Origin of the sequence: Flavobacterium chungnamense, from assembly GCF_039539165.1 — a bacterium.
In the GTDB taxonomy this organism is placed as follows: domain Bacteria; phylum Bacteroidota; class Bacteroidia; order Flavobacteriales; family Flavobacteriaceae; genus Flavobacterium; species Flavobacterium chungnamense.
This window is the reverse complement of sequence record NZ_BAABCS010000006.1, coordinates 1-57671: the sequence shown is the minus strand read 5'-3', so window position 1 is coordinate 57671 and position 57671 is coordinate 1. Positions and strand designations below refer to the sequence as shown.

Genomic DNA, 57671 nt, shown 5'->3' with positions numbered 1-57671 from the left:
TATACAAGTGCAAAAAGAAAACCAAACTTATTCACAAACGGCTTTACTTTTTAACAATGTGTAGGAATACTACTAATTTTTTTCTTTTTGTAACTATTTGAAAAATAACTATTTACAAATACTATAAATAAAAAAAATACCTAAAAATAAGGGATTTATGAATTTTTACGATAAGTTTTCGTGGTGTTTTTGGTGGGTTTGTTTCTTTTATATTTTTAAACTTTTGGGTAGCTTAAAGTTGCATAAAATAGTTAGGTGAATTAGATTCCAATAGCTATGGTAAAATTAGATTTATTACCTGCAAGCGTTTCTTTGAATAGGTATTGGTATCCAATTTTCATATTAAACTTGCTATCATCAGCTACTTTAAATAGAAAATAGGCCTGAAGAGAGGTTACAACATCATTATCTGTTTTGAATAGCTTTTGCAATACTTCTTTCTTACCAGTAGCACCTTGCAACATTAAAGAAATTGAATAGCGACCTGGCTTATATTCTCCATTTTCGTTATACTTTCCTGCATCACCATCGCCTTGATAAGTAAAACCAATTCCACCGCTTCCAATGAATTCCATGTCGTAGGAATTAGTAACATTATTTTGAATGTTTAATCCTCTAACGTCAGCGTAAAAGCCATAGTATATCACATCATTGAATCCTACAAATGGTTTTTTGAAAGAAGGCATGATACGAAGTGTAAGAGGAGCGGCTTCATAATCGAGTACATCCCAAGAACTTGCTGAGTTGATAGAATCATATTGCGTAGAAAGTTTAGATATTAACAACATTGGAATATTAAATCTGTATTTTCTATCACCTTTAGCTAATTTTTCAGCATCCGGATTTGCAACATATAATTTGTAATGTAAAACTTCGGCACTAATAGATACTCTATTTCCTGTGTTGATTAGTGATGTTGAAAGTGTACTGTTATTAAAAAAGTCAATTGGTTTTTTTATAGTTTCTTCTGTAGTTTCGGTTTCTTTTGTTGTAACACTTCCCTGAGCATCTTTTACTTCTTCTACAAAGACATAAGCATTTTTATCTTTTTTTACTTTAATAGGTTCCATGCTTAAAGTAGTGAAAGGAGTTTGAGCAAAGTTTAGTCCGCTTATAAAAAGAGCGATAATTAAAATTTTTGATTTCATAAAGTGTTATTTTTAGAGTTAGTGAAAACAAAATAAGTGAATATAGTTTATTTAAATACTCCCTATAAATAGGTATTTTTAGTGGTTTTTATTGATTTATGAAAAGCCACCTCGACCTACGGCCACTCCTCCAGAGGAGGAGAAATCTAAAAATGAAATCAGTGTAATCTGCGTTTGCGAAGCAATCCGTTCCATTCGCGTTCCCTTTTAAACACAAAAGACACAAAAGATTTCTCAGATTATTCCAATCTGTGTTCCAAAAAAAATAAGCGACCATCTGCGTTTGCGAAGCAATCTGTTTCATCCGGGTTCGAACAATCGCTTTAGATTCATAGATTTTGATATTTAATTTATTCAAAAATTAGCATATAACTCAAAAAGTTTACTGTCTTTGAGTATTTTTTTTATATTTGAGGAAACTAAAAAACAAAACTTAAATAACATGGAAGACAATCAAATCATCTATACACTAGATAGCAACGGAGATAAAGAAACAAATCTAAGAAATGCAGCAACTGCTTTAGCCACGAAACTTAAAGATCAATTTGGAAGCACACATACCGTTACTGCAGGCGAATTTGCTACTGTTGATAAAGATTGGACCCATGAAATCAAAATTAGAAAAGGGGATAAAATAGGAGCTGCGGTTACTTTAAAATGGGAACAAGCTAAACCAACGGTTCTTGCCATAGATGTTGATGAATCTTCCAAAATGGGTTCGATGATTACTTATGGCGTATTGTTTCCTTTTGGAGCCATAGGAGCTTATTTAGCATACAACGATATGGAGCCCTTAGCTTTTTTACCAGGGCATAAAATTGCAGCAGGTTTAGGAGGATTAATAGCTCTTATACCAGGATTATTGATCGTTTATGTACTAAAATCAATGTTGTTAAAAAACGAGAAAGAAGAAAACAAACAATTGGTAAGTGATGTTGTAAAGACTTGTAAAAATGAATAAGTTTTTTAAAATTGGCTGCCTAGTAGTTGTTGGTTTTGTAGTAATAGCCATGATTGGTGCAACAATAGCAAAATGGTATGAAGATCCAACACAATCCATCGCTTTTTTAAATTCGGGTTCGGTAGCTAGATCGGTAACGTTCGAACGAATTGGTGCAGACGGAAAACTATCCGATACTTATACAGTGGATAGTACTTTGGAACCCAATCAGACTCTAATTGAAAAAGTAAAAGAAGGCAACTATAAAGTTAGCGTTTGGAATCTTGACAAAAACTTATACAAATCAATAGAGTATAAGATTACACTTAAAAATCCGAAAGAATCCAATTATCAATTGTATAGATTTGACCTTGCTATGGATAAGATTTACACTATTGTCAATCTTAATGCCTTATACGAAGGAAATGCCTTTTCCGATTATATGTCGAAAGCAGTCGGAACCAAACGTGATCAACTTAGAATTGAAAAATTTTATGATGGTGGTTCTCTTTTTATAGTACCAGAGACCTACACTGATAGAACTTTTGTTGATATAGACGATAAGATTCCAACTAATGTTAAATATGGTGAAGTAGTTTACGGATTGTTTGCATTTGATAAATCGCTACCTGAAGATCAAATACAAGACAATCTTTTCAATCAGATTGGTAATAAGATAAAATAAAGCCTATTTAAAAGCCACACAACTTGTCATTAATAATAAATCCCAAATGAAAGAACTTCAATTTATTCAGGTTGCGCAACATGCACCTAGAATTAAAAAAATCATTAGAAATTTAGTGCTACTTACTTTAGTAAGCATTTTGGTTATTATAGTATCTAGGTTCTTTTACGAGGGTAGGGTTCACGAAGCCATCGTCTATCGAAGAGGAATGAGATTAAATGTTGAGGTAGGCTGGCCTGCTAACATCAACGCAATTGCTAGTTGGGGTTTGCTGTTTTTTTCTTTAGCATTTCTTTATTTGTTTTTCAGACAAGACTTAAAAAAGCCAGCACTTGCGGTTACTAATGAGGGTTTATTTATTAATCAACAACTCTTCCGCAATGCCTTTATACCTTGGAGTGAAATAGAACGTGTAGAATTGCGAGGTCATATTTCCAATCCAATTATGCGTTTGTTTTTTAAAGATACGAATGCAGTATTAAAAGGACAAGTTTTTATCTTAAAGTCAATAGCAAATGCCACATTAAAATCAAATCCAAGTATGGGAATTTCAAAAGATGAAACTATTGGCGATTTGGTTAGTATGTTTGATTTTATGAAAGAAAAAGGAGTACCAGTGAAAGAACAAATGGCAGGACGTTCCAAAAATGAGAATTAAGAACTCCTTACTAATTTTAGCCAAAATATTTCCTCCGAGTTCCAAATTTAAACACAAAATATTTTAAAGATTTCTAAGATTATTCCAATCTGTGTTCCAAATAAAATCCGCGACCATCAGTTACATCCGTTTCATCCGCTTTCCATTTTAAAACACAAAAGACACAAAAGATTTAAAAAAACTCTGTGAAACTCTGTGCTCCAAATAAAAGCCACCTCGACCTTCGGCCACTCCTCCAGAGGAGGAGAAATCTAAAAAAGAAATCTGCGTAAATCTGCGTTTGCGAAGCAATCCGTTTTATCCGCGTTCCAATTGTAAACACAAATGGCACAAAAGATTATACTATTTCTCGCAAAGACACGAAGGCGCAAAGAGAAAAACTCTGTGAACAACTCCGTGTAACTCTGTGCTCCAAAAAAAAGCCACCTCGACCTTCGGCCACTCCGCTAGAGGAGGAGAAATCTAAAAAAGAAATCTGCGTAAAATCTGCGTTTGCGAAGCAATCCGTTTTATCCGCGTTCCATTTTAAACACAAAAGATTATCGCTTCATGCTAAAATGCCCTTTATGCGTTCTACCATCGGCACGGTAGGCAACAAACCAATAATCGTCGGAAACCATCAGATTTCCATTGTAAGTGCCATCCCAACCAGCACTCTTTGAAGTGAAGGCCGTAATGGTTTTGCCATAACGATCAAAAATCTCTACTCTAAATTCAGGTTCGTTTTCAGCATCTTTAATTCTCCAGTAATCGTTATAACCATCACCATTGGGTGTAAAGTATTTGGTATAGTAAAGCAACCAAACGACTTTATTTATAATGCCACAACCGGCTTTGTCTTTTACATAAATGGTATACAGTCCTGGTGCTAAGTTGTTAAAGTAGTTTTCGTCTTGAAACGTAGTGCCATCTAAAGAATACTCAAAAGAACCATTGCCAGAAGTTATTACAGTAATACTATTTTCATTCAAAGTCCAATCGGAGGTTTCAATACTTTCTATAACAGGTGGCCCCGAATTAATAACAATGATGTTTTTAGTGTTAGTACACGTTTGGCCGTTGTATGTATTTGTAGCAGTTACCGTTAGGTTGGTTACACCAATAGCCGTAATACTTACCGATGCAGTAGTAGCACCATTCGACCAAAGATAGGTGGTTGTTGGTAAATTATTGAGGGATGCATCAACGACAGTAGGATTGGTGGAGCAATTTAAATAGCTGGCATTGAGATTCAAACTAGGAGTTTGTCCAACAATTAAGTTAAAACTTCTTAATTCATAACAATTGGGAAGCGAATTGAGTACAATTCTAGTATGAATAAGTTGCGGATTGCTTACCGGATTAAAACTAGCTAAGTTAGTAATGGCGTTGTTGCCATTTTGCGCATCAGCCAATGTAGAGTGATAAGTTATGGTATAATCACTTGCTGGTTGCGTTGCTAAAATGACAGCAGTTTGTTGCGTTAAATCGAAAGTTTCGTTGTTGGTAATAACTGTTTTGCATTGCAATACATCAGTTGGAGTTGTTATCAAAATAATAGAACCAAGCGTACTAACATCAAACAATCGGTTGACAATATTGCCGCAAATATCTTCTATTTGAAAAAGATAAATGGCAGGCGCTAAATTGAAAAAAGTATTGGAAGTACCATTATCAAAAAAGAAAGGCAATCCGTCTTTTTGTACTAAAGTATAGCGCAAAGGAGTAGTTCCGTTGGCTTCAACAAAAACATCTAAAGTTCCACTGGTAGAGCAAGGCAATCGGTAGGCATCTATAAATTCTAAGGATTCATTGTAACTTAATGATGGTGCTAGTATTTCAATACAATCTTTATCAGCGCTACTTACAACAGCAGTATTCCAATCGCTACCATTATGGTACGATAAAAAGGCACGAACAATTCGGAAAGTACCATTAAAACTGAAATTAATATTGGTGGTATTGTTGGCTAAGGAAATAGAATTAGTTCCGTTTGGCACTGTACCTTCAGTATATAGGACATTGGTGCTAGGATTACCCCAAGTATTAGTAACAGGATTAATTAATTTTTGCAACCAATAGGTTTGACCTGCCGTTCCATTACTTACAAAGTTTAAGGGAATGTTGAAAGAACCGCAATTAGGTAGCAATGAAAAATTGGAAGTAGTAATGCTATAACCTTGTAAACTTACGGTAATGGTATTAGTGAAATTGCATTCGTCAGTTCCAGTAAAAGTGTAACTTCCTGCAGGTAGATTATTCATATAAAGGACACCATCCGAAGCAATATTGGAAGATACATTATAGGGTAAACTAAATCCAAATGAAGTAGGAGCAGCTACAATACTTATAGAAGTTAATTTTGAATTCAAGCTTTCAATTTTAACAGCACTAGTAGCCAAATCACAACCATTTCTTATGGTACTAGATAAACCTTGATCTACATAAGCAGGAACAACTGTAGAGATAGTTGGAATAATATCATTACACGTATTGGTCAATTCAAAACTATAATTTCCTAGAGGAACCGGATTTAGGGTAATAGCACCATTAGCATCAATCAAAGAAGTAATGTTGTGTGGTAAAGGAAACGGATAATCCGATGGTGCGACCGTTACTAAGCCACTTGTGATGATGTAGCCCGGTATAGCGATGTTTATGTTTCCTGTTGTGGTCAAACAACCATTATGAGCTCCTGTTGCTGTTGGAGTTGGAGGTCGGTCTATTATAGAAAAGGTGACATTTTGAATGGTACCACAAGCATCTGTAATGGAGGCATCATAATTTCCAATAGGTGTAGGTAATGAGGCATCTCCAAAAGAGACAGTATTTTGATTGTAAGGACCAGGATAGGCGTTGTTGAAAAGCGCAGGATTAAAACCCGCCGGAAAAGAATTAAAATTTATCGAATAGGGAGGAACAAAATTTGATAGGGTAAACGTAAAAAAGTTTTCATTACAATCGAGTGTAGTAATGGTGTTAGTTAAGTTTATTCCATTGTTTACAATAAAATTTGAGGAGTAACTAGCTCCACAAGCATCCACAATAGCAAGCGAATAGCTAAAATTCTGATTGATGTAATTGGTCATGGTTTGCACCAAACTTTGTGAGGTTGGATTTCCGGTATTCAGAGTACTGTTCAAAACAATAGGCGTGGCTCCAGAAGGTGGAAAAATGGTGTAAGTAATGTTTAACGGATAACCAATAACGGTTCCAGTAGCGGCGGTCAAAGTATTGGTAACCGAAACTAAATTACAATTAACCGGTAAGGTTTGAGCCGTTTGAGGTTGTCCAATGGTAATACCGGTAGTATTTTGAACCACCGTAAAAGTCGTTACAACACCTATTCCACAATTATCAAAAACTCTAATTTTATAGACGCCAACGGGTAAACCTGAAAAAGTATTAGAACTTTGTAGCGGAAAAAGCAAAGGACCATTAAAGATTTCATAAGAAACAGGAACTCCAGTAAGGGTATTAACCGAGATAGTACTTGTATTAGAACAAGCTTGATTTAAACTTTGAATTGAAAAAGTTAAGGGCACAACCGAGTTTACTATGGTTGCATCTTGTTGCTGTTCTGTGGTAGTTGCCCCATTTGTTTCTCTGGCAATTACCCTGTAGTCTCCTGCAACCAATCCGTTGAGTGTTGTAGCAGTTGTTGTTGCAAATGGTGTAGTGGTGTTAGGTAATTTATAGATGATGTACTGCATACTTCCTCCAGCAATAGTATTGGTTGCATTAAATTGCAAACTACCATTTCCAGCACAGGTTTCGTTAGTAGTTGTAACTGAAAGGTTGAATCCAAAACAATCAAGTTGATTCAGAAAAAAAACAAGATGAAGTAAGTATAGGTACCTTTTCATGTATAATTTATTAACAAATTTACTAAATGTGTTTCATAAAAACACGATTATTTGTAATGTTTTAACGATAAAAGTGTGTTTTTTATTACTTTATGTAAGTATTTAATTACATTTATTTTTTACTTATATGGGATTGAGTTTTTTTATCTACGATTGAAAAGCTTTTTTATTCGGGATTAACTTCGTTATTTCAGAATGGGTGCTGTAGTGGGAATATTTGTTTATTCTGGACTAACTTCGTTATTCCAAAATGGGTTTTGTAGTGGAAATGAAAAGCTTATTTTTTTATTCTGGACTAACTTCGTTATTCCTGAATGGGTTGCTTAGTGGGAGTGGGAAGATTTTTTTTTATTCTGGACTAACTTCGTTATTCCAGAATGGGTTGCTTAGTGGGAGTGGGAATATTTGTTTATTCTGGATTTTGCTTCGCAAGTTCCAGAATGAGCTCCGTAGTGGAAATGAAAAGCTTTTTTTCAATCTGCGATTGAAAAACTTTTTTTGTATCCCATTTTAATTCTTTGAGCAAGCTCAAAATTAAAAATGGGATACAAAAAAAGCCCTGACTATCGTCAGAGCTTTTCATTCTTAAGTGACCTCGACTGGATTCAAACCAGTAACCTTCTGAGCCGTAATCAGATGCGCTATTCAGTTGCGCCACGAGGCCTTTTTTGTGGGTGCAAATATAAGTATATTTGTGTAACTTGCAAACCAAATTTACTATAATATTAAAAAATATGCCTCTTAAAAAATACATCCGTGATATTCAGGATTTTCCAAAACCTGGAATTGGTTTCAAAGACATTACACCTTTACTAAGTAACCCAATTGCAAGACAAGAAACGCTAGATTTATTGCTTTCCACAGTAAAAGATAAGAAAATAGATAAAGTTATTGGAGTTGAAAGTAGAGGTTTCTTCTTCGGAATATTATTAGCAGAAGCATTAAATGCGGGATTTATTCCTGTACGAAAACCAAAGAAATTACCTTTTGAAACTATTTCAGCTACTTACGATTTAGAATATGGTACAGATACTTTAGAAATACACATAGACGCTATTGAAAAAGGAGATAGAGTACTTATTCATGATGATGTGCTTGCCACAGGAGGAACTGCAAAAGCCGTTTGCGAACTGGTAGAACGCTTAGGTGGAGAAATAGTGCAATGCAATTTTCTAATGGAATTGTCTTTTCTAAACGGAAGAGAAAAATTGGGAGACAATGAGATTTTTGCTGCTATGACTTATTAGTCAATGGCACGACAAGTCACATAATAACGGTAAGCAATAAGCGCCATTTGCCACTTTTTAGCTTTAGCCAAATCCAATCGCTGTTTGGTAAAACTTGGCAGTAAAAGTTTGTTTATTTTAGCTAAGACTTTGTACATCACTTTTTTTTGCAAAGATAGTTTTTTAGTTTTTATTTAGTTTGTAATATTAAAAAATGAGCCCGAAATAGTATCGAGCTCATTGGTATGAAATTTATTAAAACAGCTTTTATAAGCAGTTTTGCTCTTTTATTTTATCTACTAATGAATTAAAATGATTATCGTCTGCAGTATCTTTAAAACACATTATCTGATACATCTTTTCACCATCATTAATAACAATTACCTGCATGTAAATATTTTCAATTTTAATATGAAGTCTCAAATCAATTATACAAACATTAGTATTTTCGTATTTTTGATTAAGTAGGACTTTTGAATTGTTTTGCCAAGTTTTTATATAATCATTCGTCACCAATTCAGCTAATTTCAAAAGTGACTTGCCCTTTTTATTTTTTGGAATTTCAAAATATAACAACCCTGTTTCATTGAGTTCATTAGAACTTAAAGAAATTTCTTCCACATTACCAATTCCATTTATAGTTCTTTCACCTTTTTCAGTAGAAGAATTTTTAAAACAATCAATTAAATAACTATAATTTTTACTCTTCTGACCAAATGAAAAATTCGACGTAAGAAGAGTTGTTATTGTAAGAAAGGTTATAAAATATCTCATTTATTAGGTTTTGGTAAAAATTGATTATAATTTGAAAATAAAGTCTTCAAATTCAGAGATTCTTTGTTCTTATTTCCACTCAAATAAATGCTTGTAGCTGTTCCAGTTTGCGTAAATCAAGAAAACGTTTGCTAATAAAATTGCTGTTGCCATTGGTAAATCTGATTTGGTAACTACAGCATGAAGTAAAAAGATATTTACGGATATAGGTAAAAGTATTAACAAAAAGGCTCTCATAAATTTGCCACTAACAAGTGATATTCCGGCTAAAAGTTCGATAACTTTTACTAATGGAAACATGTATTTTGATGCCATAAAGCCTGCCATAACTGTTGCCATGTCTCCGGTTGGAGCAGGTTGATCTCCAAGTTTGAAGAAATAAGAAATGGAAGCAAACAACATTAGTCCTCCAAGGAGTACTCGAACAATAATAATTGCAATTCTCATAGTTTTAAAATGTATTGGTTAGTTTCTCAAAGAGAATAAATTTTATTTCAAATAGAAAAACCACTCCTAAGAGTGGTTCTGTAAGACTGTAATTCCAAATTTACCTTTTCAAATATTTTTTATAGCCTAGATATCCTAAGAAGGCCATAAGAGCGAAAGGCCAAAGCACAACAACAAAAGAAATAATGTTTTCTAAAATAAACCAACCAGTTTTTAAACTGTCCCAAATTTGAAGTCCAATATTAGGTCGATAGGCGTTGGTGCTTTTTTCATTGGCAACCATTTCTTGTTTGACGGTTTGATCTTGATAGATTTGCAGTGTTAGTGTGCTAAAGTTTACTTGGTCTTGCAAGGATAAGTTTTCTATTGTTTTAGCATCGTTTTGCTCTTTTTTGGTATCTAAATTCTCTTCGGCATCAATTACCTGATTTAATTTTTTACCTTTTTCATCAATAGCAGTTGCAATTCTCTTTTCGGTAGCAGTACTTCTTTTTTGAGCCATTTTATTAGACAACATTTGAAGCGTAACATCGTCGGCTTTAATGACGCGAAAGTTTAGAAAATCAATTTGCTTAGCAATACTTTTTACAACGGTATCCAATTGGGTGTTAGGAACTCTAATAGTAATATTGTTGTCAACAGTATATTTTGTGGTAACAAGCGTACTATCTGGACTTACTTTAGTTTTGTCTTCCTCATTTATATGACTTTGAAGGTTGGTGTAGGTTACAAATCCACCAAATTTCGTTGTAGCGTCTTCAATAATTGTAGTTGATTTGGCTACGTTTTTGACTTTGAATTTGATGTCGGCGGTTCTAACAAATTTTCGATTACTGTTCTTGGGCTCAACAGCAGCTGAAGAGGAAATTACACTTGTTGAATCTGCAGAAGCACTTTGTTGGTCGTAAGCTGCTTCGGTTGCGTTTTCATTTTCTGCTTGTTTGCAAGCAACGACACTGCTCATAAGTAACACTGCCCATAAGAATTTGGTGGTTTTGTTCATAGAAATTAAAATTAAAGTTATTATTTAGATAATTGTATTTAATTAGTAAGATTTAAGTAGTTTTATTATCAATAATAATTTAATTTTAAGTGAAGTAATTGTGCCTATTTTCAGCAGTCTAAAAATCGTGCCAAAAAAAATGAAATTATAATTTTAGCTCAAAATATTTTTTGTTGTAATTTTGAAGAAAGAAAAATTCCCTTTGAGAACAATCCAATGTAGCACTATTGAAAACCCTAAATTATTCAAGGAACAGCTTTTGTTGTGGTCCAATCAATTTAGAGAAGTGGTTTTTTTAGATTCTAATGAGTACCATCAACACTATTCCAATTATGATTGTGTTGTTGCCGTTGATGCTTTTACCTCAATAAAAACCGATTTTGATAAGTCATTCGAAGATTTACATCAATATCAAAGTCAATCCAACGATTGGTTGTTTGGTTATTTATCTTATGATTTAAAAAACGATATTGAAGATTTACAATCCAATAATTATGATGGTTTGCACTTTCCAGATTTGTTTTTCTTTCAACCCAAAAAGTTATTTTTATTGAAAGGAAATCAACTAGAGCTGCACTATTTGTATTTGTGTGATGATGAAATGACTTCGGATATTGAAGAAATAAACCAGTGTTCGGTTTTCAGTACCCAACATTCGGAAGTTACAATTCAACAGCGTATCTCTAAAGAAGATTATCTTTCTAAAGTGGGCAAAATGTTGCATCATATTCATCGTGGCGATATTTATGAAGCCAATTTTTGTATGGAATTTTATGCTGAAAATGCGATAATAAATCCTCTAGCTATTTATCAAAAGTTGAATGCCATTTCGGAGCCACCATTTGCAGTCTATTTCAAAAATAACTCCGATTATTTAATGTGTGCTTCTCCAGAGCGCTATTTGAAAAGAGAAGGTAATAAAGTGATTTCACAACCCATAAAAGGAACTGCAAGACGAAGTTTTGATTTAGAACAAGATGCGCTTCTAAAGAACGAGCTTTCGGAAAATGAGAAAGAACGTTCAGAAAATATCATGATTGTTGATTTAGTTCGTAATGATTTGTCTAAAACAGCCACTAAAGGTTCGGTTCAAGTAGAAGAGTTGTGCGGTATTTATACTTTTAAACAAGTACATCAAATGATTTCAACTATTGTTTCAGAGGTTGAAGGCACTACATCCTCAACAGCGTTGTTGCAAACTACTTTTCCAATGGGCAGTATGACTGGAGCACCAAAGATTTCGGCCATGAACATCATTGAAGATTTAGAGGAAACCAAACGAGGTTTGTACAGTGGTGCAGTTGGCTATTTTACTCCTAATGGTGCCTTTGATTTTAATGTGGTCATAAGAAGTATTTTGTACAATGAAAAATTGCACTATGTTTCATTTTCTGTAGGAAGCGCTATAACTTCAAAGTCTATTCCAGAGCAGGAATATGAAGAATGTTTGTTAAAAGCCAAAGCAATGTTAGATACATTACAAAATAATTAATTTTTTATGTTTAACTTAGCGCAATCTTACAATTTAAAAAAGGTATTATGAAGAATTTCAAGAAACTAATAGTGTTGGCGGTATTACTGTTTACTACTTCATTTTTTGCTCAAACCTCTCCTAAATATTATGTGGTTTTGGTTAAAGCAAAATGGTGTTCTACTTGTATTAAAAACGAAGATAGAGTAGTTAATGAACTGCTATCAAAAGTGGACAATACTAGTATGACAGTTTTAACAAACGATATAACAAATAAAGAAACCAAAGCCGCTTCTGCAGAAATTTTGAAAGCGAATGGATTGGAATATGTAAAGTTACGTTCTTCAGGAATTCTATTTTTTGTTGATGCTAGAACTAAAAAAATCGTAGAATCAATTCCGATTTCAAAAACTACCGAAGAACTTACCAAAACACTTGAAAGAGTTGCTTCTTTATAGATGAAGTTGCATAAACTTTTTTCAATAACAATAAAAGTTTGATGAGTTCTTTTCGTCAAACTTTTATTATTACTACTTTAGCGTTTTGATACTATAAATGCTATACCAATTTCAAAATCATTTGCAAAATAACTTTCCTTTTTTAAAGGAAAAGAAGCTCCTTTTGGCTACAAGTGGCGGAATTGATAGTATGGTTTTGGTGCATTTACTACATCAATTAAAGTATGATTTTGCTGTTGCTCATTGCAATTTTCAGCTTCGAGGAGAGGAAAGTGATGGTGATGAAGCTTTTGTGACTTCTTTTTGTAAAGAAAGGCAAATAGAAGTTTTTGTTCAAAAATTTGATACTGCAAAGTTTGCTGAAGATTATAAACTTTCCATTCAGTTGGCAGCTAGAAAGCTGCGTTATGGATGGTTTTATGAACTAATAGATAAAGAGCATTTCGATTATATTTTAACAGCTCATCACTTGGATGACAGCTTAGAAACCTTTTTAATCAATTTAAGCAGAGGAACAGGTTTGGATGGATTGACAGGAATTCCCAATCAAAATGAGCGAATCATTCGTCCGTTATTGTCTTTCTCTCGATTAGATATCGAACATTATGCTAAAGCAAATGCGGTTCAATGGCGAGAAGATTCCAGTAATGCTTCCGATAAATATTTGCGTAATAAGTTGCGTCATGATGTGGTTCCGGTTTTAAAAGAATTGCATCCTAATTTGCTGGCTTCTTTTGAAAACACTCTAGAACATTTGAAACAAGCACAATCGTTGGTGGAAGATGCTTCTAAATTGGTTTATAAAATTGTAGTTAAAGAAGAGAAGCATCTTTTAAAATTTCAATTAAAAGAGTTGTTGAAATTGCCCAATTATAAAGCCTATTTATTTCAATGGCTTAAAAATTATGGATTTACAGCTTGGGATGATATTTATAATTTGGTTGAGGCACAATCAGGCAAACAGATTTATTCAGAACACTATTGTTTATTGAAGGATAGAGATTGTTTGATTTTATCTTTGAAAGAAGAAGCCACTGCAACCGATATTTATTTGATAGATAAAAATGTAAGCCAAGTTAATATTCCCTTAAAATTTGAGTTTTGTAACGTAGGTGACATTTCTGAATCAAATTCAAATAGTATCTTTGTCGATGAAGAAAAATTGTTGTTTCCGTTGGTCTTGAGAAGATGGCAAGAAGGCGATTTTTTCTATCCTGCAGGAATGCTTGGTAAAAAGAAAGTTAGCAAGTATTTTAAGGACGAGAAATTATCGTTGATTGAAAAATCAAATCAATGGTTGTTATGTTCTGATAATCAAATTATTTGGATTGTTGGAATGCGACAAGATGAACGATTTAAAGCAACTTCAAATACTATTAAAATTTTAAAAATAACCATTCAATAAATGAAGAATTTCTTTTACACATTGATTGCTTTTTTGGTTTTAACCAATATAAATGCGCAAATAAAAAAACCAGTAACTTGGGCATCTAAAGTAGAAAAAGTATCCGATACTGAGTTTAATTTGGTCATGAATGCTACTATTGAAGAAGGTTGGCATGTCTATTCTCAATTTACTCCAGAAAATGGACCTTTGCCAATTGTTTTAGAATTTAAAAACCAAAAAGGAAATTATGAATTGGTAGGTAAGGCAAAAGAAAGTCCCTACAAAAAACAATTCAATGCCGATTTTGAAGTAGATGAATACTATTTTGAAAAGAAGTTTACACTAATTCAAAAAGTGAAAATCACCAATCCTAAAGTTGGTAAAATACTTCTAAACGTTGATTTTCAGGTTTGTAAAGACGGTTGTATTAACGATAATAAAGATTTTAGTTTTGCTATTCCAGTAATAGAAACAGTCGCTGTAGTTGCTCCAGCTGCTGACACAGCCAAAGTAGCACCAGCAACAACTGTTGACACTACTAAAACGGAAGTTAAAGCTGCCACAGAAACAGTAGCAAAAGTTGCTCCTAAAAAAGAAGAGAAAAAAGGACTTTGGACTATATTTTTTCTAGCATTTCTAGGAGGATTTGCTGCATTATTAACTCCTTGCGTTTTCCCAATGATTCCTATGACGGTTAGTTTTTTTACTAAGCAAAGTAAAACTCCGGCACAAGGCAAACGAAATGCTATTATTTATGGTATTTCAATTATAGCAATTTATGTTGTTTTAGGTTTAGCTGTTACAGGTATTTTTGGAGCGGATGCTTTGAATGCGCTTTCAACCAATGTTTGGTTTAATATCATTTTCTTTTTGCTATTAGTTGTATTTGCTACTTCATTTTTGGGTGCATTCGAAATTATGTTACCTAATTCATGGGCCAATAAAGTAGATAGACAAGCAGACAGAGGAGGAATTGTTGGTATTTTATTTATGGCATTAGCTTTGGCTATAGTTTCGTTCTCTTGTACAGGACCAATTGTAGGAACTCTTTTGGTGGAATCTGCTTCTAAAGGAGGTATAGCACCAATTATAGGTATGTTAGGTTTTTCATCAGCTTTAGCTTTACCTTTTATGCTTTTTGCTATGTTTCCGGGTTGGATGCACTCGCTACCAAAATCTGGAGGATGGTTGAATACGGTAAAAGTATCTTTAGGATTTTTAGAATTAGCTTTGGCATTCAAATTTTTATCAAATGCTGATTTAGTATTGCAATTGCATTATTTTGAAAGAGAAACTTTCTTAGCAATTTGGATTGCAATTTTTGGGGCTTGGTCTTTCTATTTGTTTGGAAAAATTACTTTACCTCACGATTCTCCAATTACTCATATTTCTGTAGGACGATTAGGATTGGCTTTAACAGTCTTAGCTTTTACCATATACATGATTCCTGGACTTTGGGGTGCACCATTAAAATTAATCAGTGCTTTTCCACCACCAGAAACCTATAGTGAAAGTCCGAATGGAGTAGGAGGTTCTTCTAATGGTACAGGAGAAAAATTACCAGAAGGAGCTGAACTTGGACCACATGGCATAGTTGTTTTTACAGATTATGAAGAAGGAATGGCTTATGCTAATAAAGTAAAGAAACCAGCATTATTAGATTTCACAGGACATGCTTGTGTGAATTGTAGAAAAATGGAAAACAATGTTTGGTCGGAAGAAGAAGTTTTGAAAATATTAAAGAACGATGTTGTTGTAATTTCATTGTTTGCCGATGATAAACGTCCGTTGCCAAATGAAGAGCAGTTTGTCTCTAAATCTACAGGAGCAGAAATTGAAACGATTGGAGATAAATGGACCGATTTTATGATTACTAAATACAACACTAATACGCAACCATTATACGTATTGGTTGACAATAAAGGTAATAATTTGAATAAGGTAACACCAACCACAAGTTATGATCCTGATGTTGCATTGTATGAGAATTGGTTGAAACAAGGAATTGTAAATTTTAAAAAATAATAAAAAATCCCATCTTAATTTAGATGGGATTTTTTTTAATCGGTTGCTTCTAAGGTAAAAATGTCTTCTACAGGTTTATCAAAAAAGCGTGCTAGTTTAAGAGCTAAAACTGTTGAGGGAACATACTTTCCTTTTTCCATTGCGTTTATCGTTTGACGACTGACCTCAATTTGCCTGGCTAAATCTTCTTGCGAAATATTCTTAATAGCGCGCAAGACTTTCAAATTATTCGTCATCGTTAGTAGCTTTATTTAATTGATAAATTTTATAATGGAATCTTATGATGAAGAAAAGTAGCAAAGTAAACATATTATGAAATAATACATTTAAGTAGGGCATACCAAAGATAAATGCGGTAAAGAATAGTATTAAACCATAATTTAAATAGGTTGCCCAAACAAGACTTTCATATCTTATTTTTGAGATGTATTCATCTTCGTTTTTTAGTTTAGAAAAGCCAACAAATATTCCTCCAACAATCATCCCAAATGTTAGAAGTTCATCCAAGATACTATTTTCAATCAAACTAAAGAAGCCAGGTTTTTGACCAATTGTTTCTTGATAAATAGCAAACGTTGTTACATTTAAGTAGGAATCAATATTAGTTCCTAAAGAGGAAAATAGTATTGTTAATGTTATTGATGGCACAAACAACAACCATCCAATTTTTTTAAATGAGTTTGGAAATAAAAAGTGTGTTTTCATAATTTTTGATTTAAAAGTTGAAACAAATGTAAAGTATGTTTTACATATAGACAACTTTATTTTACAAAAAGAATGAAATATTTTACTTTTTAGTTTTGATTATATTTTGATTTGTATATTTTATTTAGGTTACTTTGATGGTTTTCTAAGTTAATGAGTCTACCTTGGATAAAAGTTTCCTTTAATTTATTGGTTCTCATATCTAATGCATCACCTTCTGAGATGAATAGAGTTGCGTCTTTGCCTTCTTCTAAGGTTCCACAAAAAGAGTCTATTCCTAAAATTTTGGCTGTATTAGAAGTTATTAGTTGTAAGGCTATTTCTTTATCAAGTCCATATGCAGCGCAAGTACCAGCAAGAAAAGGTAGGTTACGAGTATTCATTCGCTCCATATTTCCACTATTTTCAAGTCCAACAAGAATTCCTTTTTCGGTAAGAATTTTAGCCATTTTGAAAGGAAGGTCATAATCTTGATCATCATTTACTGGCATTTCATGTATACGTTTCAGAAGAACAGGAATATTGTTTTTTAGTAACAACTCTGTTGTTTTGTAGGCTTCATATCCTCCTACAATAACCAGTTTATTGATTCCGTTTTCTTTGAATACATTTACAGCATCAATAATTTGTTTTTCGTCATTAGCATGAATAAAAAGTGTTTGTGATCCGTCAAGTAGTCCTTTCATAGCTTCTAGTACTAGGTTTCTTTCTTTCGGAGTACTGCTTGAATAGCTCTTCGCAGTATTGATAAAATTTACAATTTCTTCAATTTGTTTGATGTAGTCTTTATTCACTTCAATAACACCATTTTCTGCTCCACGACCCGTTCTGAAAGTGTTAGGAAAATTCAAATGAATACCATCATTTTCTTTAAGAACCGCATCTTTCCATGTCCAAGCGTCTAATTGAACGATAGAAGATGATCCAGAAATTCTTCCACCTCTTGGAGTGATTTGCGCTGTAAGAATACCATTAGGAACCACAGTTTCGGTTACTTTTGATTCAGCATTATAAGCCATTAAACTTTTTACATTTGGATTAAAGTTTCCAATTTCATCTTCATCATCAGAGGCTTTTACGGCATCAATTTCAACCAATCCTAATGTTGAATTTGGAGCAATAAATCCAGGGTAAATGTGTTTGCCTGCAGCATCAATTTTTAAATCATAAGCAGTCATATCAATTCTGACAAGAGTTGCATCGGCGACCAATTGCAATTTACCATCTTTAAAACCGATGACGCTATTTTCTATAACTTTTCCGTTACCTAGATGCGCTGTTCCGTTCATAATTAAAACGGATTTGCTTTGTTTCTCAGCTATCTTTTTTTGAGCGATTAAGTTTGTTGTTAAACTTAAAATCACAATAATTAAATATAAATTTTTCATTTTAGTTTTCTTCTAAAGTGTCACAATGATATTCTTTCTTTTCTTTTTTTGTAGGCTCTTGCGTAAGCATACCTTTGTTTTTTTCTTCAAGCAATTGACTAATCAATTCATTTTTTTCTTTTGTAATTGCGTCTCTTTGTATGGTGTCTTTTTCAATATCGAAATAAACTACACCTTCAATTATTGTTTTCTCTGCTTTTGCGTAAATAGATAACGGATTTTCATTCCACACCACTAAATCGGCATCTTTACCAACTTTTATGCTTCCTACTTTATCATCTATATGCAATAATTTTGCAGGATTTAGTGTTACAAATTTCCATGCTTCTTCTTCAGAAACATTGCCGTATTTTACTGCTTTGGCTGCTTCTTGATTTAAACGTCTAGACATTTCAGCATCATCAGAATTGTAGGCAACTACTACACCAGCATTATGCATTATCGGACCATTGTAGGGAATGGCATCATTAACTTCAAATTTATATGCCCACCAATCGGAGAACGTAGAGGCGCCAACCCCATGTTCTTTCATTTTATCGGCTACTTTATATCCTTCCAAAATATGAGTGAAGGTATTCATTTTGAAATTGAATTTTTCAGCCACATTCATCATCATTAATATTTCAGATTGCACATAGGAGTGGCAAGTAATGAATCGTTCTTTGTTGATGATTTCTGCAAGGGTTTGCAATTCTAAATCTTTTCTTGGAGCTTTAGTATTTTTTGAATTGGCACGGTAGCTTTTCCAAGCATCATCATATTCTTTGGCGCGTTGAAAATAATCGGTAAAAACTTGTTCAACACCCATTCTAGTTTGAGGATAACGTGTTGGATTTTCGATTCCCCAATTGGCTTGTTTTACATTTTCACCTAAGGCAAATTTGATAAATTTTGGTTGGTTTTTGTAGAGCATTTCGTTTGGTGCTAATCCCCATTTCCATTTAACAATGGCCGAACGACCACCTATTGGATTAGCAGAACCATGAAGTAATTGTGATGTTGTAACGCCACCAGCAAGTTCTCTGTAAATATTAACATCTTCAGAATTAACTACATCTTCTATAGTTACCTCTGCAGTTGAATTGTGTCCAGATTCATTTACACCTCTTGAAATTGCAATATGGGAATGTTCGTCAATTATTCCTGAAGTAATGTGTTTGCCTTTGGCATCAATTATTGTAGCACTTGCATCCGAAATGTTTTTTCCGATGGTTACAATTTTTCCATTTTTCACTAATACATCGGTTTCTTGAAGTATACCTTCTTTTTCATTGGTCCAAACCGTTGCATTTTTAAATAATAAATTTTGTGATACTAATTTTTGCGAATTTCCAAAAGGTAAATTAGGATAGGTTACCGGAAAGACTTTGAAAGGTTTTTCAACTTCTTTTACTTCCTCTTTATTTACAAAAGGAGCTGTTTTTATCGCGCTCCACGATACTTCTTTACCATCATTTAAAATAGCTTTACCAGATATATTTGAAGTATTCTCAACATATCCAGTTAATCTATTTATTGATGGATTGATTGTATCTTTTGATTTTAGAATAAGTGTAATCCAATTGTTTGAAAAAGAAAATTTAGAACTTACTGTTTTATCTTCTTTTGTTTTAATGTTTACTTTCGGACTAGCAATTTTTCCTTCAATTTTCATTTTGTAGGTATCATTGTCTAGAGTTAAATCGTAATCGCCACGAATATCTTTTATAGTTCCATCGTTTACTACATATTTTGTTCCTTGTACCCAGTTTTCAAAAAGTAGGGTTTCTTCACTAAATATTTCTCCAGAAGTGATAAGAAAATTGGCATAGCTTCCTACTTTTAGACTTCCAATTTCGTTGCTTTTATCAAGCATTTGTGCAGGAATAGTTGTTAATGATTCTAGGGCTTTAGTCTTATCAAATCCTAACTTAATTGCTCGTAGTAGATTGGTTCTAAAATCGTCTAATTTTTTAAGTTTATCAGTTGTTAGCGCAAAAGTAATACCGTTATCTGATAATACTTTCGGATTAGTAGGAGCTTGATTCCAATAGCGTAAATCAGTTAATTCCATTTGATTGGCTTGGAAAATATTGGAAACATCGTAAGCTTCAGGAAAATTTATTGGGATGATGAATCTGGCATTGGTTTTCTTGATTTCGTCAATGCGTTCAAATTCGTTTCCAAAACCTTTAAGTAGGTAATTGATGTTAAATTCGTTTCCAATTTTTGATGCTCTTAAGCTATTTAGTTTATCTTCGGATGCGAATATTTGTATTAATTTTTCATTTTTAGCTAAAGCTTCAAGAGACAAATCGGTTGTTTCTGAATTTCCTTTTTTATACCAGTCTAAATCATAATACATTTGTCTAAGAAGTGCCATCATTCCCATTAAAGAATTTGGATACGATTGTGCCGAACCAGAACTTCTAGTAAATCCAAAATGATTTGAAATGGAATTACTTATAATTTTGGAACTGTTTGGAGCATTATTAAGTGCTATTAAACTTCCAGTACCTCGAGCAATACCATCTTGATTATGAGTTCCTACGACACCAAAGCCAATTTTTAAGAAATCCTCTGCTTTTTTTTCATCATACTTAAATAACTCAAAAGCATTTATTTCTGGACGAATGTGTTCGTTCCAATAATATCCTTTTCTTTTAGTATCGTATAATTGACCACCTTCGAAACTGCTTATTGACTTAGGTTTTTCTACTCCAAAGTTGGTGTAAATATCAATAAATGATGGATAAATTGATTTTCCGTCAATGTTAATAACCTGACAATTTTTAGGAATTGAAACGGTTGTTCCAACGGCAATAATTTTTCCATCTAAAATTAACAATGTCCCTTTTTCAATAACTTGAGTTGGTGTAACGTAAATCTTTGCATTGGTAAAAGCAGTATAATTAGTGCTTTTATTTTTTACATTTTCATTGATTGGAAAATAATCTTGTGCGGAAATTGTGCTAGTAATTAAACTAAGTACAATTAGAAATAGAATTTTCTTCATAGTGGTTAGTAGTATATTCGTTAAAAGTAAAAAAACGTTTTAGTAATACTAAACTTTTGTTTATTTTTTTTTGAGTTTTAACTTTTTTAGAATGAGATGGAGAACTGATGATGGAAAAAAAAGTCAAAAGTTTTTGTTGAATAATTTTTTTTTAGATATTTGTAACTTAATTATATACGCCATGTTAGTAAAAGTCTATGGAAGCGCCGTTTTTGGCGTTCAAGCCACAACAATCACTGTTGAAGTAAATATTGATAAAGGAGTTGGATACCATCTTGTAGGTTTGCCCGACAACGCCATTAAAGAAAGTAGTTATCGAATTGCTGCTGCACTCAAAAATAATGGTTATCAATTACCAGTAAAAAAAATCACAATAAATTTAGCGCCAGCTGATTTGCGTAAAGAAGGATCTGCTTATGATTTGACATTAGCAGTTGGAATTCTTGTAGCTTCTGGTCAAATAAAAGCTGATGACGTAGATAAATATGTCATTATGGGAGAATTGTCATTAGATGGAGGTTTGCAACCCATAAAAGGTGCTTTGTCCATTGCTATTCAGGCTAGGGAAGAAGGTTTTAAAGGTTTTTTTCTTCCAAAGCAAAATGCCAAAGAGGCTGCAGTTGTTGATGGATTAGAAGTTTATGGCATTGAAAACGTAACCGAGATAATCAATTTTTTTGAAGGAAAAGGAACCTTAGAACCAACAATCATCAACACAAGAGAGGAATTCTACAAGGAATTAGATTTTCCAGAGTTTGATTTTTCAGATGTCAAAGGTCAAGAGTCTATAAAGAGATGTATGGAAATTGCCGCAGCTGGCGGACATAATATTATTTTAATTGGTCCACCAGGTTCAGGCAAAACGATGCTAGCCAAGCGATTGCCAAGTATTTTACCACCAATGACTTTGAAAGAAGCCTTGGAGACTACAAAAATACATTCTGTTGCCGGAAAAATTAAAGATGCTGGATTGATGAGTCAACGGCCTTTTCGAGCGCCACATCATACTGCTTCAAGTGTTTCTCTTGTTGGAGGAGGAAGTTATCCGCAACCTGGAGAAATTTCTTTATCTCACAATGGTGTTTTGTTTTTAGATGAATTACCAGAATTTAAAAGAGAAGTTTTAGAAGTAATGCGTCAACCTTTGGAAGATAGGGAAGTGACTATTTCGAGAGCTAAATTCACAATTACTTATCCATCATCGTTTATGTTGGTGGCAAGTATGAATCCGAGTCCGGGCGGTTATTTTAATGATCCAGATGCGCCACAAAGTTCATCGCCACACGAAATGCAACGGTACATGAGTAAAATCTCAGGACCACTTTTAGATAGAATTGACATTCATATAGAAGTAACTCCAGTTCCGTTTGATAAATTGACCGAAACAAGAAAATCTGAAAGTAGTATCGAAATTAGAAAGAGAGTAACAGCAGCAAGAGAAATTCAAAGTAAACGATTTGAGACATTTGATAACATTCATTATAATGCACAAATGAATTCGAAACAAATTAGAGAATATTGTGCCTTAGATGAAGCATCGTTACAATTACTAAAAACAGCTATGGAGCGATTGAATCTTTCTGCAAGAGCCTTTGATAGAATTTTGAAAGTAGCTAGAACCATAGCTGATTTAGAAAATTCAGAAATTGTGGTTTCCAATCATATTGCAGAAGCTATTCAATACAGAAGTTTGGACAGAGATGGATGGCTTGGATGATTTTGAAAAAATCATCCTGAATTGCCTTTAGCTTCAGATAGAGGAAAAAATAAAAAATAAAAAAAATATAAAAGCCAAAAAAAGTAAATCTATGCCTTATCTAAAAATATATATCCATTTTGTTTGGAGTACAAAAAACAGATTTCCTTATTTAAATACAATTGAGTCAAGACAACTAGTTTGGAAACATATTAAGGAAAATGCTATAAAAAAAGATATTCATATTGATTTTATTAATGGATATGAAGATCATTGCCATTGTTTAATATCATTGAAAATAAATCAGAGTGTCGATAAAATAATGCAATTAATTAAAGGAGAATCTTCTTATTGGATTAATAAAAACAACCATCTTTTTCCTAATTTATCAGGAAAAAAATTCGAATGGCAAGATGAATATTTTGCTTTATCTGTCTCAGAATCTATTTTACCTCGTGTAAGAAACTATATTAAAAATCAAGAAAGTCATCATAAGAAAAGAACTTTTAAATCTGAATATGATGAGATTATTGATAAATATAAAATAGTTAAAGAAAATTAATTTTGGCTAAAGCCTTTATCATAAAATTAATCAATAGCCAACACCTTAAGGTGTTGGCTATTGAAATTTATAATACCTAGCGCCAACTAAAACAGGATTTTCTTTTTCGATATAATCTAAAACAAATTCATTTTTAGGTTGTAAAACGGATTGTTTTCTTTCTTTTTTGTGAAGTGAGATATAGGTTCCAAAATCGATTTCTGTGGAATTGTTTAGGGTTTCAAATAATTGTGCTTTTTCAATAACTGATTGCCAATGTTCTTGAACTTCGGCTTCAAAAACTTTAGATTTTGATCCACTTCCGTAGGCAATGAATCCAAATTTTTTGTTTGTAAGATTAGTGTTTTGTTGCAAATGGTAACATAATGTAGATAACATTCCGAGGAAAATAGAACCAGTGTACATATTTCCTACTTGACCCGATGCGATTTCTGAGGGAAAAATTGTTTGGTTTACAAATTCTAAATATTCAGGAGTTTTTGAAATGGATTTTATATCTTCAGTTAGATTATTTTCTTTGGCAAAAATTTCTACAAATGTTCTTCGAGCTTGAAAGCAATAGGGAAGGTGCATTAAAATGTTTTCCCAACTTTCGTATAACTTACCTTTTTGGTTGGTGATTTCTTTGTATTTGAAATAGGCATCTGAAGTTCTGTTGATATAACATTGATTAGAATATTGTCCGTCAAAAACTGGTTGTTCTTTGTAGAAAGCAATTTCATTTTCAAGAATTCCAAACCATTCAGGATTATCTGTTGTGTTTAGTATTTCTTCCTTAGTGACATAGCGTCTTGGTTTGAAGAAGTCAAAAACACCTTGTGCAGAAACGCCAACTTCTTGAGAGAATGCTAAAACTCTTGGATTAGCAGTAACTAACATTGCAATTGCTCCAGCACCTTGAGTATATTCACCAGTGGAATTCAAATCGTATTTGGCATTGTCGGTTGAAACAACTATGGCTTTTTTAGTTGGATTTAATCTTATGAAGTCAAGATTTACTTGTAAAGCATCTACAGCTCCAATACAAGCGAAAGTCATATCTAAAGTATCACAATAATTGAAGCTTCCTTCGCCTAATTGTTGTTCTAATAATGAAGTTATATAAGTTGCTATAGGTTTTGAAGAATCGACAGCGCTTTCTGTTCCAACATAAATTCGAGCAATATCTTTTGGGTTTAGGTTTTCTTGTTGGATAAGTTTGTAAACAGCATTGGCAGCAAAAGTTACGACATCTTGGTGTACATCTGGAAAACTCATTTTGTGTAAGCCTAAACCTTTTACAAGTTTTTCGGGTTCAATGTTTCTGTTTTCTGCAAGAACTTTTATTGGTAAATGTATTTTTGGTATCTCAAATGCAATGCTGTCAATTCCGACTTTCATGATAGTAAATTTTAGACAAAATTACTATTTGAATGGAAATTAATACTTGAACGATGTCTAAATTTTATTGTAGTGATGTAGATTTGTGAATGTGATAATTTTTAGTTTATTTTTTTATATTTTTAAAAATTATTGGTTTCATTTATTTCAAATAGTTATCAAAAGCAGATTTTAATAAAAACATTTTTGCATAAAAAAAAGAGCAATCTTGAAATGGCTCTTTTTTTATAAATATCAATTTTATCTTAAATTATAACCATACTTAGCAAAAGTGTCTCATTCTCTAAAAAAAAACAGTAACGGAATTGTTTTAAAATCAATAAAAGGTTGAAGAAAACTAAGGGAATTTTCTGTACAACAATTTTGAAAAGAATTGAATAGCGTAGTGTTTATAATCATTCAATTATAAATTTCTTAGCAAGATATAAAAAATAAATTAATCTTTTAAATTGTTTATAACCAATTCAATAATTTTTTAAGAGTTTTTAATTTTCCTTTGTATGGAGCATATCGCATAGGTAAATCAAGCCATGTAGATTTATTTACAATTGATTTTTTATGAGAAAAAGTTTCAAAACTTAATCGTCCATGATAGGCACCAATTCCACTATAACCGACACCTCCAAAGGGTAAGCGTTTGTTAGAAAAATGTACTACAGTATCATTGATGCATCCACCACCAAAAGAATATTTTTTCACTATACTTTTTGCCCATTTTGTATTATTTGAAAAAACATAAAATGACAGCGGTTTTTCGTATTTAGAAATTATCTTTTCTATTTCAGACTCCTCTTTGTAGCTTATTATTGGTAAAACAGGGCCAAATATCTCGTCTTGCATAACTAAACTATCAAGTTTTGATTCATCTATCAAAGTAGGAGCAATATAGTTGTCAGATTCATTGATTTTTCCACCATACAAAATGGTTTCATTTTCTAAAAATGATACTAATCTTTTCCAATTTTTAGTGTTTACAATTCTTGCAAAATCTTTTGATTCTTCTGGATTCTCTCCATATGCAAGAATGATTTCTGTTTTTAAAGCATCGATTAATTTTGACTTAATTTTAGAATTTACTAATATGTAATCAGGTGCAATGCAAGTTTGTCCAGCGTTGATGAATTTTCCCCAAATAATTCGTTTTGCTGTGAGTTTTATATTGCAATTTTCATCTACAATGCATGGATTTTTTCCACCTAGTTCTAAAGTTACAGGAGTTAAAAACTCTGCTGCGGCTTTGGCTACAATTTTGCCAACGGCTACACTTCCGGTAAAGAAAATATAATCCCAACGTTGTGATAGAAGTTTTTCGGAAACCTCTATTCCACCTTCAATTACTTCAACATGTTCTTTATCAAAAACTTCTGAAACTATTTTATAAATTATTGCAGATGTATTTGGGGTTAATTCTGATGGCTTAACGACAACTTGATTTCCTGCAGCAACGGCAGCAATTAAAGGACAAAGTGCCAGTTGATAAGGATAATTCCATGGAGCAATAATTAAGACTTTTCCATAAGGTTCCTGCAAAATATAATCTGATGAAGGAAAATTTAATAAAGAAGGCAAAATCCATTTGGGTTTTGCCCATTTATCTATGTTTTTTATTGTGTCTTTTAAATCAGAAATTACATAACTTGTTTCAGTTACAACTGCTTCAAATTCAGGTTTTTTGAAGTCGTTGTAAAGCGAAGAAACAATTTCATTTTCATGCTTAATAATCACATTAAGAAGCTGTTTTAGTTTCTCTTTTCGGTAACTGATGCTTGTTTTATATTTCATGATATTATAAAAACGCTAATCTAAAGCCGCCATAGATATCAGCTTGTTTACTATCATTAATTACTGCGGTGATTATAGAACCAGAGCCTAAATAAAATCCTCCAACTCTAAAACCAATTCCGCCGTTAAATCCAGATATTTCGTTACTTGTCCAAGGCGAGTATACTTCAAAGAAACCTAGGTTTACTCTTGGAGTTAGTGTAAAACTATTTTGAGCAGTAATTTGATCGTTACTATTATCATCATTCACTTTTTGCTGAATATAACCAGAAACAAAGATTCTCGAGATTATTTTTACATCTACATAAGCTGAGAAAAGCGTTGGAAGTTTTACTTTAAAGTCTTTCTTTTCGGGTTGTTTTGTTAAATAACCTTGACTGATTAATATAGTTTCAATCTGTTGAAGATTATCGATGTTTTCAAATTGATTTAGATTTAATCCTTGTGGATTTGCAATGGTAGGTTGTATGTTTAAAGTGTAATTGGTTTTGTAATTATTATCATCACTAAAGGTCATTGCCCCCATATTTCTTAGTGCTAAACCAGCATTGAATTTGTATTTGTTATGATTTTTCTTTGGATTGGTTTCTGGCTCATCTTTCCATTGAAAGTTAATTCCGATATCACCAGAAAAACCATTTAATCCTCCAAAAACCGATTTTGAATAATCCTCAAAATTTGAAAAACTATTGGCTAATGAACCAGAGTAAGCAATGTTTAAATTGGCAGTAGTATTGTTTAAATATACTTGGGAGCCAACATTATTGATTGTTCCATTAAATTTATCTAATCCCAAATTAGAATAAGATCCTGGGAATAACAATTTGAAAGTTGCCCCAACATTAACTTTATATTTTTCTTTATCTAAAAGATTTTTAGACAAAGTAAAACCAACTTCACCCCAAGTTGTTCCGGTAAGTCTTTGGTTGTAATTATTATTAATTGAACTAGAACCTAAAACACTATTTAAACCTGAATTAACCAATGCATCTCCAAGTTTTGTATCAACATCTACAGCATCAAGTTTTCCGTTTATTTTAGAAGTAATTGCCAAAGCCCAACTTTTGTGTTTTATAGCAAATCCTAATCCATAGACTTCAGCGTCTATTCTAAGATTAACAGGTTCATTTCCATTAAATAGCAATTTTTCAATATCTTTATCAGATGTTAAATCACTAAATCCAATCTTGTTGTTTGCTACATTGAAACTAACCCCGACTACATTAATTTCAAATTTATTAGACATATTTGCTAATTCGGCAGGATTTATTGAAGTTGTCAAAATTCCAACTCTACTAGAATTGGTTAAACCCGCAAAATGGTCTTGTGATAGTGCTGTTACCGACATTAAAAATGAGGATAATAAGATTAATTTTTTCATAGATTAATATTGTAAATTTGGGTTAACAACAATTAAAACGCATAAAAGCCTATGCGATTGTGGAGTAAAGTTAATCTTTTTAAATCGAATTCCAAATGGCATCCGATGGAGTAGGAGCAATTATTTCAATTTGTTCTTTTGAAACCGGATGAGTAAAAGCTAATTTTCGTGCATGAAGATGAATACCACCATCAGGATTACTGCGGTCAAAACCATATTTTAAGTCACCTTTTATCGGACAACCAATAGCTTGTAATTGTGCACGAATTTGATGATGTCTTCCGGTATGAAGATTGATTTCTAATGCAAAATAGTTATTTAATTCTTTGATGATTTTATAATCTAAAGATGCTTTTTTGCTTTCAGGAACTTCTTTTAAATGCGCTTTGGAAGTATTGTTTTTTTCATTTCTTTTCAGAAAATGAATAAGATTATCTTCGGTTTTTGGTGGTTTGTTTTTTACAACAGCCCAATAAGTTTTGTTAGTTTCACGTTCACTAAACATCTTGTTCAAACGTTCAAGTGCTTTACTTGTTTTAGAAAATACCACAATTCCAGTTGTAGGTCTATCCAATCGATGAACAACACCTAGAAAAACTTCTCCTGGTTTATTGTATTTCTCTTTGATAAATTCTTTTACAATTTCAGAAAGCGGTTTATCTCCAGTTTTATCACCTTGCACAATATCTCCAACACGTTTATTGATCACAATAATATGATTGTCTTCGTGAAGAATTTGAAGGTTATTTTTATTTGAAACGATTTTCTCTGCCAAAATTACTATTTACTAATTACTATTCACTAATTACTAGTATTGTTCATTAGCATTAGGAAAATCTTGACTTTTTACATCAGCTACATAATTTCCAATAGCTTTCGTCATTTGATCGTATAAATCTAAATAACGGCGTAAGAATCTTGGACTGAATTCATTATTCATTCCAAGCATGTCATGAATTACAAGTACTTGTCCATCAACACCACTTCCAGCGCCAATTCCGATAACAGGAATTGAAATGCTTTTAGAAACTTTTTCGGCTAAAGCAGCAGGAATTTTTTCTAGAACTAAAGCAAAACAGCCCAATTTTTCTAATAATTTGGCATCTTCAATCAATTTCTCTGCCTCAGCATCTTCTTTAGCACGAACAGTATAAGTTCCGAATTTGTAGATTGATTGTGGTGTTAAACCTAAATGTCCCATCACTGGAATTCCAGCTGCTAAGATCCTTTTTATAGATTGTTTGATTTCACTTCCACCTTCCAATTTTACAGCATGTCCTCCGGATTCTTTCATGATTCTAATTGACGAACGTAATGCTTCTTTTGGATCAGATTGGTAGCTTCCAAAAGGTAAATCTACTACAACCAATGCTCTTTCAATAGCACGAACAACTCCAGAAGCATGATAAATCATTTGGTCTAATGTTATTGGTAAAGTAGTTTCGTGTCCGGCCATAACATTACTTGCTGAATCACCGACAAGAATTACATCAACACCAGCAGTATCAACGATTTTTGCCATTGTAAAATCATAAGCAGTTAACATTGAAATTTTCTCGCCATTGGCTTTCATTTCAATTAATGATTTGGTTGTAATTCTTTTGTAATCTTTTTTAGCTACTGACATATTTAGACTTCTTTGATGATTAGATTTTTAGACTTCTTAGATTAAGAGGTTGTAAAAGTAATAAAATCGATTAGTTTTGTAATAAATAGCATCAAAAATATACTAATATTCATGTAATTATAAATTTGTTCTAAAATGAAAAAAACAATATTTCTCTTAATAATGATTTTTGCTAGTTCTATTCAAGCTCAAAATCAAGAAGTTCAGAAAGTTATTGAAACTTTTTTTGAAGGTTTTCACGCTAAAGATACTGTTAAAATGAAATCAGTTTGTTCAGATAAAATCATTCTTCAATCGATAATGGAAAATGCAAAAGGAGCCAAATTATCTGATGAATCGGCTAAAGAATTCTATAATTCTATTGCAACTATCCCGAGTGATTTTAAATTTGAAGAAAAGATTTTAAATTATTCTATTCAAGTTGATGGCACGATGGCACATGTTTGGACACCTTATGAATTCTACATCAATGGTAAATTAAGTCATTCTGGCGTAAATGCTTTTACACTTTATAAAGAAAATGGTATTTGGAAAATTATCTATTGTATTGATACAAGAAGAAAATAGTTTATGAAAAATATATTTACAATTTTAACACTACTTATTTTCAGTCAACTATTTTCACAAGAAAAGAGTGAACTAAAAACCACCTTTTCGGGATTTGTAGAAACTTATTATTCTTATGATTTTAATCAACCATTAACCGATGCAAAATTGCCATTTCTGTACAATTACAATCGTCATAATGAGTTTAATATCAATATTGGATTACTACGTGCAAAAGTGGAATATGAAAATGCTTATGCAGTATTGTCATTACAATCAGGAACTTATGTTGACGATAATTATGCCAACGAAAAGATAAAATATATAAACGAAGCCTATGTGGGTTTGTACCTAGATCAATCAAAAAAACATTCAATCGAAGTTGGAATTTTACCAAGTTATTTAGGATTTGAATCTTCAACAACGGCAACTAATTTAACCTTAACACGTTCTATTTTAGCTGAAAATTCGCCTTATTTTATGACAGGAGTGAAATATAATTACAAACCGTCAGATAAATGGAATTTTGCTGCTTTATTGACTAATGGTTGGCAACGAATCAACAAACCTCAAAAGGATGTTGCACCATCTTTAGGAACTCAAATTGTTTATAAATCATCTGCAAATTCCACTTTAAATTGGAGCACTTTCGTAGGAAAGGAGTTTAATGGAATTGATTATACTATGCGTTATTTCAGTAATTTATATTTTGATAAGAAATGGAATGACAAATGGCGAACCATTGCAGGTTTTGATTATGGTTTGCAAGATTTAAGTTCAAAAAATAACTCATCTGCATCTTGGTTAAGTCCTGTTTTTATTGCACAATATTCTATAAATCCAAAATGGCAAACGGCTTTTAGAACCGAATATTACCAAGATGAAAAGAATGTGATTATTGCCACAAATGACAAATTTAAAACTCTTGGATTTTTGTTAAATTTCGATTATTTGCCCAATTCAAAAGTAAAATTAAGAACAGAAGCTCGATTCTTTGAAAGCAAAAAAGAAGTATTTGCAAAAGGTTCTGATTTAGTTAATTCAAATTTCTTTTTGACAACTAGTTTGAGTTTTGAGTTTTAATTCTAAATTAGCGTTTCATCCTACGATTTTAAATGAGTACAAGAATTCAAATTATAAAGCGCTATTTTCGATCACTTTTTGATTTAAAAGGAAGTCAGGAAGATGAAATAGAAACCGATAAAGAGGTAAGAGAAGGTGTTGTTTTTAAAGGAAAAAACCTTTGGCTTCTCGCTTTTGCAATATTCATTTCTTGCATTGGATTAAACATTAATTCGAAAGCGGCTGTTATTGGTGCGATGATAATTTCACCATTGATGGGACCAATTTTTGGAATCGGTTTTTCATTAGGAGTTTCTGATTTAGATTTGTTAAAAGTTAGTATCCAAAATGCACTACGAATTGTACTTATAAGTTTATTCGTTGCTACTATTTACTATTTAATAACGCCTTATGCCATTGCAACCGATGAATTATTATCCTTTTCACATCCAACTATATTTGATGTTTTATTAGCATTTCTTGGAGGAATGGCAGGATTTATAGCTATTTCGCGTCATAATGGAACACAAGTTTTAATTGGAGTAGCAGTGGCAACTTCATGTATTCCACCATTATGTACAGCAAGTTTCGGATTGGCAACCTTGCAATGGGAATACTTTGTTGGCGGACTTTATACTTACTTCATCAATGCTCTTTTTATCTGTGTTGGAAGTTATATTATTGTCAAGTATTTAAAATTCAGTCCACATTCAAAAGAAAATGTAAAGCATGTAAATAGTTGGTTTGGAGTTTTGATTTTTCTAGCAATAATTCCCGCGATGTATTTAGCTTATAATTTTGCAGTAACAAATATTTATTTATCGAAAGCAAACCAATTTGTAACCAATGAAATTGATTTAAAATATCATGTGGTTCAGACCAAAATTGATAATAAAACTAAAGTAATTGAAGTTGATGTAACGGTTGAAAAATATGATGATTCATTGCAAAATTCAATTGAAAATAAACTTAAAAAAACTGATTTAAAAGATTCAAAAATTAGAATTTATCAAACTATTGAAGCAGGAAAAACCTATCTTAAAGAATTTGATAAATTAAATTCTGAAATTGAGTTATTGAAATCTGAAATTGAAAAATTGAAAGAAAAATAGTTTTTATATTGTTTGATAAAACTTCAAGAAAACTTAATTGAGTTATAAATATGCAACTAATATAAATTATTCTGTAATATACTTCGTTCATTGCAGAACTAACTTTGTCATTAACAAATAAAGTAAAATGTTATGAGAAAAGTTAATGTAAAAAGTAGAAGTTTAGTATTGGTTATGATGGTTGCTGTTTTTGGTTTCTTCACAATTTCATGTAGTGATGATGATAATGATGGAGAAACATTAGCTCCTTTAACAGGAAAATGGAAGATTAATCAAGTATGAACAACAGTAGCTGGAGTGGAAACATTGATTTCTGCACCTCAAAATCAAGCTGGTTGCGAAAAAGATTTTATGCAATTAAAATCGGACAATACCGTTGAAGAAGGTAACTATGACTCCACAATTGATCCTTGTGCATTATTCACAGATTTAGGTATTTATTCGCGATCAAATAACAATTTGACTAAAGTTATTGATGGTGTTACCACTACTCAAGATATTGTTAATCTTACGTTGAGTGAACTAAAATTAAAAGATGCCAATGGTAATATTGAAGTATATATCAAATAATTTACTTTCATCTCCTTTTTTATGCTTAACAATCGGCAACATTCACGGCAACTGCCAAGCCACCTTCTGAAGTTTCCTTATATTTAGAATTCATGTCTTTAGCTGTTTGCCACATGGTATTAATAACTTTATCTAAAGGAACTTTTGCATTTTTCGCATCAGTTTCCATAGCTAATTCAGCTGCATTTATTGCTTTAATTGCACCCATTGTATTTCTTTCTATACATGGAATTTGAACCAAACCACCAATAGGATCACAAGTTAAACCTAAATGATGTTCCATTGCGATTTCTGCTGCCATTTGCACTTGGTCTGGAGTTCCACCCATAACTTCACACAACGCTGCTGCTGCCATAGCGCTAGAAACTCCAATTTCTGCTTGACATCCGCCCATTGCTGCTGAAATGGTTGAACCTTTTTTGAAAATACTTCCAATTTCTCCTGCAACCATCAAAAATTGCTTGATTTCTTTTTCGCCAGCTTGGTGATTTTCTATAACCAAATAATACATCAAAACAGCAGGAATAACTCCAGCACTTCCGTTTGTTGGAGCTGTTACAACTCTTCCTAAAGCTGCGTTTACTTCATTTACTGCCAAGGCAAAACACGAAACCCATTTTAAAATTTGACGGAATTTAACTTCGGTTTTACGAATACATTCTAACCATTCTTGAGGCGAATTATAATTGGATAAACCAATCAAACCTTGATGCATGTCAAAAGCTCTTCGACGTACATTCAATCCGCCTGGCAAAATTCCTTCACTATGGCATCCAATGTACATACATTCTAACATTGTATTCCATATGCGCATTAACTCTTTATCGATTTCTTCTTCCGAACGCATCGATTTTTCATTGTCGTAAACAACTTCTGATATTTTTCTATTTTGAGTAGTGCAATAATCCAATAACTCTTGTGCATTTTGAACTGGATACGGAAAAGCACATTTTATTTGATGTTTCTTTTTAGCATTGACACGCTCTTCTTTCACTACAAATCCACCACCAATAGAGTAGAAGGTAGAAGTATATTCTTTGCTAGAAGTAAATGCTGTAAAAGTCATTCCGTTAGCATGAAATGGCAAAAAATTTTTATTGAAAACAATATCTTTTTCAACATCAAAAGAAATTAAAAGCTGATTTCCTAAGTTGAGTTGATGTGTTGATTTAATTGATTTTATAATTTTGTCAATATTTTCAACCGGAATATATTCTGGGTCTTGTCCGCTCAAGCCTAACATTACTGCCAAATCAGTAGCGTGACCAACACCAGTTAATGATAGTGAACCAAATAAATCTACTTTAATTCGAGTTGTAGTGTTTAGTAAATTTTCTTGATTTAATTCAGCCAAAAATCGTTCAGCGGCACGCCAAGGTCCAAGAGTGTGCGAACTCGATGGTCCAACACCAATTTTTAACATATCAAAAACCGAAATGCATTCTTCCATAAACTGTACTAATTAGTAAAGCAAATATAAGGTTTAAAATGATAATTTGACAAAAATCCTAGAATTTGAATAGTAGTTTTTGATACTTTATTACTCAAATGTGTTTTGAAATGAAGAAATCTAATTTAATAACATATAATTAGGAATTTTGTATTCACATTTTTATTTCTTTTGCAAAAAAAAATAAGATGCCCATCAACAAATATTTCCTTTCTGCCTTATCTGCTTTTATTATTTGGGGATTTTTTAGTTTGGCGCTAAAACCATTGCATAATTATGCTTCGTTGGATATTTTATTTTATCGTGTTTTTATTGCAACCGCTTGTTTATTATCTCTTAATTTTATTTTCAGAAAATCGGTTTTAATTACTTCGTTAGAAACGTTTAAAAATTATTCAAATAAAAAGCGAAGAACTACAATTATAATGACACTTTTAGGAGGATTTTTGTTAGTATTGAATTGGTTTTTGTTCATTTATGCTGTCAATCATGTTAGTTTGCAATCAGCTTCGTTTGCCTATATAATTTGTCCAATTATTACCACTGTTTTGGCTTTCATAATTTTAAAGGAAAAAATCAATTATTGGCAATGGTTTGCAGTTTTATTATGTGTAATAAGTTGTATCATATTGTCTTATGGTAATTTAAAAGATTTGATTTACAGTGTTGTAATTGCTTTTTCCTTTGGATTATATCTTATTTCGCAAAGAAGAAATAATGACTTTGATAGATTTTTAATCTTGACGATTCAAATGGTATTTGCAACCGTTATTTTACTACCATTTTATCCTAATTATGGAGGACAAGTTCCAACAGAACCTTTATTTTATTCTTTGCTTTTAGTGATAGTAGTTTTGTTTACAATCATCCCATTGTTTTTGAATTTATATGCTCTAAAAGGTTTGAATTCCTCAACAGTTGGAATATTGATGTATACCAATCCGTTGATTCATTTTTTTCTTGCAATTTATTATTTTAAAGAATCGGTTTCTGTTGCACAGATTATTTCATATTCATTGATAGCGTTGTCGATAGTTGTTTTTAATATCAAACAAGTTTTGACTTTAAGACAAAAAGAGTCTGAATAATACGAAAAACAAATGTCAACTTGTCATATTTATATACATAAAGCTGACAATTTATTCTCAAATTTCACTTGGCACAATCATTGACATATCACAAACAAGTTGAAAAACTAAATAAAAACATTAAATAGAAAATTAAGAAAATGGGAAAAATTATTGGTATCGATTTAGGTACAACCAATTCTTGCGTGTCAGTTATGGAAGGTGGAGAACCAGTTGTAATTGCTAATGCAGAAGGAAAGAGAACTACACCATCTGTAATTGCATTTGTAGAAGGTGGCGAAATTAAAGTAGGTGACCCTGCAAAAAGACAGGCGGTAACAAATCCTACTAAAACCATAGCGTCAATTAAACGTTTTATGGGTAATAAATACTCAGAAAGTGCTAAAGAAGCATCTACTGTAGCTTATAAAGTTGTTAAAGGAGATAACGACACACCACGTGTTGATATTGACGGAAGACTTTATACACCACAAGAATTGTCAGCAATGACTCTTCAAAAAATGAAAAAAACAGCTGAAGACTATTTAGGTCAAACCGTTACAGAAGCAGTTATTACTGTTCCTGCATACTTTAACGATGCACAACGTCAGGCTACGAAAGAAGCAGGTGAAATTGCAGGTTTAAAAGTAATGCGTATCATCAATGAGCCAACTGCTGCGGCATTAGCTTATGGATTAGATAAAAAAGGAATTGACCAAAAAATTGCAGTTTACGATTTAGGTGGAGGTACATTTGATATCTCGGTTCTTGAATTAGGAGACGGAGTTTTTGAAGTATTGTCTACAAATGGAGATACTCACTTAGGTGGAGACGATTTTGACCAAGTAATCATCGATTGGATGGCAAACGATTTTAATACTGAAGAAGGTGTTGATTTACGTAAAGATCCAATGGCGTTACAACGTTTGAAAGAAGCTGCTGAAAAAGCTAAAATTGAATTGTCATCTTCAACTCAAACAGAAATTAACTTACCATACGTTACTGCAACGGCTTCAGGACCAAAACACTTAGTTAAAACATTAACTCGTGCTAAATTTGAGCAATTGTCAGAAACTTTAGTAAAACGTTCAATGGAACCAGTTGCTAAAGCATTAAAAGATGCAGGTTTATCTGTTTCAGATATTGACGAAGTAATCTTAGTTGGAGGTTCTACAAGAATTCCAGTTATTCAAGAACAAGTTGAAAAATTCTTTGGTAAAAAAGCATCAAAAGGTGTTAATCCTGATGAAGTTGTAGCAATTGGAGCTGCAATTCAAGGTGGAGTTTTAACAGGTGATGTAAAAGATGTATTGTTATTAGACGTTACGCCTTTATCATTAGGAATTGAAACTATGGGTAATGTAATGACTAAATTAATTGAGTCTAACACTACAATTCCAACAAAAAAATCACAAGTATTCTCAACAGCTGCTGACAATCAACCAAGTGTTGAAATTCACGTTATTCAAGGTGAAAGAACAATGGCTGCAGATAATAAAACAATCGGTCGTTTCCACTTAGACGGAATTCCACCAGCACCAAGAGGTGTTCCTCAAATTGAAGTTACTTTTGATATTGATGCTAATGGTATCATCAAAGTTTCTGCAACAGATAAAGGAACAGGAAAATCTCATGATATTCGTATCGAAGCTTCATCTGGTTTAACAGCAGAAGAAATCGAAAGAATGAAAAAAGATGCTGAAATGAATGCGGAAAGCGATAGAGTTGCTAAAGAGAAAGCAGAAAAATTAAACGAAGCTGACAGTATGATTTTCCAAACAGAAAGTCAATTGAAAGAACTTGGTGATAAATTAACTGATGATCATAAAGTTGGTATCGAATCAGCTTTAACTGAATTGAGAATGGCGCACCAAAATCAAGATTTAGAAGCAATTCAAAAAGGTCTTGACAATGTAAACGCTGCTTGGAAAGTTGCTACAGAAGCAATGTATGCTCAAGGAGACCAAGGTCAAGCTCAAGAAGCTCAACCACAAGCTGATGCAAGTGGTGATCAAACTCAAGATGTTGATTTTGAAGAAGTAAAATAATAAATTTTATTATAGATTTAAAAACCGAGTTAGAAATAGCTCGGTTTTTTTATGCTTTATTTTGCATTTTGATTATTACAATGGTATGCGGAAAAGTTATTGCTGCTAGAAAAGAGAAGAACATAGCATTAAAAATTTCTTTATCCTTAAAAAGAAAATACAAAATGGCAATTCCAAAGAGTGAAATTATCCAATAGATGAATGCTGATTTAAAATAACGTTTGAAGTTTTTAAAATTATAACTTCCGTATAAAAAATGAATTTGTTCTTTGATAGAAGGAAAACTATGCCATACCACAAAATAGATGGCAAATGCCCAAATCAAATCGGCTGTTTTAAATACAATTGCAAAAATTAATAGGTAAAAGATATTTAGAATTATTTCTGATTTTAATTTAGTGGTTTTTTTGTTAAGTAAAATGCCAGAAATTATCAAAAGTATTCCTATTGCTAATGTTATCAATTTGAAATTTAAAAAATCAATTGAAGTCTTAGAAATTTGAAAAATAATTTGTTTGACTTCCAACTCATGAAATTGAAACAATAAAAAGAGAATAAACAATCCATATATAGTTTGAAAGATTGTTAGTATTGTATTGTTTCCTTTATCTTTAAGTTTATTCCAATGTTGCTCTCCAAAGTGATATCCGCTGAAAAGTATAAACAATACCAAAGCCATAATTGGAAAACTATAAAAAAGTAATGCTCCTAAAATTACAACACCTATATAATAGAGAATGATTTTTTTTAGAGAAATAGTATTTTTTTCCTCATTTATTTTTTGATATAAAGCTAAATCATTGGCACCGTGTAGGATTCCGAATAAGAATATTACTACAAATCCAATAACTTGTTGATGCTTGTGAGAAAAAAACATATTAATCCACAAGGCAAAAAAACTTATTAATATGGCTATCTTGTTGGAATGTGACATAATATTTGCATTTAATTTTGTTTAAAGATATGTAAAAAATGTTAAACACTTTTATTTTTTTTATTTATTGTTTTTTAAATTTGATTAAACAAATAACTTAAATTTTTATACTATGTCAAATTTATTATCAATTTCATTGGTTTCTAAAATGTTGCCAACTGACTATGTTGGATTCACATTTTTTATTGGATGCATGGCTATGATGGCTGCATCAGCTTTTTTCTTTTTATCATTAAGTCAGTTTGATAAGAAGTGGCGTGTTTCAGTTTTAGTTTCAGGTTTAATTACCTTTATTGCAGCGGTTCATTATTTCTACATGAGAGATTATTGGGCAAGTTTTGGAGAATCACCAACTTTTTTCCGTTATGTGGATTGGGTTTTAACTGTTCCATTAATGTGTTTAGAGTTTTATTTAATTCTGAAAATTGCTGGCGCTAAACAATCATTATTATGGAAAATGATTATTTATTCGTTAGTGATGTTAGTTACAGGATACTTTGGTGAAGCTGTAGATCCAGGTAATGCTTGGATTTGGGGATTAGTTTCTGGAATAGCTTATTTCGCTATTGTTTACGAAATTTGGTTAGGAGAAGCGTCAAAATTAGCTGCTGCTGCTGGAGGTGAAGTTCTTGCATCACACAAAATCTTATGTTGGTTTGTACTTGTTGGTTGGGCAATTTATCCATTAGGGTACATGTTAGGAACTGACGGTTGGTACACAGGATTGTTAGGAAAAGGTAATGTTGATGTTGCTTACAACATTGCTGATGCTATTAACAAAATTGGTTTTGGCTTGGTAATTTATAACCTAGCAGTGAAATCTACAAAAGAATAGTTTTAAGTTTTTATTGGTTGAAACCGTTTTGTTCCCATAGCAAGGCGGTTTTTTTATTTAACATATACTAAATAAATATTTTTGTATATTGCTATCCTATTAAACCATAACAACACTATGAAAAAATTTGTTTTATTTACATTAATTGCTCTTTGTAGCATTGCGAGTTATTCTCAAAAGAAAAAATCAACAGTTAAAAAAGCTGTTGCAACTTCTAAAGGAGTCTTAGCCAAAGTTGATAACTTGGTAGCCGAAGTTAAAGCTGGTAATTTTCAATTGACTATTGATGGTAAAGAAGCTATTGTAGTAAAACCTGCTGATGCAAAATTCGCTCCAACTGATGTCAAATTGAAATCATTTACTGCTAGTGGCGTAAAATTATATCTATTGTCTTGGACAGAAAAAACGTTAAATAAAACCGATTTAAAAACAGAGGATATTACAACTGTTTATTCTAATGTTTATGAAATAACCTCAAAAAAGCAAGTTTTTTATAATACCCAATTAACAAATCATATTGTTGAAAAAGTATTTCTTGATCGATTGAAAAACGCTTCAGAAACACAAGAGCGAATGAGAAGAGAAGGTTTTGAGTTTACTCTAAATGCCGATGGAACCATCACTCAAAAAAATAAAACACAAGAAAATAAATTAATTTACGATGCCACCAAAATGGAGTTTGTAAATTCAAAGAAAAAGTAAAAATTAAAAAACCGAGTTAATGAGCTCGGTTTTTTTTTATTCTTGAAAGTATGAATTGTTTTATCTTATGAGAAAACTTTTTATTGACGTGGTTTTCTTGAGTAGCATAACGCATGCATATTATTTCATTAGATTCTGATCCTTCTGTAGTTTGGTCAAATATGTTTTTTTGACACAAATTACAAAATCTAACCTTTTCGTTTGGTGAAAGGTCAAGCCAATTTTCTTGACAAGATTTTGGCATTTTATTGTTCATCAGACTATTGATTTATTTTTATTTCAAACATTTTATCCCAATTCTTACCTGTTACAAAAAAGGTTTTAGTCGCAGGATTATAGGCAATTCCATTAAGGACATCTCTTTCAGCAATAGGTGTAGTTTTGCTTTCTAATTCTGCCAAGTTAATAACTCCTTCTACAACACCATTAGTTGGATTTATTATTACAATTGCATTTTTTTGGTAAACATTACTGTAAATTTTTCCATCAACCCATTCCAACTCGTTTAGCGATTTTACTTTTGTATCTTTTGAGTAAACATTTACATAGTCAACTACGCTCAAATCTTCTGGATTTAACTTGTAAATTTTTTCAGAACCATCTGATTGATATAAATACTTACCATCATTAGTTAATCCCCAACCTTCAATTTTTTTAGCATACGGAAGTTCTTTTATTTTTTTCAATGTTTTGGCATCATAAACAAAAGCAGTAGTTTCTTCCCAAGTAAGTTGGTAAATTTTATCATTTAAGAAAGTAATTCCTTCACCAAAAAAGCGAGGTTCTAAATCTATTTTTAAATCAATATTTCCTGTTTTGTAATTAGTTTTTCTTAAAGTAGATTCTCCTCTTTGTCCAGTTCCTTCATATAAAACACCATTATAAAACTCCAATCCTTGTGTATAAGCTTTGTTGTCATGAGGATAAGTATTTAAAAGTGTAAATTTTAGAATTTTAGGTTCCAAATTTGAAATAACTTCAATTCTTGTCGAATCTAGTTCGGTAGCACCATCATAATGGATAGCAGCTTTTATATTTTGATATCCTAATTTTTGATTCTTTAAAGGAAACGAAAAACTAGAATTACTTTTGCTAGAACCCACTTTTTTATCATTAATGGTATAAACAATACTGTCGATTTTTTGAGTTTTTGGATTATCAACTTCAAGATTTAAAATGTCTTCGGTAGTGTATTGAGCTTTTATTTTGCTCTCATTTATGGTAAAAAAATCTTCATCAGTAGTTTTACAACTGAATGACAATCCTGCTAATAAAATGACAGCTAATACTTTATAATTTTTCATCTGATTTTAATTCTATTTATAGATACAAATGTATTATTTAAGATGTTAATTTCTTGCAAAAATATAAAAAGATTGTATCTTTGCACCGGCAAGTCCTACACGACCAGCTCCTGCAGAATCCTCCAGGATGGGAACATAGCAAAGGTATGTGGTTGTAGCGGTGCGATGTAGGTCGCTTGCCATCTTTTTATTCCGAACTCGTTTCGGAATTTATTTTTTATATTTGTTTGTAATTAAACAAATTAACTTCAACGCTCCTTTAATGAATTTATCTTGGCAAATAGTTCGATTAGAATTAAAGGAAACTTTCTCCATTTCTTACGGAAATTATACTTTTAGAGAAGCACTAATCGTTTCGTTGAAAAGTCACAATAAAATTGGTTATGGTGAATGTACCGCAATTGATTATTATCAAATAAACTTACAAGATTTTGTTCAAAAATTAGAAGTAATTAAAGAGCAAATTGAACTTCAGAAGATACATTATCCTATTGAATTTTATAGTTTTTTATTGACTTTAGACTTGCCAAGTTTCTTGCGTTCGGCATTAGATTGTGCTTATTGGGATTTATTTGGAAAACTAGAGAACAAATCATTTTTAGAATTAAATGCAATTGAAATAAATCAACTTCCTGAATCTTCAATAACTATAAGTGTGGATTCTATTGAAAATCAAATTCAGAAAATAAAGAAATCTTCTTGGAATAAATTTAAAGTAAAGTGTAATCATTTCAATAAAAATGAGATTAAATCTTTACTTGAATTAAATTATGATATTGCCTTAGATTCCAACGGAAGTTTTGATAAAGAAAACTGTATTTGGTTGCAAAATGAAATTACTTCAGAAAAGTTTTCTTACTTGGAACAGCCTATGAAAAAAGGTAAAGAAAATTATGATGTTTTAAAGGCTAATTTACATTCCAATTGGATGGCGGATGAAGATTGTCAAGATATAGCTTCCTTAGAACAATTAAAACCACATTATAAAAGCATTAATATCAAATTAGTGAAATGTGGTGGATTGACTCCAGCAATAGAAATGATTCAAAAGGCTAGAAGTTTGAATTATCAAATCATGATTGGCTGTATGACAGAATCTTCTGTTGGGATTTCTGCTGGTTCGGTTTTAGCACCATTATGTGATTTTGCCGATTTAGATGGAGCCAATTTAGTAGCTAATGATATTGCAAAAGGAAGTCAAATTGTTAAAGGTAGAATCCAAATTTCTGAAAAACCAGGATTAGGAATTTCTATAATCTAAATTAGAATTTCTATCTTTATACCATAATTATTTTAAGATGAAATTTCAGCCAATAGTTCCAATGATTTGGACCAAAGAATTACAAAAAACAGTAGATTTTTACTGTGACATTTTAGGATTTACTTGTGGAAATCAAAGTGAAGAATGGGGTTGGGCAGCCGTCAGCAAAGACGAATGTGAAATTATGATTGCTGAACCAAATGAACACACACCATTTGAAAGACCTTATTTTTCAGGAACATTTTACATAAAGACCGATGATGTTGATACTTTGTGGAATGATTTGAAAGATAAAGTAAAAGTAGCTTACGATATTGAAGATTTTGATTGGGGAATGCGTGAGTTTGCTATATACGACAACAATAGTTATATGATTCAATTCGGACAAGATTTATGGAAAAAGTAGTACTAATTACAGGTGGTTCTTCAGGAATTGGAAAATCTATTGGAGAGTTTCTTCATGCTAAAGGATTTGTAGTTTACGGAACGAGTAGAAACCCTGAGCGAATTCAAGGTTCGGTTTTTCCGTTGATTGCTTTGGATGTTCGAAATGTTGAAAGTATTCAAAATGCTGTTCAAGAAGTAATTTCTAAATCGGGTAGGATAGACGTTGTTATTAATAACGCTGGAGTAGGAATTACAGGACCAATTGAAGAAATTCCGACAGAAGAAATCAAAAACAACTTCGAAACCAATCTTTTTGGACCAATTGAAGTAATGAAAGCGGTTTTGCCACAAATGCGTTTGCAAAAATCAGGTTTGATTATCAATATTACTTCGATTGCCGGATACATGGGATTGCCTTACAGAGGAATTTATTCGGCATCAAAAGGTGCTTTAGAATTAATTACTGAAGCCTTACGAATGGAAGTAAAATCGTTTGGAATTCATATTACTAATGTTGCGCCAGGTGATTTTGCTACTAATATTGCTGCAGGTCGTTTTCATGCACCATTAATCAAAGGTTCTGCTTATGAAATTCCGTATGGAAATACGTTGAAAACAATGGATGAACACGTTGATTCTGGAAGTAATCCAAATGAAATGGCAGAAGCAATTTATAAAATAATTCAGAATCCAAATCCTAAAATTCATTATAAAATTGGCGCTTTTATGCAAAAATTTTCAATCGTTTTAAAAAGAATTTTACCCGATAAAGTGTACGAGAAAATGTTGATGAATCATTATAAACTTTAGCTCTAAGTGAATAATTTGTTTTTTAATTAAACCTTGTAATATTAAAGTAAAGTCAATTCTAAATTAATATCCTTATGGAATTACAACAAAAATATCTTGAGAAACTTCATGCTGAAAAAATATTAGTTGATGTTTACACCGATTATTTCGAAGAATCAACTTATGGTTACATTGTAAAATTTAATGACGATTTCCTTTTGCTGGAGCAATTTACGAGTATAGGTGAAGCAAATGGAATCTGTATAATTAGAAGAGAGAATATTACAAGATTAAGATGGGAAGGAAATGATATTTCTACTACTGAGAGGTTTGTTTTAAAAGAAAAAAGAATTCAGAATCTTTTTGATATTAAAATTGATAATATTCACGAAGCATTAAAATCAGTTTATGAAAAATTTGGATATATTTCATTAGATATTCAAAACATAGATACAGGTATGTGTATAATTGGACAAATTGAAGATATGGATAATGATAGTATTGTTATTTATGAATTTGGAACATATGTTTCTTTAGATAGGAAAAAATTGTTGATGAATATCAGTGATATTTCAAAGATTGAAGCTGGTGGTGATTATGAAAATAATCTAAAAGAAATTTACTCAAAAAAATAATTCTTAAAAGAAATTTTAAATTGTAATTTTGCACCTTAATAAAACACAACTTAACTATATATTATGAAATTTTTTATTGACACAGCCAATTTAAACGAAATAAAAGCGGCACAATCACTTGGTGTTCTTGATGGCGTTACAACCAATCCTTCGTTGATGGCTAAGGAAGGAATTACAGGGAAAAACAATATTTTAAAACATTACGTTGACATTTGTAATATTTGTGACGGAGAAGTTAGCGCCGAAGTAAATGCGATAGACTACGACGGAATGATTAAAGAAGGCGAAGAACTAGCGGAATTACACGATCAAATTGTGGTAAAATTACCAATGACAAAAGAAGGTGTAATGGCTTGTAAATATTTTTCTGATAAAGGAATTAAAACTAATGTAACTTTAGTATTTTCTGCTGGTCAAGCATTATTGGCGGCTAAGGCTGGAGCAACTTTTGTATCACCATTTATTGGTCGTTTAGATGATATTTCTACAGATGGTTTGAATTTGATTCAGGAAATTAGAGAAATCTATGATAACTATGGTTATGAAACTCAAATTCTTGCTGCTTCTGTGCGTCACACTATGCATATTGTAAATTGTGCAAAAATTGGTGCTGATGTTATGACTGGACCACTTTCAGCTATTTTAGGTTTATTAAAACATCCTTTAACCGATATCGGATTAGCTCAGTTTATAGCTGATTTCGAGAAGGGAAATAAGTAAAAGTAAGAAGTTAGAAGTACGAGGTACGAGGTACGAAATTATAAAAAAGGCGATATTCAATTTGAAAATCGCCTTTTTATATTTTCGATATTTTTACTATCAACAAAATACTACTTTAATTCATCCTCAAAGTTGACTTCAAACATGTTTGTAAAACCATTTTTGATTGTCTTGTCTGCATTTACAATTATAGTTCTGTGTACTTTTGTAATGGCCCATTTTGCTCTTATATCTTCAAAATTTACACATTTTAATTCTGTTATATTTCCAAAGTTATATTTCTTTAAATCGGTTTTCCATTGCTCTGTGTTATCATCAAGATTTATAGCAATAAAGTTATAATTTGGATATTTAGATTTTAGTGCCAAAACTTTTTTGTGTGCTGCAATTAAATGCGAGTTAAGTTTTTCTGACCAAAAGAAAAGCACCGTATTTTTCTTGATTAAATCATTTGATAAAATTTTATTTCCTTTTGAATCAATAAGTTGAACTTCTGGCAATGCTTTGCCATCGGTTAATAATTGTATTGCATTCCCAATTTTCAGAATTTCATTTTTCTTACTCTTATCGGTTGAATATTTGTGATAGGTTTTTAGAAATTCAGTGTTATTGACTACATTTTGATCTTCCATTAAATAACGGAAAGCGATGTTATTTAAAACTATATTTTTTACTTTTTCATTTTTTATTAAGGTATCGGCTATGTTTAATTTGTTGATGTTCATTTTTAAAGCCAAATCACAATCAGACAAATGATTATGGTAGTTTATTGCGCCAACATTATTAAGCATGTGGTCAAGATACATTACGAAAGGAGAAAATTCAGTTAATGCTTCATTGCTATAATCTATTTCATCTCTAAAAGCATAATAATCTTTTGGTAATTTAGATAAAACATCCTCTCCAGTTCTCATCTTGTGAATGATAGGATAGATTTCTTTTTTGGTGTAATGAGGAAATTTAACAATACCATTTGCATAGACATCAAATTCTTCGCTCCATTTTATTTCTTCTTTTCTTGAATTGTAAAATTTTTCATTATCAGAATTCGTTTTATTGATGTAAGTATCAAATTTTTCAAAAGGATAATCAAAGGTTTCAAACATTTTGTTCTTATCCTTTTCATTTCTTAAATACATTTCCATTAAGAAATTATTTTTTCGATCACCTCTTCCGCAAAAAATAATAGATTCATCAAAATCTTTTGAATCAATATGAACTTTTATACTATCGTTTTTATCAAAATATACATATTGGTATTCTGGTTCATGTTTGAAAGAATATAAACCAGGAGTCAAAGAATCAAATTTTTTAAAAAAAGTATTGTCTTTGTTTAATGGAATGGTATCAATTACTACATTGTTTTTGCAAAAAAGTACATAAGGATTGCTCGGATTTGCAACTTCACCACCAAAATAGGCAACGTAATCATCACCTGAAAATTCTTTTTTACAAGAACTCATCAGTATTAGAAGGAGTGTAGGAATTAATAATGATTTCATTAAGGGCAAACTTTTCATCAAAAATATTTTTCAAAACAAATGTATATTGTTGTTTCTAAAAACATTGTTAATCATTAGTTAAATAAAAATTAATGCATCGCTCCCAATGAAAAATTAGCAAAACAAGTTCCAAAACCAATGATAAATCCTATTACTGAAAATAGCATAACTTTTAAACCAAGTTTTCTTCTACTTTCAAAAAAGATCATGACGAACCCAACAACAAATGCTATAACACTTATTATTGCTAGAATTATACCAATTGTTACTAATATTTCTTTCATTTTATTTTACCATTTAAAAAGTACAGCACAGGTACCAAAACCAATAATGAATCCAATTATTGAATACTGTAAAATTTGAATACCATCTTTTTTATCTTGTTCTTTTTTTGATAAAACTAAAATAAATCCTACTAACAAACCTATAAGACCAACAAAAGATAATATTCCAGATAAAAAAGTTATTATTCCCATAAAATTAATGTATTCCGTCTAGGCTTAAGTTTGAAAAACATGCTGAAACTCCTATAATTAGAATAATTATTATTGTCAATAAAGAAAACAAAATCATTTTGATAGCCGTTGAATTCGAATCTTTATTTTGAAATAATTTTACAATTCCTGCAAAAAAGGTAATCACACAAACAAAAATTACTACTAAGGCTAATTTGAAAATATGTTCCATACTATCGATTTAACTTTTCTCTAATTTCCTCAATTTTATTATCTCTATAAAACAAATTCATCGTTTCAAAAGGTACTAATTTGTAGCGTTTGTCTACGATATGAACACATGATTTCTTTACAGCTCGAACATCAAAATCACTAGCATCCATGAAATTCATGATAATGATTCTGAACAAGTTATCGTAATGCAAACTATCCGATTTTACTCTCGGCAAACAACACATTAATTCTCCAAAAGTATCCTCAGCACAATCCACCGAAATTCCTGTGCTGAACATCGTTATTAGATGATTTTTCAAATCTTCATCATTTTCATAAACAATGGTATTTTTAGTAGTATTCAATAAATCTTCTGGATTCAATAAATGCGTCATCGGAATTACTTCGCCATCCATTTTTAAAGCATAAGCCATACACAAAGCATCTGGATTACAAGGCACAGGAATCAAATCTTGTGGCGTAAAAATTGGATATTGCTCATAGATTTTTCTTCTAACTTCAGTCAACGTAATTCTTCCTGTCGCATCATCATAATTTTCATTTCGTCCTGCAACTTGAGTCGGTTGAAATGTTACACCACGAACACATTTTTGTTTAACTGCATATTCAAGAATTTTCCCAATTTCATCATCGTTTTCACCTTTTTGCAACGTAATTACTAAAGTTGTTGAAAGATTAAAATGATTCAAATTTTCTATAGCTTTCTTACGAATTTCGGTTAAATCTTCGCCACGTAATTTTTCTAAAACTTCGGGTTTAAAACTGTCAAATTGTAGATAAATTTCAAAATCAGGCATGTAACTTGCGAGTTTTTCTACAAATGAAATATCTTTCGCAATTCGAATTCCATTGGTGTTCAACATCAAATGTTTGATAGGTTTGCTTTTTGCAATATCCATAATTTCAAAGAACTGCGGATGCACCGTTGGTTCACCACCCGAAATTTGAACCACATCAGGTTCGCCTTCATTGGCAACGATTACGTCAAACATTTTTTCAATTTCTTCCAACGTCCGGTGACGTCCATAATTGGGTGCTGACGAAGCGTAACACGTTGGACAAGCCAAATTGCATCTATCGGTAACTTCTACAATCGACAAACACGAATGTTGCTCGTGATCGGTACATAAACCACAATCATACGGACAACCATAATGTACTTTGGTATTGAATTTCAAAGGCACTTCCGATTGCTTGTTGTAGTTTCTAATTTGTTTGTAATATTCAACATCGTCTGCAATCATAGAACGAGAATCGCCATGGGTTTTGCAATGTTTTAGCATCCAAACTTTCTCGTCTTGAAATACAATTTTGGCATCGACCAATTCTAAACAAGTTGGACAAAGTGATTTGGTGTAATCGTAGTATATGTAAGGTCTATTTGGCATTGTTTTTTTAGTTTAACGTTTTTTTTAACCACATAGAAACATAGTTTTGTATCATTTTAAAAGTCGTTTCACTCATTAAAGAATACATAGCTATGTGAAATCCAAGAATTGGACTATCTCTATCTTTTTTCTATGTTTCTATGTGGTTAATTTTTTTTTAAATACAGTTTTAGTAATCTTAAAATAAATCTATAGTAATAAACAAATATAAAAATCGAGCTCCATTGAATGCTACTCAAATGTAAGCATAAAGGTTCATAGGGTTTTATAAATTCAACGGAAAAACGATACAAAAAGTATAAAACCATAAAGAGTTTGAATCGGTCGCCATTAATTAAATTTACATTTTTTATTTTTCTGAAAAGTAGCAAAAGCAACACCATATAAATCATTTCATACAATGCCACAGGATGACGTAATTTGCCATCGCCAAGATTCATTCCGGTGAAGAATGTGGTTTCAATTCCGTAGGTTGGTTCGGCAATTCCCATAGAAAAACAACCAATTCTTCCAATGAAAAGTGCTACGATTATTGGAATGACATAAATATCTCCAGAAGCGGTTTTGACACCAATACATTTCTTAAAAAGTTCTACGCCAAACAATCCGCCAAGGAATCCTCCGGCAACGGTTTTGTTTTGATAGAAAGTGAGTAAGGTTTGATTCGCAATTTCGGAAGGATTTTCAAGCAGCGCCAAAACTCTCGAACCAATTAATGCGCCAACCATAGCACCCAACATAATCCAAAGACGATTGATGTCGGAAATGGAATCGGTAATTCCTTTTTTATGGTAGTAATACAATCGAACACCAATAAAGAATGCCAATGTTTCAAATATAAAATGATAATATACTTTTTCGCCAAAGAAATCAAATTGGAAAGGAAACGACATGAAATGAAATTCTAAATTTTAGCTAATGTAGGATTTTTAATTTGATTGTGGGTACGGATTTATTTTTTTGGCTCAAAGTCAGAAGTTTTGCACAGCTTGTTAAAATAGTTATTACAGGCAAATAAAGACGAATAAAGAATTCAATAATTTAATCTTCAATTGCATCGTCATCAACCTTACTAAAATGAATAAATTTAGACAATTCTTCTGTAGCAACATTCAGTGATTGGGCTGACTTAATAATTATAGAAAGCATTTCCTTCCAATCCTCAGTTCCTAGATTGGTATCGGTTTGCAGTAAAACAGAAATTCCTAAAATATTGGCAACCGATTTTCTAACCTTGTGGCAAATAATATACATCATTTTTTCTAGATTGCTATTAAGCTCTTTGATGCTTTCGTCCTTTTCCTTTTCTCTATTGTTCAGCTTTTTTTTTGCTATCCTCAATTCTTGGGAACATTTTTCCAACTCTTCATGTTGAAGTTGAAGTTCTTTCTGAGCCAACTTCAATTGTTCCAATGTTGCACTATTATCCATAATATGTGTATTTGTAAATTAAATGACTCTTATTGAGTTTTTTACCGTTTTTGAAATGACGAAAATCCTAATTAATGACTACTTAAGAACTTTATCAGGTCATTATCAAATATAACGATAAAAAACCACACTTCTCTAATTAGTTTTACTTGGTTTTAATAAAAACGGAAGAATAATAAAATTGATTTGTAATTTTGCAACCTATAAAACACTCTCAATGACCAAATATTTAAGTTTTGCATTCTTCTTTTTGCTAGTTTCTTGTTCTGGACAGACAAAATTGGGTGAACCCGAAGTTAATCCAACAGAGATTCAAAGTAATTTTATGAATTGGTGGAAGTACCACAATGAAAACATCATGCTTTCAAGAGATTTTACGCCAATTGATGAAAACGGAACCGTAATTGAGAAAAGTGCTTTCTTGAAAACTTTGATGGATGGCAATACGATTCCTATTCGTTTGAAAACTGCTGACACGATTTTCCAATACCAATTGTTTAAACTTTTGCCAAATTCTGATTCTAATATTAAAGCGACTATTGCTCAAGTGTCGTTTGATGAAAACGATAATTTTAACCAAGAAGGCAAACCTTTTCCGAAGTTTAATTTTACCGATTTAGAAGGAAATATAATTTCTAATGAATCTATGAAAGGCAAGATTATGGTGGTGAAATGTTGGTTTATTCATTGTGCGGTTTGTGTGAAAGAAATTCCTTCGTTAAACGAAATGGTTAATCAATACAAAGACCGAAAAGACATTGTTTTTGTAAGTTTAGCCGAAGATACGCCAGAACAATTGAAAGTGTTTTTAGCCAAAAAACCATTATCGTATGCTGTAGTTCCTAACATGAAAAAATACATGAACGAAGTGTTGCAATTGAATGCTTTTCCAACGCATTATATTGTGAATAAAGACGGTAAAATTGTAAAAGTTTTAGCCAACGACCATGCTTTGAAAGTGGCTTTGGAAAAGGAGAGTAGGAAGTAGGGATTTTTGTAGGCATGGATTGTAAATCCGCTATCTAGTTTTTTGGCAGTACTTAATTTAAGCTATTTGGGTATTCTTCAGCAATTATATCTTCAATAGTTTTAGTTTCTGCTTTAGAATTCATTTTTTCCAATAAAGCCAATGTTTCTCTATATTGCATTGCTTCCGGTAAAATTGTAAATTCAGCCTCAAATCCTAATTCGTCAATTTTCTGCTCAATTTCTTCTAAACTAACATTGAAAAATTCTTTTCTGTAGTTTAACATATTAACCTTTTTATTAGAAAACGCTTTATGTAGTTCGCTTTCTAAAGTTCTTGCTTCGTCTGAATAAATCATAGCGTGAACGTCAAATTGAAACGGTACAGAGGCATCTCCAAGTTCTTTAACTCTATCAAGAGGTTCAAGTCTTCTTGTCATACCGATTTTATAAACGTTATCTCCAAACGAACCAATGTTAGAAATTATATAAACATGTCCTCGTTTTGTTTGTTGCGCCATTGACAATGCTCGTTCTTTTTTTTCTTGAGCTATTAATAATTCTTGTTCGAGAATTAAAATTTTAGAATTCAATTCTTCTTGTAATTCGCCTGTTGCTTTTTCAACTTCTTGTCTCGCTTTTAGTAAAGCTCTTTGATAAGTTTCTTCTTCTTTTTCAGCTTGTTTTTGAGCTTGCTCAAATTCACGTCTTGCTTTTTCTTCTTCTCGCAATTCTTCTTGAATAGCTCGCATTTCTTCTTTTTCTTCTTGTCTTTTTGCTTGGAACTCATATTCAAGGGTAATTTCTTTTAATTTAAGTTCGAGAAATTCATAAGAAATACTTACTGAATAACCATCACCAAGTTTATTCAAAGTTTCATATGATTTACGAATACGTTCTTTCATTTGATTAACGTTATTCCATTTTACTTTTGCAATTTGAGAATTACATTCACCATTAAAAGCACGAAGCACTAATTTTATATATTTTTTTGTGGTTGCTCTACCTTTTGTGACACTTCCATCAATTGTCCATTCTGTTCTGCATGTTGCAGCTGTTTCAGATTGAATCATCAATTTTTGTTCTTCAATGATTCTATTTTGTTCTGTTCTGTAGTCTTCTGATTTTTCAAAATCATAGACTGGCTCATAAATTCCAAATTCTATTAAATCTAATTTTGATTCGTATAAACTAACATCTTTTCGAAGTCTTGTGTATGTTTCAAGAGCTGTTTGATAATTTAGATTTAATTCGTCAAAGTCTTTTTGAATGTAATTTATTGACTGTTTTTTGTTTTCAATTGTTGAATTTAATTCGACTTCCTTTTCAGAAATAATTTTATTTAGCTCTTCTTCCTTTTCTGAGATTTCACGTGTTTTGTTTTTAATTAGTAACCCTAATTCAGATTCTTTCTGTAAAATTAGTAGTTCTAATTCTTTCTTTTTATTATCAACTTCATCTTGAACATTAGTAATAGATTTAAACTTTTCAAGTTTCTCTTTTAAAGTTCTTATTTCTTCAAACTCTTTCTTTTTTAGAAAATCAAATAATCCCATAGTTCAAAATTTATGATAAGTTTTGTCTTTTTTTTTGTGTAATGTTGTAAGTATTATTAGATTATGTTTATTTTTTCAAATTTGTTAAAGTGCCTAAAAGCTTGTCTTCTTTTGCTTTTATCTCATCACAAAGTAATTTTAAATTGTCATATTGAGAGTCCAAACTTATAATATAATCTTCTACTGCATTTTCGTGAATCTCTGCTGTTCTAATAGCGTTACATTGTTTTTCGGAATATTCTTCTTCAGAAATTTGTTTAAGCGTTTCATAGTATTGTCTATTTGTAATGTTGGAATCAGCAAATGCCTGAGAATTCCATGTTTCACTTATGTCACAGTAACACTCATAAGTCAGTTTAAAATCTTCAACTAATCCTAAATTTCTAAAAAACTTTTCAGAAAGAATTTCACGTCTTGATTTTTCCACTTGAATATTTTCAGCAACAAAAATCATTTTCTGATTTGAATTTTTTCTAAATAATCCTTTTATAAATTCTCTCATTTTATAGGGTTTTGAAATTATTACTCACAATTCATAAACAGACGCAATATAATTATCACATCCATCACAAATATACCAAATTCCTACAAACACCAACCGCGTACTTTTACCTGTTTATCAACAAAATGTTGAGCAAAAGTGCTTAGAAAAAAACTGAGAACGGAGCACTGAAAACTGAACACTTTTCACTACTTTTGCACCGAAATTTAAACATAATAAAAATGCTTACTGTATCTAATTTATCAGTTCAATTTGGTAAAAGAATCTTATTTGACGAAGTAAACACCACGTTTGTTCAAGGAAATTGCTATGGCGTAATTGGTGCCAATGGTGCTGGAAAATCTACGTTTCTTAAAATTCTTGCTGGCGATATTGATCCTACTTCTGGTCGTGTAATTCTGGAACCAGGAAAACGTATGTCGGTTTTGAATCAAAATCACAACATGTTTGATGAACATACGGTTTTAGAAACAGTAATGATGGGTAACAAAGTACTATTTGCAGTGAAATCTGAAATGGATGCTTTGTATGCCGATTATGATGATAAAAATGCTGATAGAATAGGTGAGTTGCAAGTGCAATTTGAAGAAATGAACGGTTGGAATGCCGAATCGGATGCTGGTTCGATGCTTTCAAACTTAGGCATTGGTTCGGATTTGCATTATACTTTAATGGCCGATTTGGAAGGAAAACTTAAAGTTCGTGTGTTATTGGCGCAAGCACTTTTCGGAAATCCTGATGTTTTGGTAATGGATGAGCCAACAAACGACTTGGATTTTGAAACCATCACTTGGTTAGAAAATTTCCTTGCTAATTATGAAAATACGGTAATTGTAGTTTCGCACGACAGACACTTTTTGGATTCGGTTTGTACGCACATTTCGGATATTGATTTCTCAAAAATTAATCACTATTCTGGAAACTATACGTTTTGGTACGAATCTAGTCAGTTAGCTGCAAAACAAAAAGCACAACAAAATAAGAAAGCCGAAGAGAAGAAAGCCGAGTTGGAAGAGTTTATCCGTCGTTTTAGTGCGAATGTGGCAAAATCGAAACAAGCTACTTCTCGTAAGAAGATGATTGACAAATTAAATCTTGATGAGATCAAACCATCAAGTAGAAGATATCCTGCGATTATTTTTGATGTTGAAAGAGAAGCTGGAGATCAAATTTTACATGTTCAAAACCTTGCTGCATCAGTTGATGGTGAAGTGTTGTTTAAAAATGTAGATTTGAACATGGCGAAAGGCGATAAAGTAGTTGTGTTTTCAAAAGATTCACGTGCTACAACTGCTTTTTATGAAATCTTAAACGGAAATCAAAAAGCCGATGAAGGAACGTATGATTGGGGAATTACAACTACACAATCGTATTTACCAAACGACAACCATTCTTTTTTTGAAGACGGAAGTTTGAATTTAGTAGATTGGTTGCGTCAGTTTGTGAAAACAGAAGAAGAGCGTGATGAAGTTTACGTTCGTGGATTCTTAGGGAAAATGATTTTCTCTGGAGAAGAAGCTTTGAAAAAGTGTACGGTGCTTTCTGGAGGTGAAAAAGTACGTTGTATGTTATCAAGAATGATGATGATTCGTGCTAACGTTTTAATGCTAGACGAACCAACAAATCACTTGGATTTGGAATCGATTACAGCATTCAACAATTCGCTAAAAAACTTTAAAGGTTCGGTTTTGTTTACAACGCATGACCACGAGTTTGCGCAAACGGTTGCCAACAGAGTTCTAGAAATTACACCAAACGGAGTTATCGACAGATACATGACATTTGATGAATATCTTGACGATGACAAGGTGCAAGAGTTGAGAAAGAAAATGTACAACTAAGTACGAAGTACGAAGTTTGAAGTACGAAGTGCTAAATAAAAAAGAAGTCTAAATTTATGTTTTAGACTTCTTTTTTTTAATCGTATTTTTTATGTTTCCAACGTTTGTGTGTCCACAAGTAAAATTCTGGAGCTTCGTAGATTTGTTGTTCTACTTTTCTCATAAAATTTTCTGATAGTTTGTAATCTGGAATGGATTTTACATCATCAGAAAGCACTTCGAAAGAAGCTTCATAATAGCCGCGTTTTACTTTCTTTACTTTTAAGAATATTACTTTCATATCATATCGTTTCGCTAGCATTTCAGCTCCAACATGAATAGGAGTTTGGATTCCTAGAAAGCTATCCCAATACATATTATCGGATCTTCTTGGAGTTTGGTCACTTGCAAAACCAAAGATTCCTAATACTCCATTTTTTGCATTTTCTTCAATACAATTCTTGGTTTCTTTGGTAGTAATTAGGTAGGCTTTAAATTTTGCTCGAATATTTTTTACTAATTTATCAAAATACGGATTTGCAATTTTTTTATAAATTCCATATCCTTTGAAGGTAATGTGATTGTTCATCGATAAAACCCATTCGTAACTGGCATAATGTGCGCACATTAAAGCTATACTTTTTCCTTTTTTTTCTAAATCTAAATAAACATCAAGATTAGAATAACTAAATCTTTTATTAATTTCTTTTTCAGAAATTGACATTGTTTTTATCATCTCAAGAAACATATCGCACAAATGATGGTAGGATTTTTTCTCAATAATCAATCGTTCTTTTTCGGATAAATGAGGAAGAGCAAGGGCAATATTTTCTCTAACTGTTTTTTTTCTGTAACCAATTACACGATAGATTAAAAAATAAACTAAATCAGAAAACAAATATAATATCGGAAATGGCAGAATTGAAATTAGCCATAGAATAGGGTAGACAAGAAGGTAAATTAAAAACTGCATTCGTTTATTTTTATGCAAATATACAGTTTCTGATAATTTAACAACTTTGGTTTAACAAAACCTAAAGAACAATTCTTATTTTTACGAAAAATAGTTTGATATGGAGTACAATTTGTTTTTGATTGGATTGATTGCGATAAATGTTGTGATTAGTTTTAAAGGGTTTGATGACTTATCTTTTTTTAGAAAGTATCAATTTCATGTTGGAAGTATTCGATCTGGAGAGCAGATTAGAATGATTTCGTCAGGATTTCTTCATGTTGATATTGGTCATTTGGCTTTTAATATGTTATCACTTTACTTTTTTGCACCTGTTGTATATGGAATTCTTAATAATTTTTCATTCATATTAATCTATTTTGCGAGTCTTATCTTCGGAAGTCTTCTTACGATGATTTTTCATAAAGATGATTATAGTTATAGTGCAGTTGGAGCTTCTGGAGCAGTAATGGGAATTATTTATTCAGCAATTTTATTGGATCCAAGTTTAGATATCTATTTCTTTTTTATACCAATTCCAATTCCAGGTTACATTTTTGGGATAGGATATTTACTTTATTCAATTTATGGAATGAAAGCAAAAAGCGATAATATTGGACACACAGCACATTTTGGAGGAGCTATTGGTGGCTACTTATTTACATTAATGAAAAAGCCTTCTTTGTTTATGGATAATACATTTATGGTTGTGATTTTAGCAATTCCAATTATTATTTTATTTGTAATGGCTAAACGAGGCAAGTTATAATTGGCACGGCTTTTGGATATTAAATTTTTATAAAACATACTATTATGAAATCGCCACTAATATCTAGTTTGTTGCAAACAATTGAAAATCAACGAACACCGATGAAAAATAAAACAATTGTGAGATAAACTCCAATAAGTAAAGGCGATAACATATATGACCGCTAACAAATCAAATTTTACATATATGAAAAAATCAATTTTAATTTTAATGACATTTATTGCTACGATGACACAAGCACAAGAACAAAAACAAATTCCTCAAGTATCTGTATCAGGAGAAGGTAAAGTTATGGTAAAACCAGACCATATAGTTATAAATTTTGGTGTTGAAAACACTGGAAAAGATGCAACAGAAGTAAAGAAACTTAATGATGAAACGGTTGATAAAGTTGTAAAATTCGTAAAGAAATTTGGTATTCCAACTTCCGATTTTCAAACTACAAGCGTAAGTTTAAATAGAAATTACGATTACGAAAAAAAGAAATATAATTATCAAGCTTCGCAGACTATAAGTATTACCTTAAAAGATATTACAAAATATGACGCTTTAATGATGGGATTGGTTGATAATGGTATTAATAACATTAGCGATGTTGAATTCAAATCGTCTAAAATTGAAGAATATAAATCTGAAGCTAGAAAACTTGCGATGAAAGATGCAAAGCATAAAGCAGAAGATTATGTTTCAGTTTTAAATCAAAAAATTGGGAAAGCTATTCTTATTTCAGATAATACTCAATCTTATTATGCGCCGCCTGTTATGTACAAAGCCGATATGATGGTTGCTGAAGCAGGTGTACCAAGAGAAACCCTTGCAGTTGGTGAGATTGAAGTTTCTGCCAATGTTTCTGTAAGTTTTATTTTAGATTAATTTATCTCTTATATAAAATAAAAAAACTCCTCATTTAGAGGAGTTTTTTGTTTTTTAATTATGTTGTCTTTTTTATCTTTTTAATGAGAAATGGGCTTTAAATTGTTTCATTACACCAGCTTCAGGATAGTCAACTGTAAACCAGTAATCCGTTGATGGCATTAGGTTTCCGTTGTAGGTACCATCCCATCCTTTGCTTGCTGGACTGATTTGTTTAA

The 57671-nt window shown here is 31.7% G+C and carries 57 protein-coding genes, 1 tRNA gene and 1 other RNA gene; 29 read left to right on the top strand and 30 right to left on the bottom strand.

Features of this window, described 5'->3' with window-relative positions; all coding sequences use genetic code 11:
• Nucleotides 1-260 precede the first annotated feature (260 nt).
• Entirely contained in the window at nt 261-1148 is an 888-nt protein-coding gene (locus ABD771_RS04340) for a hypothetical protein (protein ID WP_345091121.1), read from the bottom strand.
• 442 nt (nt 1149-1590) lie between these two features.
• Between ABD771_RS04340 and ABD771_RS04335 the strand changes: the two genes are divergently transcribed.
• The 3 genes from ABD771_RS04335 to ABD771_RS04325 are packed head-to-tail and all read left to right on the top strand — an operon-like array spanning nt 1591 to nt 3431.
• A complete protein-coding gene (locus tag ABD771_RS04335) occupies nt 1591-2109 on the top strand; it encodes a hypothetical protein (protein WP_345091118.1) in 519 nt (172 codons plus the stop codon).
• On the top strand, nt 2102-2773 hold the full coding sequence (locus ABD771_RS04330) for a hypothetical protein (protein WP_345091116.1): 672 nt from the start codon (nt 2102-2104) through the stop codon (nt 2771-2773). Before ABD771_RS04335 ends, ABD771_RS04330 begins: the two co-directional genes overlap by 8 nt.
• Nucleotides 2774-2819: 46 nt before the next feature.
• The gene (locus ABD771_RS04325; RefSeq protein WP_345091114.1) at nt 2820-3431 is read left to right on the top strand and encodes an STM3941 family protein; all 612 of its coding nucleotides are present in this window, start codon (nt 2820-2822) and stop codon (nt 3429-3431) included.
• Between the two features lie 539 nt (nt 3432-3970).
• Here ABD771_RS04325 and ABD771_RS04320 read toward each other — a convergent pair.
• Both ABD771_RS04320 and ABD771_RS04315 read right to left on the bottom strand, forming a co-directional pair.
• Nucleotides 3971-7276, bottom strand: coding sequence for a T9SS type B sorting domain-containing protein (locus ABD771_RS04320; protein WP_345091110.1), 3306 nt, complete (start codon nt 7274-7276; stop codon nt 3971-3973).
• Between the two features lie 590 nt (nt 7277-7866).
• Nucleotides 7867-7940 (bottom strand) — tRNA-Arg (locus tag ABD771_RS04315).
• A 70-nt stretch (nt 7941-8010) separates the two neighbouring features.
• On the opposite strand from ABD771_RS04315, the gene ABD771_RS04310 reads away from it, so the two are divergent.
• Nucleotides 8011-8523 (top strand): adenine phosphoribosyltransferase, encoded by a 513-nt coding sequence (locus tag ABD771_RS04310; protein WP_345091107.1) that lies wholly within the window; start codon nt 8011-8013, stop codon nt 8521-8523.
• Here the strand turns inward: ABD771_RS04310 and ABD771_RS04305 are convergent.
• The 4 genes from ABD771_RS04305 to ABD771_RS04290 all read right to left on the bottom strand — a co-directional run bounded on the left by ABD771_RS04305 (nt 8520) and on the right by ABD771_RS04290 (nt 10726).
• Entirely contained in the window at nt 8520-8660 is a 141-nt protein-coding gene (locus ABD771_RS04305) for an SsrA-binding protein (RefSeq protein WP_345091104.1), read from the bottom strand. The two genes, ABD771_RS04310 and ABD771_RS04305, sit on opposite strands and share 4 nt — an antisense overlap.
• Before the next feature lie 109 nt (nt 8661-8769).
• A complete protein-coding gene (locus tag ABD771_RS04300) occupies nt 8770-9276 on the bottom strand; it encodes a hypothetical protein (RefSeq protein ID WP_345091101.1) in 507 nt (168 codons plus the stop codon).
• Between the two features lie 69 nt (nt 9277-9345).
• On the bottom strand, nt 9346-9723 hold the full coding sequence (locus ABD771_RS04295; protein ID WP_345091098.1) for a DoxX family protein: 378 nt from the start codon (nt 9721-9723) through the stop codon (nt 9346-9348).
• Nucleotides 9724-9823: 100 nt separating this feature from the next.
• A complete protein-coding gene (locus ABD771_RS04290; RefSeq protein WP_345091095.1) occupies nt 9824-10726 on the bottom strand; it encodes a DUF4349 domain-containing protein in 903 nt (300 codons plus the stop codon).
• Between the two features lie 202 nt (nt 10727-10928).
• On the opposite strand from ABD771_RS04290, the gene ABD771_RS04285 reads away from it, so the two are divergent.
• The 4 genes from ABD771_RS04285 (at nt 10929) to ABD771_RS04270 (ending at nt 16067) form a co-directional block, all read left to right on the top strand.
• Nucleotides 10929-12218 (top strand): anthranilate synthase component I family protein, encoded by a 1290-nt coding sequence (locus ABD771_RS04285; RefSeq protein WP_345091091.1) that lies wholly within the window; start codon nt 10929-10931, stop codon nt 12216-12218.
• Nucleotides 12219-12265: 47 nt separating this feature from the next.
• Complete coding sequence (locus ABD771_RS04280) at nt 12266-12655, top strand: hypothetical protein (protein WP_345091088.1); 390 nt, start codon at nt 12266-12268, stop codon at nt 12653-12655.
• Between the two features lie 121 nt (nt 12656-12776).
• Nucleotides 12777-14060 (top strand): tRNA lysidine(34) synthetase TilS, encoded by a 1284-nt coding sequence (gene tilS / locus ABD771_RS04275; RefSeq protein WP_345091084.1) that lies wholly within the window; start codon nt 12777-12779, stop codon nt 14058-14060.
• Nucleotides 14061-16067, top strand: coding sequence for a protein-disulfide reductase DsbD family protein (locus ABD771_RS04270; protein ID WP_345091082.1), 2007 nt, complete (start codon nt 14061-14063; stop codon nt 16065-16067).
• Between the two features lie 35 nt (nt 16068-16102).
• Here ABD771_RS04270 and ABD771_RS04265 read toward each other — a convergent pair whose 3' ends face one another.
• From ABD771_RS04265 to ABD771_RS04250, 4 genes are all read right to left on the bottom strand, one after another.
• Nucleotides 16103-16303, bottom strand: coding sequence for a helix-turn-helix transcriptional regulator (locus ABD771_RS04265; protein WP_345091079.1), 201 nt, complete (start codon nt 16301-16303; stop codon nt 16103-16105).
• Nucleotides 16293-16772: a hypothetical protein gene (locus tag ABD771_RS04260; RefSeq protein WP_345091076.1), complete on the bottom strand. Its 480-nt coding sequence runs from the start codon at nt 16770-16772 to the stop codon at nt 16293-16295. Before ABD771_RS04260 ends, ABD771_RS04265 begins: the two co-directional genes overlap by 11 nt.
• Nucleotides 16773-16861: 89 nt before the next feature.
• The gene (locus tag ABD771_RS04255) at nt 16862-18160 is read right to left on the bottom strand and encodes an amidohydrolase family protein (protein ID WP_345091073.1); all 1299 of its coding nucleotides are present in this window, start codon (nt 18158-18160) and stop codon (nt 16862-16864) included.
• Between the two features lies 1 nt (nt 18161).
• On the bottom strand, nt 18162-21155 hold the full coding sequence (locus ABD771_RS04250) for an amidohydrolase family protein (protein ID WP_345091070.1): 2994 nt from the start codon (nt 21153-21155) through the stop codon (nt 18162-18164).
• A 181-nt stretch (nt 21156-21336) separates the two neighbouring features.
• Here ABD771_RS04250 and ABD771_RS04245 point away from each other — a divergent pair, with 181 nt between their 5' ends.
• Together ABD771_RS04245 and tnpA are read left to right on the top strand one after the other, a co-directional pair.
• The gene (locus ABD771_RS04245) at nt 21337-22872 is read left to right on the top strand and encodes a YifB family Mg chelatase-like AAA ATPase (protein WP_345091333.1); all 1536 of its coding nucleotides are present in this window, start codon (nt 21337-21339) and stop codon (nt 22870-22872) included.
• 91 nt (nt 22873-22963) lie between these two features.
• Nucleotides 22964-23413, top strand: a complete 450-nt coding sequence (gene tnpA / locus ABD771_RS04240; RefSeq protein WP_345091067.1) for an IS200/IS605 family transposase — start codon at nt 22964-22966, stop codon at nt 23411-23413.
• A 57-nt stretch (nt 23414-23470) separates the two neighbouring features.
• On the opposite strand, the gene ABD771_RS04235 is transcribed toward tnpA, so the two are convergent.
• The 5 genes from ABD771_RS04235 to panB all read right to left on the bottom strand — a co-directional run bounded on the left by ABD771_RS04235 (nt 23471) and on the right by panB (nt 29583).
• The gene (locus ABD771_RS04235; RefSeq protein ID WP_345091064.1) at nt 23471-24793 is read right to left on the bottom strand and encodes a hydroxymethylglutaryl-CoA synthase family protein; all 1323 of its coding nucleotides are present in this window, start codon (nt 24791-24793) and stop codon (nt 23471-23473) included.
• A gap of 453 nt (nt 24794-25246) precedes the next feature.
• Nucleotides 25247-26575 carry an aldehyde dehydrogenase gene (locus ABD771_RS04230; protein WP_345091061.1) on the bottom strand — a complete coding sequence of 443 codons (1329 nt, stop codon included), beginning with the start codon at nt 26573-26575 and terminating at the stop codon, nt 25247-25249.
• 4 nt (nt 26576-26579) lie between these two features.
• Nucleotides 26580-27956 carry a hypothetical protein gene (locus tag ABD771_RS04225; RefSeq protein WP_345091058.1) on the bottom strand — a complete coding sequence of 459 codons (1377 nt, stop codon included), beginning with the start codon at nt 27954-27956 and terminating at the stop codon, nt 26580-26582.
• A 79-nt stretch (nt 27957-28035) separates the two neighbouring features.
• Nucleotides 28036-28731, bottom strand: a complete 696-nt coding sequence (locus ABD771_RS04220) for an RluA family pseudouridine synthase (protein WP_345091055.1) — start codon at nt 28729-28731, stop codon at nt 28036-28038.
• 33 nt (nt 28732-28764) lie between these two features.
• The gene (gene panB / locus ABD771_RS04215) at nt 28765-29583 is read right to left on the bottom strand and encodes a 3-methyl-2-oxobutanoate hydroxymethyltransferase (protein WP_298306090.1); all 819 of its coding nucleotides are present in this window, start codon (nt 29581-29583) and stop codon (nt 28765-28767) included.
• A gap of 135 nt (nt 29584-29718) precedes the next feature.
• Here panB and ABD771_RS04210 point away from each other — a divergent pair, with 135 nt between their 5' ends.
• The 5 genes from ABD771_RS04210 (at nt 29719) to ABD771_RS04190 (ending at nt 32873) form a co-directional block, all read left to right on the top strand.
• Nucleotides 29719-30150: a nuclear transport factor 2 family protein gene (locus ABD771_RS04210; protein ID WP_345091050.1), complete on the top strand. Its 432-nt coding sequence runs from the start codon at nt 29719-29721 to the stop codon at nt 30148-30150.
• A 3-nt stretch (nt 30151-30153) separates the two neighbouring features.
• On the top strand, nt 30154-31212 hold the full coding sequence (locus ABD771_RS04205; RefSeq protein WP_345091047.1) for a porin: 1059 nt from the start codon (nt 30154-30156) through the stop codon (nt 31210-31212).
• 32 nt (nt 31213-31244) lie between these two features.
• Nucleotides 31245-32303 (top strand): DUF389 domain-containing protein, encoded by a 1059-nt coding sequence (locus ABD771_RS04200; RefSeq protein ID WP_345091045.1) that lies wholly within the window; start codon nt 31245-31247, stop codon nt 32301-32303.
• Nucleotides 32304-32435: 132 nt separating this feature from the next.
• Complete coding sequence (locus ABD771_RS04195; RefSeq protein WP_345091042.1) at nt 32436-32585, top strand: hypothetical protein; 150 nt, start codon at nt 32436-32438, stop codon at nt 32583-32585.
• A gap of 15 nt (nt 32586-32600) precedes the next feature.
• Nucleotides 32601-32873 carry a lipocalin family protein gene (locus ABD771_RS04190; RefSeq protein ID WP_345091039.1) on the top strand — a complete coding sequence of 91 codons (273 nt, stop codon included), beginning with the start codon at nt 32601-32603 and terminating at the stop codon, nt 32871-32873.
• A gap of 25 nt (nt 32874-32898) precedes the next feature.
• On the opposite strand, the gene ABD771_RS04185 is transcribed toward ABD771_RS04190, so the two are convergent.
• Nucleotides 32899-34323 carry an L-serine ammonia-lyase gene (locus tag ABD771_RS04185; RefSeq protein ID WP_345091035.1) on the bottom strand — a complete coding sequence of 475 codons (1425 nt, stop codon included), beginning with the start codon at nt 34321-34323 and terminating at the stop codon, nt 32899-32901.
• Nucleotides 34324-34511: 188 nt separating this feature from the next.
• Here ABD771_RS04185 and ABD771_RS04180 point away from each other — a divergent pair, with 188 nt between their 5' ends.
• Both ABD771_RS04180 and dnaK read left to right on the top strand, forming a co-directional pair.
• Nucleotides 34512-35411, top strand: coding sequence for an EamA family transporter (locus ABD771_RS04180; protein WP_345091032.1), 900 nt, complete (start codon nt 34512-34514; stop codon nt 35409-35411).
• 140 nt (nt 35412-35551) lie between these two features.
• Entirely contained in the window at nt 35552-37438 is a 1887-nt protein-coding gene (gene dnaK, locus ABD771_RS04175) for a molecular chaperone DnaK (protein WP_345091029.1), read from the top strand.
• A 49-nt stretch (nt 37439-37487) separates the two neighbouring features.
• On the opposite strand, the gene ABD771_RS04170 is transcribed toward dnaK, so the two are convergent.
• Nucleotides 37488-38372, bottom strand: coding sequence for a Brp/Blh family beta-carotene 15,15'-dioxygenase (locus ABD771_RS04170; RefSeq protein WP_345091026.1), 885 nt, complete (start codon nt 38370-38372; stop codon nt 37488-37490).
• Nucleotides 38373-38484: 112 nt separating this feature from the next.
• On the opposite strand from ABD771_RS04170, the gene ABD771_RS04165 reads away from it, so the two are divergent.
• Both ABD771_RS04165 and ABD771_RS04160 read left to right on the top strand, forming a co-directional pair.
• Nucleotides 38485-39207 (top strand): bacteriorhodopsin-like, encoded by a 723-nt coding sequence (locus ABD771_RS04165; protein WP_298305247.1) that lies wholly within the window; start codon nt 38485-38487, stop codon nt 39205-39207.
• A 117-nt stretch (nt 39208-39324) separates the two neighbouring features.
• A complete protein-coding gene (locus ABD771_RS04160; protein ID WP_345091023.1) occupies nt 39325-39909 on the top strand; it encodes a hypothetical protein in 585 nt (194 codons plus the stop codon).
• A gap of 260 nt (nt 39910-40169) precedes the next feature.
• Here the strand turns inward: ABD771_RS04160 and ABD771_RS04155 are convergent, their stop codons facing one another.
• A complete protein-coding gene (locus ABD771_RS04155) occupies nt 40170-41213 on the bottom strand; it encodes a glutaminyl-peptide cyclotransferase (RefSeq protein WP_345091020.1) in 1044 nt (347 codons plus the stop codon).
• Between the two features lie 86 nt (nt 41214-41299).
• Here ABD771_RS04155 and ffs point away from each other — a divergent pair.
• The 6 genes from ffs (at nt 41300) to fsa (ending at nt 45005) form a co-directional block, all read left to right on the top strand.
• An RNA gene (gene ffs / locus ABD771_RS04150) (signal recognition particle sRNA small type) lies at nt 41300-41397 on the top strand.
• 78 nt (nt 41398-41475) lie between these two features.
• Nucleotides 41476-42474, top strand: a complete 999-nt coding sequence (locus tag ABD771_RS04145; RefSeq protein WP_345091017.1) for an enolase C-terminal domain-like protein — start codon at nt 41476-41478, stop codon at nt 42472-42474.
• A 37-nt stretch (nt 42475-42511) separates the two neighbouring features.
• Nucleotides 42512-42880 (top strand): bleomycin resistance protein, encoded by a 369-nt coding sequence (locus ABD771_RS04140; RefSeq protein WP_298305262.1) that lies wholly within the window; start codon nt 42512-42514, stop codon nt 42878-42880.
• Nucleotides 42868-43671 carry an SDR family oxidoreductase gene (locus ABD771_RS04135; protein WP_345091014.1) on the top strand — a complete coding sequence of 268 codons (804 nt, stop codon included), beginning with the start codon at nt 42868-42870 and terminating at the stop codon, nt 43669-43671. Before ABD771_RS04140 ends, ABD771_RS04135 begins: the two co-directional genes overlap by 13 nt.
• 74 nt (nt 43672-43745) lie before the next feature.
• On the top strand, nt 43746-44285 hold the full coding sequence (locus ABD771_RS04130) for a hypothetical protein (protein ID WP_345091011.1): 540 nt from the start codon (nt 43746-43748) through the stop codon (nt 44283-44285).
• A gap of 63 nt (nt 44286-44348) precedes the next feature.
• Nucleotides 44349-45005, top strand: coding sequence for a fructose-6-phosphate aldolase (fsa, locus tag ABD771_RS04125; RefSeq protein WP_345091008.1), 657 nt, complete (start codon nt 44349-44351; stop codon nt 45003-45005).
• A 110-nt stretch (nt 45006-45115) separates the two neighbouring features.
• Here the strand turns inward: fsa and ABD771_RS04120 are convergent, their stop codons facing one another.
• The 7 genes from ABD771_RS04120 to ABD771_RS04090 all read right to left on the bottom strand — a co-directional run bounded on the left by ABD771_RS04120 (nt 45116) and on the right by ABD771_RS04090 (nt 50015).
• Nucleotides 45116-46507, bottom strand: a complete 1392-nt coding sequence (locus ABD771_RS04120; RefSeq protein ID WP_345091006.1) for a TlpA family protein disulfide reductase — start codon at nt 46505-46507, stop codon at nt 45116-45118.
• 89 nt (nt 46508-46596) lie between these two features.
• Complete coding sequence (locus ABD771_RS04115) at nt 46597-46791, bottom strand: hypothetical protein (protein WP_345091003.1); 195 nt, start codon at nt 46789-46791, stop codon at nt 46597-46599.
• Between the two features lie 6 nt (nt 46792-46797).
• On the bottom strand, nt 46798-46983 hold the full coding sequence (locus ABD771_RS04110; RefSeq protein WP_345091000.1) for a hypothetical protein: 186 nt from the start codon (nt 46981-46983) through the stop codon (nt 46798-46800).
• A 4-nt stretch (nt 46984-46987) separates the two neighbouring features.
• Nucleotides 46988-47194, bottom strand: a complete 207-nt coding sequence (locus ABD771_RS04105) for a hypothetical protein (RefSeq protein ID WP_345090997.1) — start codon at nt 47192-47194, stop codon at nt 46988-46990.
• A gap of 1 nt (nt 47195) precedes the next feature.
• A complete protein-coding gene (locus tag ABD771_RS04100; protein ID WP_345090994.1) occupies nt 47196-48584 on the bottom strand; it encodes a radical SAM protein in 1389 nt (462 codons plus the stop codon).
• A gap of 146 nt (nt 48585-48730) precedes the next feature.
• Nucleotides 48731-49477: a prolipoprotein diacylglyceryl transferase gene (locus ABD771_RS04095; protein ID WP_345090991.1), complete on the bottom strand. Its 747-nt coding sequence runs from the start codon at nt 49475-49477 to the stop codon at nt 48731-48733.
• A 148-nt stretch (nt 49478-49625) separates the two neighbouring features.
• Nucleotides 49626-50015, bottom strand: coding sequence for a hypothetical protein (locus tag ABD771_RS04090; protein ID WP_345090988.1), 390 nt, complete (start codon nt 50013-50015; stop codon nt 49626-49628).
• A 217-nt stretch (nt 50016-50232) separates the two neighbouring features.
• Here ABD771_RS04090 and ABD771_RS04085 point away from each other — a divergent pair, with 217 nt between their 5' ends.
• On the top strand, nt 50233-51003 hold the full coding sequence (locus ABD771_RS04085) for a TlpA family protein disulfide reductase (RefSeq protein ID WP_345090983.1): 771 nt from the start codon (nt 50233-50235) through the stop codon (nt 51001-51003).
• Nucleotides 51004-51055: 52 nt separating this feature from the next.
• On the opposite strand, the gene ABD771_RS04080 is transcribed toward ABD771_RS04085, so the two are convergent.
• Both ABD771_RS04080 and ABD771_RS04075 read right to left on the bottom strand, forming a co-directional pair.
• Nucleotides 51056-52537, bottom strand: a complete 1482-nt coding sequence (locus ABD771_RS04080; protein ID WP_345090980.1) for an SNIPE associated domain-containing protein — start codon at nt 52535-52537, stop codon at nt 51056-51058.
• A 67-nt stretch (nt 52538-52604) separates the two neighbouring features.
• Nucleotides 52605-53039: a hypothetical protein gene (locus ABD771_RS04075; protein WP_345090977.1), complete on the bottom strand. Its 435-nt coding sequence runs from the start codon at nt 53037-53039 to the stop codon at nt 52605-52607.
• 221 nt (nt 53040-53260) lie between these two features.
• On the opposite strand from ABD771_RS04075, the gene ABD771_RS04070 reads away from it, so the two are divergent.
• A complete protein-coding gene (locus ABD771_RS04070) occupies nt 53261-54880 on the top strand; it encodes an ABC-F family ATP-binding cassette domain-containing protein (RefSeq protein ID WP_345090974.1) in 1620 nt (539 codons plus the stop codon).
• Nucleotides 54881-54956: 76 nt separating this feature from the next.
• Here the strand turns inward: ABD771_RS04070 and ABD771_RS04065 are convergent, their stop codons facing one another.
• Nucleotides 54957-55832 (bottom strand): lysophospholipid acyltransferase family protein, encoded by an 876-nt coding sequence (locus ABD771_RS04065; protein ID WP_345090971.1) that lies wholly within the window; start codon nt 55830-55832, stop codon nt 54957-54959.
• A 100-nt stretch (nt 55833-55932) separates the two neighbouring features.
• On the opposite strand from ABD771_RS04065, the gene ABD771_RS04060 reads away from it, so the two are divergent.
• Nucleotides 55933-56580: a rhomboid family intramembrane serine protease gene (locus ABD771_RS04060; RefSeq protein WP_345090968.1), complete on the top strand. Its 648-nt coding sequence runs from the start codon at nt 55933-55935 to the stop codon at nt 56578-56580.
• 186 nt (nt 56581-56766) lie between these two features.
• Nucleotides 56767-57453 carry an SIMPL domain-containing protein gene (locus ABD771_RS04055; protein WP_345090965.1) on the top strand — a complete coding sequence of 229 codons (687 nt, stop codon included), beginning with the start codon at nt 56767-56769 and terminating at the stop codon, nt 57451-57453.
• A gap of 72 nt (nt 57454-57525) precedes the next feature.
• Here ABD771_RS04055 and ABD771_RS04050 read toward each other — a convergent pair.
• On the bottom strand, nt 57526-57671 hold a 146-nt coding region (locus ABD771_RS04050), incomplete at its 5' end, for a T9SS type B sorting domain-containing protein (RefSeq protein ID WP_425556446.1).

Excerpts from the sequence above, each read along its gene's own strand:
- ABD771_RS04340 (WP_345091121.1), bottom strand. The coding sequence starts at position 1,148 with ATGAAATCAAAAATTTTAATTATCGCTCTTTTTATAAGCGGACTAAAC.
- ABD771_RS04335 (WP_345091118.1), top strand. The coding sequence starts at position 1,591 with ATGGAAGACAATCAAATCATCTATACACTAGATAGCAACGGAGATAAA.
- ABD771_RS04330 (WP_345091116.1), top strand. The coding sequence starts at position 2,102 with ATGAATAAGTTTTTTAAAATTGGCTGCCTAGTAGTTGTTGGTTTTGTA.
- ABD771_RS04325 (WP_345091114.1), top strand. The coding sequence starts at position 2,820 with ATGAAAGAACTTCAATTTATTCAGGTTGCGCAACATGCACCTAGAATT.
- ABD771_RS04320 (WP_345091110.1), bottom strand. The coding sequence starts at position 7,276 with ATGAAAAGGTACCTATACTTACTTCATCTTGTTTTTTTTCTGAATCAA.
- ABD771_RS04310 (WP_345091107.1), top strand. The coding sequence starts at position 8,011 with ATGCCTCTTAAAAAATACATCCGTGATATTCAGGATTTTCCAAAACCT.
- ABD771_RS04305 (WP_345091104.1), bottom strand. The coding sequence starts at position 8,660 with ATGTACAAAGTCTTAGCTAAAATAAACAAACTTTTACTGCCAAGTTTT.
- ABD771_RS04300 (WP_345091101.1), bottom strand. The coding sequence starts at position 9,276 with ATGAGATATTTTATAACCTTTCTTACAATAACAACTCTTCTTACGTCG.
- ABD771_RS04295 (WP_345091098.1), bottom strand. The coding sequence starts at position 9,723 with ATGAGAATTGCAATTATTATTGTTCGAGTACTCCTTGGAGGACTAATG.
- ABD771_RS04290 (WP_345091095.1), bottom strand. The coding sequence starts at position 10,726 with ATGAACAAAACCACCAAATTCTTATGGGCAGTGTTACTTATGAGCAGT.
- ABD771_RS04280 (WP_345091088.1), top strand. The coding sequence starts at position 12,266 with ATGAAGAATTTCAAGAAACTAATAGTGTTGGCGGTATTACTGTTTACT.
- ABD771_RS04270 (WP_345091082.1), top strand. The coding sequence starts at position 14,061 with ATGAAGAATTTCTTTTACACATTGATTGCTTTTTTGGTTTTAACCAAT.
- ABD771_RS04265 (WP_345091079.1), bottom strand. The coding sequence starts at position 16,303 with ATGACGAATAATTTGAAAGTCTTGCGCGCTATTAAGAATATTTCGCAA.
- ABD771_RS04260 (WP_345091076.1), bottom strand. The coding sequence starts at position 16,772 with ATGAAAACACACTTTTTATTTCCAAACTCATTTAAAAAAATTGGATGG.
- ABD771_RS04255 (WP_345091073.1), bottom strand. The coding sequence starts at position 18,160 with ATGAAAAATTTATATTTAATTATTGTGATTTTAAGTTTAACAACAAAC.
- ABD771_RS04250 (WP_345091070.1), bottom strand. The coding sequence starts at position 21,155 with ATGAAGAAAATTCTATTTCTAATTGTACTTAGTTTAATTACTAGCACA.
- ABD771_RS04245 (WP_345091333.1), top strand. The coding sequence starts at position 21,337 with ATGTTAGTAAAAGTCTATGGAAGCGCCGTTTTTGGCGTTCAAGCCACA.
- tnpA (WP_345091067.1), top strand. The coding sequence starts at position 22,964 with ATGCCTTATCTAAAAATATATATCCATTTTGTTTGGAGTACAAAAAAC.
- ABD771_RS04235 (WP_345091064.1), bottom strand. The coding sequence starts at position 24,793 with ATGAAAGTCGGAATTGACAGCATTGCATTTGAGATACCAAAAATACAT.
- ABD771_RS04230 (WP_345091061.1), bottom strand. The coding sequence starts at position 26,575 with ATGAAATATAAAACAAGCATCAGTTACCGAAAAGAGAAACTAAAACAG.
- ABD771_RS04225 (WP_345091058.1), bottom strand. The coding sequence starts at position 27,956 with ATGAAAAAATTAATCTTATTATCCTCATTTTTAATGTCGGTAACAGCA.
- panB (WP_298306090.1), bottom strand. The coding sequence starts at position 29,583 with ATGTCAGTAGCTAAAAAAGATTACAAAAGAATTACAACCAAATCATTA.
- ABD771_RS04210 (WP_345091050.1), top strand. The coding sequence starts at position 29,719 with ATGAAAAAAACAATATTTCTCTTAATAATGATTTTTGCTAGTTCTATT.
- ABD771_RS04205 (WP_345091047.1), top strand. The coding sequence starts at position 30,154 with ATGAAAAATATATTTACAATTTTAACACTACTTATTTTCAGTCAACTA.
- ABD771_RS04200 (WP_345091045.1), top strand. The coding sequence starts at position 31,245 with ATGAGTACAAGAATTCAAATTATAAAGCGCTATTTTCGATCACTTTTT.
- ABD771_RS04195 (WP_345091042.1), top strand. The coding sequence starts at position 32,436 with ATGAGAAAAGTTAATGTAAAAAGTAGAAGTTTAGTATTGGTTATGATG.
- ABD771_RS04185 (WP_345091035.1), bottom strand. The coding sequence starts at position 34,323 with ATGGAAGAATGCATTTCGGTTTTTGATATGTTAAAAATTGGTGTTGGA.
- ABD771_RS04180 (WP_345091032.1), top strand. The coding sequence starts at position 34,512 with ATGCCCATCAACAAATATTTCCTTTCTGCCTTATCTGCTTTTATTATT.
- dnaK (WP_345091029.1), top strand. The coding sequence starts at position 35,552 with ATGGGAAAAATTATTGGTATCGATTTAGGTACAACCAATTCTTGCGTG.
- ABD771_RS04170 (WP_345091026.1), bottom strand. The coding sequence starts at position 38,372 with ATGTCACATTCCAACAAGATAGCCATATTAATAAGTTTTTTTGCCTTG.
- ABD771_RS04165 (WP_298305247.1), top strand. The coding sequence starts at position 38,485 with ATGTCAAATTTATTATCAATTTCATTGGTTTCTAAAATGTTGCCAACT.
- ABD771_RS04160 (WP_345091023.1), top strand. The coding sequence starts at position 39,325 with ATGAAAAAATTTGTTTTATTTACATTAATTGCTCTTTGTAGCATTGCG.
- ABD771_RS04155 (WP_345091020.1), bottom strand. The coding sequence starts at position 41,213 with ATGAAAAATTATAAAGTATTAGCTGTCATTTTATTAGCAGGATTGTCA.
- ABD771_RS04145 (WP_345091017.1), top strand. The coding sequence starts at position 41,476 with ATGAATTTATCTTGGCAAATAGTTCGATTAGAATTAAAGGAAACTTTC.
- ABD771_RS04140 (WP_298305262.1), top strand. The coding sequence starts at position 42,512 with ATGAAATTTCAGCCAATAGTTCCAATGATTTGGACCAAAGAATTACAA.
- ABD771_RS04135 (WP_345091014.1), top strand. The coding sequence starts at position 42,868 with ATGGAAAAAGTAGTACTAATTACAGGTGGTTCTTCAGGAATTGGAAAA.
- ABD771_RS04130 (WP_345091011.1), top strand. The coding sequence starts at position 43,746 with ATGGAATTACAACAAAAATATCTTGAGAAACTTCATGCTGAAAAAATA.
- fsa (WP_345091008.1), top strand. The coding sequence starts at position 44,349 with ATGAAATTTTTTATTGACACAGCCAATTTAAACGAAATAAAAGCGGCA.
- ABD771_RS04120 (WP_345091006.1), bottom strand. The coding sequence starts at position 46,507 with ATGAAATCATTATTAATTCCTACACTCCTTCTAATACTGATGAGTTCT.
- ABD771_RS04115 (WP_345091003.1), bottom strand. The coding sequence starts at position 46,791 with ATGAAAGAAATATTAGTAACAATTGGTATAATTCTAGCAATAATAAGT.
- ABD771_RS04110 (WP_345091000.1), bottom strand. The coding sequence starts at position 46,983 with ATGGGAATAATAACTTTTTTATCTGGAATATTATCTTTTGTTGGTCTT.
- ABD771_RS04105 (WP_345090997.1), bottom strand. The coding sequence starts at position 47,194 with ATGGAACATATTTTCAAATTAGCCTTAGTAGTAATTTTTGTTTGTGTG.
- ABD771_RS04100 (WP_345090994.1), bottom strand. The coding sequence starts at position 48,584 with ATGCCAAATAGACCTTACATATACTACGATTACACCAAATCACTTTGT.
- ABD771_RS04095 (WP_345090991.1), bottom strand. The coding sequence starts at position 49,477 with ATGTCGTTTCCTTTCCAATTTGATTTCTTTGGCGAAAAAGTATATTAT.
- ABD771_RS04090 (WP_345090988.1), bottom strand. The coding sequence starts at position 50,015 with ATGGATAATAGTGCAACATTGGAACAATTGAAGTTGGCTCAGAAAGAA.
- ABD771_RS04085 (WP_345090983.1), top strand. The coding sequence starts at position 50,233 with ATGACCAAATATTTAAGTTTTGCATTCTTCTTTTTGCTAGTTTCTTGT.
- ABD771_RS04080 (WP_345090980.1), bottom strand. The coding sequence starts at position 52,537 with ATGGGATTATTTGATTTTCTAAAAAAGAAAGAGTTTGAAGAAATAAGA.
- ABD771_RS04075 (WP_345090977.1), bottom strand. The coding sequence starts at position 53,039 with ATGAGAGAATTTATAAAAGGATTATTTAGAAAAAATTCAAATCAGAAA.
- ABD771_RS04070 (WP_345090974.1), top strand. The coding sequence starts at position 53,261 with ATGCTTACTGTATCTAATTTATCAGTTCAATTTGGTAAAAGAATCTTA.
- ABD771_RS04065 (WP_345090971.1), bottom strand. The coding sequence starts at position 55,832 with ATGCAGTTTTTAATTTACCTTCTTGTCTACCCTATTCTATGGCTAATT.
- ABD771_RS04060 (WP_345090968.1), top strand. The coding sequence starts at position 55,933 with ATGGAGTACAATTTGTTTTTGATTGGATTGATTGCGATAAATGTTGTG.
- ABD771_RS04055 (WP_345090965.1), top strand. The coding sequence starts at position 56,767 with ATGAAAAAATCAATTTTAATTTTAATGACATTTATTGCTACGATGACA.